This window comes from Microbacterium pumilum, assembly GCF_039530225.1.
Lineage (GTDB): Bacteria > Actinomycetota > Actinomycetes > Actinomycetales > Microbacteriaceae > Microbacterium > Microbacterium pumilum.
On record NZ_BAAAOH010000001.1, the window covers coordinates 170,307 to 227,051 of the forward strand.

A 56,745-nucleotide genomic window follows, 5' to 3' on the forward strand; every position below is an offset into this window, starting at 1 on the left:
TCGCGAAGCCGAACAGCACACCGAAGACGTTGCCCAGCGGGTTCGTCCACGTCAGCGGGAGCGGGCCACCGAGCGGCTCAGTGGAGACGACGGCGAACAGTTCCTCGGTCGAGGCGGCGTTCTTCAGCGTCATTTTGACCCCGATGGCCTCCCAGTAGGGCTGCAGCGCCTCGAGATCGCGCTGACTGCCCTGGTTGATCGTGAAGTCGAAGGCGAATCCGTCAGGGTACCCGGCCTCGGCGAGGAGCTCCTTGGCGCCCTCGGGGTCGTATGCGTACTGCTCGTCCAGCTCGGGAAGGAAACCCGGGCTGTCGGCGGGCATCGCGTTCGCGGTCGGGAGATTGCCCGGGTGCACCGCGCCGACGTACGTCTCACGATCGATCGCCATCGACAGCGCCTGGTACACACGCGGGTCCGCCCACTGCGGCCCGAGCGCGCCCTTCTTGTCGAACGCGATGATGTTCTGGACGGTGCCGCCGTTGGCGACCAGTCCCGTGCCGGCGGACTCGACCTGGGCCTGCTGGTCGGAGCCGATATTCGCCAGATCGACCTCACCCGAGATCGCCGCGTTCACGCGTGCCTGCGGGTCGAGGATGGGGCGGAACTCGTAGGAGTCGAACGGGTAGTTCTCCGCGTCGGGGTTGTCTTCCTTCTTGACGAGAAGGTAGGAATTGCCCTTCACTGTTGCGTCCGCGTCGATGCTGAGCGGGCCGGACCCGTCGGGTGTCGAGTCGAGAGTCGCGCGATCAGCCGCTCCGGTCGGGCCGACGATTGCTCCACCCGGCATCACCAGGTTCGCCTCGAACCCGGCCTGGGGCCTCGTGAAAGTCAGCGTCACGGTGTCGTCGTCGACGACGGTCACGTCGGAGATCTCGTTCTGTCCGCCTTCCGCGAACCCGCTGTAAGCGGACAGATCGGCGCCACCACGGGCGTCGAGGTTCTGCTTGACCAGGTCGGCCGTCAGGGTGCTGCCATCGTCGAACGTCGCCTCTGTGTCGAGATCGAGCGTCAGCTGTGTGCTGTCTTCGTTGTACTCGAACGAGGTCACCAGGTCGGGGACGACCTGGCCCTCCTCGTCCAGGCGGAACAGTGAGTCATAGATGCCTTCGAAGAACATCCGCTGGCCGGTGCCGTACCGCACCGGGTCATAGCCCAGGGCCGCCTGGTCGGAGTCGAGCCCGATGATGAGCTTCGAGGTGTCGACGGGGGCGCCGCTCTCGCCTCCTCCGCCGGAACCGGAGCATGCGCTGAGAACGAGGGCTGATGCTGCGACGGCCGCAATGACGGCGGCGCCACGTGCTGTGGTGATTCGGGACATCCTGATCTCCTGTGATCGGTGTGCTGCTGCGGACTTCGGTGTCACGGATCGCTGTCGGGAATGCGATCCGTTTGGTTCAGAGTGCCGACCTCCGGCACGTTTGGCCATTCGGATTCACTCTGAGGTGCGTTAGCGGGCGCCTAACTTTGCTTCGCGTTCACTGTTTCTAGTGAAACATGCTTTCACAGAATGAACAAGCTTTTGCTTCCGTCCGTGAACGCGCGACAGGCAGGGCGCATGTGCTCTCGGATCCAGCTTCAGCCGACTCCAGGCATCGGGGAATCGCCCGTCTGCTATGCGCCCATCAATCCCAGTGATGGGCGGGATTGCGAAGATCTCGTTATACAATGAAAGCTGTTTTCATAGAATGAACGTGTAAGACATGATGGTGAAGGCTCAGAGAGGATCACTCATGCACGCATCCCGCTTCCCCGCCGACTTCCTCTGGGGCGTGGCCACGGCCGGGCACCAGAACGAAGGCGACAATGTCGACAGCGACACCTGGTTCCTGGAGAACGTCACGCCGACGATCTTCCGCGAGCCTTCGGGCAAGGCCATGAACGGATGGGAGCTGTGGGAGTCCGACCTCGATCTCGTCGCGGGTATGGGGCTCAACGCCTACCGATTCTCGGTCGAATGGGCTCGTGTGGAGTCGACCGAGGGGGAGTTCTCGGACGAGGCGCTCGCGCACTACGAGGCGATCGTCGACGGATGCCTCGCGCGCGGTCTGGCGCCGATCGTGACCTTCAACCACTTCACGTCGCCGCACTGGTTCGCGAAGCGCGGCGGGTGGCTCAACCCCGAGGCTCCCGAGCTCTTCGCCCGGTACTGCGGCGTCGTCATGGACCGCTTCGGCGACCGGATCGCGCTCGCCCTCACCTTCAACGAGCCCGACCTGCCCGAGATGCTGACGTGGATCGAGATGCCCGACTTCGTCGTGCAGCTGGGACGCGCGACCCTCGACGCTGCGAGCGAGGCGGCCGGCGTCGAGCGCTACCGCGCCGGCAACGTCATGGTCCCCGAGGATTTCGCCCCCATGCGCGCCGGGATGACGGAGGGTCACCGGGCCGCGAAGGCAGCCATCAAGACTCGGCGCCCCGACCTGCCGGTGGGCCTGTCGATCGCGATCATCGATGACGTGGCCGCTCCCGGCGGCGAGGAGCTGCGCGATCGCAAGCGCGCGAAGGTGTACGACCACTGGCTCGAGCTCGCCCGCGACGACGACTTCGTCGGCGTGCAGAACTACGAGCGCGAGGTCTACGGTCCCGACGGCCCCCTGCCGGTTCCCGAGGGCGTGGCCGTCAACGGGATGGGTACCGCTGTCGCACCCGAGTCGCTGCGCGGCGCGGTCGAGTACGCGCACTCGGTCAGTGGAGTGCCCGTCCTCGTGAGCGAACATGGAATCGGCACCGAAGACGACTCGCTGCGCGCCGGGTTCCTCGAGCCATCACTGGATGGCCTCGCACAGGCGATCGAGCACGGCGTCCCGGTTCTCGGCTACTGCCACTGGACCCTGATGGACAACTTCGAGTGGATCGGCGGATACGGCCCCAAGCTGGGCCTGCACAGCGTCGATCGGCAGACTTTCGAGCGCACCGCAAAGCCGAGCGCCGCCGTGTACGCCGAACTCGTCCGCTCCTTCAGCGGGTAAGCCTGTCTTCCGCGTCTGAACCCGCGCACGACAGACTGGTCGGGTGGAGATCGACGACGCGCTCGTGCGGCGGCTCGTGTCTGCGCAGTTCCCGCGATGGAGTCATCTGGCGATTCGCCGCGTGACGCCGGGCGGGTGGGATAACCGCACCTTCAGGCTCGGCGACGAGCTGCTCGTCCGACTCCCGAGCGCTGACGGATATGCGGCCGCGGTCGCGAAGGAGCAGCGCTGGCTTCCGGCGATCGGCCCGCACGTTCCGCTCCAGGTGCCCGAGCCCGTCGGGCACGGAGTGCCGACACCCGAGTTCGACCGCCCGTGGTCGGTGTACCGCTGGATCACGGGTGTGCCGGCGGCCGAAGCGATGCCCGACGATCTGGACGAGTTCGCGGGCGACGTCGCCCGATTCCTCACCGCGCTCGCCGATGTCGACGCCACCGACGGCCCCGCGCCGGGCGCGCACAGCTTCTGGCGCGGGGCGCATCCGCGCGTCTACGAGGAGGACGTGGTGCGCTCATTGGAGCGACTCGACGGCGTGATCGACACGGTCGCGGCGCGCGAGGTATGGGATGCCGCGCTCGGGACCGAGATCACCGCGCCCGCCGTCTGGTTCCATGGCGACATCGCTCACGGCAACCTGCTGCTCCGCGAAGGGCGGCTGGCCGCGGTGATCGACTTCGGGACGTCGGGAGTCGGCGACCCGGCATGCGACCTGGCGATCGCATGGACGATGTTCGATGACTCGGCCCGCGATGTGTTCCGCTGCGCTCTGCGGTGGGATGACGACGTGTGGGTGCGCGGCCGGGCGTGGGCGCTGTGGAAGGCGATGCTGGTGCTGTCGGATGCATCCGGTTCGCACGATCCCGAAGCCGAAGCGCGCTCATCCCGCATCGTGATCGAGAAGATCCTGGCCGACGCGCCCTGAACGGCCGTCCGCGCAGCGAACCGGCCGCGAAGTCCGCGGCCTCAGCGACCACGGTCGCGATCGTGCTGGTGCATCGACGCACGAGCGCCGCCGGTGCCGGCCGACGGCGCTCGCGGCGATGCGTCGGTGCGAGACCTCCTGTGAACCGCCATGCCGGCCCGGCGGACACAGTTTGTCCGCATCGCAGAGGCTGCTCCCCAGCAACCCCTGCACGGTAGTCTATCATGTCTCTATAGAGCATCTATCATGAGAGTATGGCTCAGAGCTTGGCCTCCCGTGCTACGTTCAGGTCTTATGCCGCGTCCGTATGGAGACCCCGTGGAGATCGTCACAGCGCCGATTCCGGCGCAGTCGCCCTTCATCCCGTTGGAGGCGAAGATCGTGGTGGGTGCCGTAGCGCCGGCATCGCCTGATCCGATCCCGATCGTGCTGCTCCCGGGTTACGAATACCGCATGCGGGAGTGGCGGCATCCCACGACCCACGAGATCCACTGGCGCCTCGAACGGAGGAAGTCGCCCTCTCCCGGCGAGACGGACGACTAGCCTCGCCCGCGCTCCGCGCGAATCGGGCCCCCTCATACTCGTGCGCCTTCTCGCGCATGAGCCGGCAGGCGAGTACGAGCTCCGCCCCCGTAATCGGCGAGCGTCTCGATCACGATCAACCCCGATCGCGATCGCCGTCGCTTCTGTGCGATAATGAAACTACCTTTCACTGTATGAAATTGATCGAACGCGAAGGAGCGTCATGACCGATACGGATGCCGCGCGATACGCCATCGACGAAGAGGACCCGGGCTTCCAGCCGCCGGCGTACTACGCCCCGGGCGTCGCCGAGCTGCAGCATCCGATCGGCGCCGACATCCATCGGGCACTCACCTACGCGATGCCGGACGGGTATCGTCCACTGCAGCTCGACCTCTATGTGCCGACCGACCGCTCAGGACCGGTCCCCTGCGTCGTGTGGATCCACGGCGGAGCCTGGCTCTTCGGCACGAGACTCGCGCCACCGGACTACTGGCCTGCGGGCCGGCTGTTCCAGGGCGCGATAGATGCCGGGCTCGCCGTCGCCTCGATCGACTACCGTCACTCGCGTGAGGCGCCGTTTCCGGCGCAGCTGCACGACGCGAAGGCCGCCATCCGCTACCTCCGGTACTTCGCGCCGCAGCTCGGCATCGACTCGGCGCGTTTCGGCGTGTGGGGCGAGTCGGCCGGCGGGCACCTCGCGGCACTCGTCGCGCTGATCGCCGACCCTGCTTTCGAGGGCTCCGAGGGAGTGGTCGGCCCGTCGAGCGCCGTAGGCGCAGTCGTGGACTTCTACGGCGTTGCGGATGTCGACACCCTGCCCTCGTTCTTCAGCTCGATGCCGCAGGAGTGGATCGAGGAGCTCCAGGCGAAGGGCGATCAGGGTGCGGTCGAGCCGATCGACGTGCTGCTCGCGGGCTCGGCGTTCTCGCGTGAAGACGGCCGGAGGCTCGTCTCGCCCGTCACGCACGCGGCGGCCGGAGCACCGCCGTTCCTCCTCGTGCACGGCGAGAGCGACGCCCTCGTGCCGATCGGGCAAAGCGAGCAGCTCCTCGCGGCACTGCAGTCGGCGGGCGTCGAGGCCGAGCTCGTGCGTGTCGCGGGTGCGGATCACGTGTTCCTCGGCACCGATCCGGTGCCGCAGCTCGACCTCGCCATCACCTACCTGAGAGACAAGCTGGGCTCGTGACCGTCGACGCCGTCGCGCGTGCGACCTGGATCCGGCCGCACGAAGATGTTGTGGCCGCGCCCGGACAGCGACCCGCGTACGAGCTCCGTGCCGAGTTCACCATGGTGGACGTGCCGGATGCAGCCACGCTGCGCGTCACGGCGCACGGGCTCGTCGAGGTGTTCCTCAACGGGGATCGGGTCGGCGAGGACGAGCTCGTGCCCGGCTTCACGGCGTACCGCAAGCGCCTGCAGGTCTTCTCCTACGACGTCGCCGGACTGCTCCGACCCGGCGTCAACCGCGTCGAGGCGCTGCTGAGCGACGGCTGGTTCCGCGGCCGCCACGGTTTCGAGCGCCGAGCCGACGGATACGGCGACGAGACGGCGCTGCTGCTCGCGATCGAGGCGGGTCCGGTGCGCTTCGTGACGGATGGCGCGTGGCACTCGCGTCCGAGCGGCATCACGCGTGCGGATCTCATGGACGGGCAGGCAGTGGACTTCCGGCTCGGGGACGTTGACCGCCCGTGGCAGCCGGTCGACATCGCGTCGGGGGGGCTGTACGACGACCGCGACCGGCTGGTCGAGGCATCCGCTGTCCGCGTGCGGCGCATCGAGACGCTCGCACCCGCGGGTGTGACGCAGCCACGCGAGGGCACGGTCGTGATCGATGCGGGTCGCAACATCAACGGCTGGCTGCGAATCGACGACCTCGGCGCACGCGACACGCGGCTGACCCTCACCCACGGCGAGGTGCTCGATGCTGACGGACTCGTCTCGACGGAGAACCTGCGGGCCTTCGTCTTCTCAACCGGCGAACGGCTGCCCGCCGGGCAGATCGACGAAGTGATCTCGGCGGGCGTTGCGGGCGATGTATTCGAGCCGCGGCATACGACTCATGGCTTCCGGTATGCCCAGATCGACGGCGTCCCGTCCGGATGGGACGCCTCGTCGGTGCGCGCCATCGTCGTGCACAGCGAACTGCGACCCATCGGCGACTTCGCCTGCAGCGATACCCGCCTCGACGCCCTGCACGAGCTGGCCCGCCAGAGTTTTCTCGGCAACGCGTGCGAGATCCCGACCGATTGCCCGCAGCGCGAGCGCAGCGGGTTCACCGGCGACTGGCAGGTCTTCGTCGACAGCGCTGCGCTGCTCTACGATGTCGAAGCGTTCTCGACGAAGTGGCTCGACGACCTCGCCGCCGACCAGTGGCATGACGGCCGCGTGCCGACCGTCATCCCCAATCCCGCCGGCGACCGGCCGTCTGGGATCGTCTTCGAAGACCTGTCGGCCGGGTCGGCCGGGTGGGGGGATGCCGCGGTGCTCGTGCCGTGGGCGCTCTGGCGGCACTACGGCGATCTCGAAGCTCTCCGTCGACGGCTGCCGTCGATGTGGGAGTGGGTCGATTACGCGTCCCGCGCAGCTGCCGGGTCACGGCATCCCGACCGCGCTGCGTCGCGCCCTGAAGCAGCGCCGCACGAGGAGTTCCTCTGGGACTCCGGGTTTCACTTCGGCGAATGGCTGGAGCCGGGCGTACCGCCGCGGCCGGACCCGTCCGCAGATCACAGCATCGTCGCGACGGCGTTCCTTCATCGGTCGGCGCGGCTCCTGGCGGCGTCGGCTGCGGTGGTCGGCGACGCCGAGCTCGAGGCGTGGGCGCAGCGCATCGCCGACGGCGCGCGGAACGCTTGGCGCGCCGAGTTCATCGTCGGGCCCGGGCGCGTGTCGATCGAATCGCAGGCGAACTACGCACGCGGGCTCGCCTTCGAGCTCTTCGACCACGACGAATCCCCGCTGGCCGCCGCGCGGCTGGCCGGAGTCATCGCCGACGCCGACGGCCACCTCGGCACGGGGTTCCTGAGCACCGGCCAGCTGCTGCCCGCCCTCGCCGACCACGGGCGGGTCGACACCGCATACGCCACGCTGCTCTCGACGGGCGTGCCCTCCTGGCTCGGCATGCTGGAGCACGGGGCGACCACGGCGTGGGAGTGGTGGGACGCGATCGCCGACGACGGCTCGGTGCGCGGCTCGCTCAACCACTACAGCAAAGCCGCGGTCGTGTCCTTCCTCTACACGCACGTTGCGGGCATCCGCCTCGACGAGGTTCCGGATGCCGCATCCGCCGCCTACGGGCGCGTACGGATCGCGCCGCTGCCGGGCGGCGGACTCACGTGGGCCCGCGCGTCGGTGGACACGCCCCGGGGAGTGATCCGATCCGAGTGGCGTCTCGACGAGGGCATGTTCGCGCTGGAGGCCGAGGTGCCCGAGGGCACGGCCGCGACCATCGAACTGCCCGATGGGGCGAACGATGAGGTCGGCCCTGGCATCCACTCCTTCACCTGTCCGTGGTCCGAGTGACCTCCCCGATCCCGCCGATGCGCCGAACCGTCCCGCGAAAGGACCTCTCATGACCCTCCCCGCCTTCCCCGCCGACTTCCTGTGGGGGGTCGCCACCGCCGGTCACCAGAACGAGGGAGACAACGTCGACAGCGACACGTGGTTCCTCGAGAACGTCACGCCTACCGTGTTCCAGGACCGCTCCGGCAGGGCGACCAACGGCTGGGAGCTGTGGGAGTCCGACCTCGACCTCGTCGCAGGCATGGGCCTCAACGCCTACCGCTTCTCGGTGGAGTGGGCCCGCATCGAGCCGGTCGAGGGAGAGTTCTCGGAGGAAGCCCTCTCCCACTACGAAGCTCTCGTCGACGGATGCCGCGCCCGCGGCCTCGCCCCGATCGTGACCTTCAACCACTTCACGTCGCCGCACTGGTTCGCGCGGCGTGGGGCGTGGCTCGACCCCGAGGCGCCGGCGCTCTTCGCTCGGTACTGCGGGGTGGTGATGGACCGCTTGGGCGATCGCATCGAGCTCGCCGTCACCTTCAACGAGCCCGACCTGCCCGAAATGCTGACCTGGGCGCATCTGCCGGAGTTCGTGGTGGAGCTCGAACGCGCGACGCTGGCCGCGGCATCCCACGCCGCCGGAGTCGAGCGCTACCGCGCCGGCAACGTGATGCTCCGCGAGGACTTCGCGGGAATGCGCGTCGGGATGACGGCAGCGCACCGCGAGGCGAAGGCCGCGATCAAGGCTCGTCGCGCCGACCTGCCGGTCGGGCTCTCGCTCGCCATGGTGGACGATGTCGCCGGTCCCGGAGGCGAGGCGACGCGAGACCGCAAGCGCGCCGAGGTCTATGACCACTGGCTCGAGCTCGCCCGCGACGACGACTTCGTCGGCGTGCAGAATTACGAGCAGATCGTCTACGGTCCCGACGGCCAGCTGCCCCCCGAGCCCGGTGCGACGATAAACGGGATGGGCACCCCTGTGGAGCCCGACTCCCTGCGCGGCGCTGTCGAGTACGCCTACTCGGTCGCGGGCGTCCCCATCCTCGTGAGCGAGCACGGCGTGGGAACCGAAGACGACACGGTTCGTGCCGGGTTCATCGAGCCGTCGCTCGTGGGCCTGAAAGCGGCGATGGATGCCGGTGTCCCGGTCCTCGGCTACTGCCACTGGACCCTCATGGACAACTTCGAGTGGATCTTCGGCTACGGTCCGAAGCTCGGGCTGCACAGCGTCGATCGCGAGACCTTCGAGCGCACGCCCAAGCCGAGCGCCGGGGTGTACGCCGGACTCGTTCGCGGGGCGCGCGGACTCTGACGCTCGTCGCTGGAACGGCTGCATGCGGGAACGCGCCCACCTTCTCGCCGATTCCGTCACGTCCGCTTCACCAGAAGCTCCGTTAGTCGCACCCGAGACTTCGTGACCGGACGCCACCGACCCGACGAGTCGTTCCATGGCGGCGCCTGCACTTCGGGAACGCCGCGGTTCATTCGGATCTTCCACTGGTGCCACTCCAGGAATCGATGATGGAACCAGCAGAGCATGACGCCGTTGTCGGGGTGGGTGGGTCCGCCACGTGCAGCCTCGACGACATGGTGGATCTCACACCACGCAGCCGGAACGCCGCACCCGGGGATGATGCAGCCACCGTCTCGCAGAGCGATCGCGCGACGCTGGCGACGGTTGAAGACCCGCTCCTCCGTGCCGATCTGGACGATGCGCCCGTCTTCGCTCAGCACGATTCGCTGGATCGCGCCGGCGCAGGCGACTCGATGTGCGGCACCCATCGGCATCGGCTCGCTGCAGCTGTCGGAGTGCACGACCCCACGCCCGTTGAGCAGATCGGACTCGCGAACCGCGACGACTAGAGTCGGCGCGGCACCTCCGATGGTGGGCAGAGTGCCGCTCGCGGCCGCCGCGAACAACGCGGTGGCCAATGCGTCGTGGCGACGCTGTGCCGGCCGTCGCTCGTCGGGCGGAACGAAGTCGGCCCCCTCCGCGGCGCCGTCGGCATCGGGGTTGAAGCGCACGCCGCCGGTGTCGTCACCTCCGCGGGGGAGGGACAATGCGTCGCAGATGCGCTGAAACTGCGCCGCCACCTCCGGCAGCAGGCCACCGCGTATGGGAACGATCCCGCGACGGGGCTGGCCGAGCGAGATCCCCCGCGCGTGCAGCGATTCGCGTTCGCGGGGCTCGCTGCCGTCCTGATCGAGCGCGGCCGCCCACGCTGTGGCGTGCAAGCGCAGGATGTCGGCACACGCCGGGGGCGCGGCATCCGGACCCTCACCTCGAGCCGTCGCCGCGAGCGCCTGATCGGCGGCCAGCACGGCATCTCGTTCGACTCGGCGCTCGAGAGCCGTGAGCGCGCCGGCGACCGCGAGGACTCCATCCACCCCGACGTCACCGGCGAGAAGCGCCTCACGCATGGCCGGGAGTCGCGCGGGCAGCTTCTCGCCGGTGACGATCGAGGATTCGCGATCGACAGCCCGGGCCGCACGGTGCAGCCGCGACGCCGACTGCGCGCTGACGCGGGTGGTGCGCTGCACCAACTCGCTCACGTCGTGGCATCCGAAGCGGGACGTCAGCCGTGCTTCGCGGTCTCCGGTCTCGGACCGACTCGCAACCTCGCCGACACCCTCGATGAGCAGAGTCTCGATGCTGCGAAGGAGTCCACCGCCTAGCGTGAGGATCTCCACCAGCACGGCGTCGCCGACCGGCTCGAGACCGCCGCGGACGAACCGGCCCACAACCTCCTCGACCTGCTCTGCGAGCGCCGCCAGGTCAGCGACATCGAGGTTGTTCACGCCTCCATTCTGGCGAGCGCCCCTGACATTCCACGGGCTCAAAGACCCAGATCAGAAGAGAAATATCATCGCTGTTCAATCTGCCGCACATGCCCGAAATCAATGCACCTGTGGAGGAGCCGACGTTCCGAGACAAGACGCCGAGCGCGACGCAACTTCACCCCTCGGCGAAGTCATACTCCTGGAACTCGGCGACCTCGGGCACCCACCGATCGGCGACGAAGGCGACATGCACGGGATGCTCGTTGTAGCCCTGATACGTCGCGTCGTCGGCGAACACCATCGAGAACTGGTGGGTGAGTTCGCTCTTCGGGCTCACCTGTCGCCGCACGGTGAAGTCCTCGACTCCGGGGATCGAGGTGAGCGCCGCACGCGCGTGCGAAACGAAGTCGTCGACCTCGGGCGAACCCTCTGGATGGATGAGCCGGAAGACCACGGTGTGCTGAATGGACATGAAGCCAGCGTAGCCAGGCGTGGCCGCCCGGCCCCAAGCCCCCGGCCCCGAGCCACGACCCCGCCGCCACGGCCCCAAGCCACCACCCCGAACAGCCACAGCCCCAGCCGCTCCATCGGGGAGTGGTGCATGCTGGAGGCGTGACAGCGCAGGGGATGGTCTCGATCGGTATCGGGGCGGCCATCGGATCAGAGATCGCCGCGCGACTCGCGCCCGAGATCGAAGCCGCAGGCTTCCACGCGCTGTGGGTCAACGACATCCCGGGTGCCGACGCGCTCGCAGTGCTCGAAGCAGCGGCCAAAACCACCACTCATCTGACGCTGGCCACCGGCGTGCTGCCTGTCGACCGACGCCCCGCGAACCGCATCGCCGAACAGGTGAACGGAAGCGCTCTGCCCCAGGAGCGCCTCGTCCTCGGCATCGGCTCTGGGGCGGCGAGCATCGGAGCGCTGCGACTCGTTGCCGACGCCGCAGCCGAACTGCGCAAGACCGTCCCGGCGAAAGTCGTCGTCGGCGCGCTCGGACCGAAGATGCGCAGGCTCGCGGTCGAGTCCGCCGACGGCGCACTCTTCAGCTGGCTGACTCCGGAGGTCGCCGCCCAGCAGTCCGCCGAAGCCCGGATGACGGCATTCGGAGGGCATCTCGCGCTGTACGTGCGCACGGCGCTCGAGCCCGACGCCCGCCAGCGCATGGATGTCGAGATGGGCCGCTATGCCGCGATCCCGTCCTATGCCGCGAACTTCGCGAGGCACCGCATGGCGGTCGACGACACGGTGCTGGATGCCGACATCCATCCCCTCGCGGAGCGCCTGGACGAGTACCGCAACGCGGTGGACGAGGTCGTCCTGCGGGCGATCACCCCGGCGGACGGCGTCGACGACTACCTGCGGTTCGTCGAGGCCGCCAGGGCGCTCCTCTGAACCGCGTCAGCCCTTGACGTCGAACCAGAAGTCTGCTCGGTCTGCCTCACCACGTTCGAACGCCACCTGCCAGCACCCCGCCTCGTCGAATGTGAACCCGATTCCCCACTCCTGACCCGGACGCTCGAAGTTGCTGCCGCCGTGCAGCTCCGGTCCCCAGTCCAGCAGCCGCTCCGACCCGTCTGGCGCGATGACATGCACGGCGAGCGGACCGGATCCCGTCATCCGCACCACCATCTTCATGCTCTCGTCGCTCGCGACGATCGCATCGGCATCTGGACCGAACGTGAGACCGTACGCGGTCACGCCCTCCGACGCCGTCCCCTGAACCTCCGACCCGAAGCTGGGCGACGGCGGCTGACACTCCGGCACGCCGGGACCGCCGAGAATCGGTGCGTCCTCCGGCGCCTCGCCCGACGACGAACCCGAAGGCGTCGGCGCGGACTCAGCCGAGCCCACGCACCCCGCAAGCGCCAATATCCCCGCGACGACGAGAGCAAGACCGGTCAGTCGCATCGAGTGCCGCACGTCACCAGTCTTGCGCAGCACGGGTCATCGGTCCCAGCGATCCCGAGTCGGCCTCAGGGTCGCGCCAGCAGGTCCTCGAGCAGCGTGAGCGCAGCATCCTGCGGCACCGTCGCATCCAGCAGCCACTGGGTCTGCAGACCATCCGAGGCCGCGATCACGAGCGCCGCGACAGCCTCCGGATCGAGATCCGCCCGGATCCGGCCGACGCTCTGGTTCTGCCGAACGCGATCAGCGAGACCTTCGCGGATTCGCGCGAACCGCGTCGTGGCGAATTCGCTCGCTGCAGGGTGGCCGTCTTCGAGGGCCGAGGCCACGAGTGTGGAGTACAGCTGCACGAGCCCCGCGACCTCACGGTTGTCAGCCGCAGAGCGGCGCATCATCTCGACCGGGTTCGCGTCCGGGTCAGCGGGCCGCCGCGCGTTGTTCTGGCGCTCGGACTCGCGATACACCTCGACGAGCAGCTCCTCGAGCGAGCCGAAGTAGTGCGCGAGCGCGGCATGCGTGACCCCGACCTCCTGCGCGATCGCACGCATGCTGGTGCGGTCGGCTCCGCGCCGGGCGAAGACCTCGATCGCCCGGTCGAGGATCTCCTGCCTCCGAGCCACGCCCTTCGCATACGACCCGCGAGACTGCGGCGGGTTCGAGCTCTGGTCGGTCACGACACCATCATATTCCGCAAAACCTCCACATGGAGGTTTATGGTACTTTGGCTCGAGCGGCCCGCCCGCCACCCACGTCATCGACGACATCGAAGGAGCCCGGATGCCGGTTCTCACCTCTGTCCAGCTGTTCACCGTCAACCACGCGCTCGAGGCCGACCTCGACGGCACACTCGCCGCGATCGCCGCGCGCGGCTTCACCGCTGTCGAACCCTACGACTTCGTGCGTCGCGCCGAGCCCCTCGCCGCCTCGCTCACCGCGCATGGACTGACAGCGCCGACCGGTCACGCGTTCCTGGCGTCGGAGTCGTTCGTCAATCCGGACGGCAGCGGCTCGACCGTGGCCGTGCCCTCGCCCGAAATGGTCTTCGCCGCCGCCCAGACGCTCGGCATGGGCACGGTCATCGACCCGTACACGGCTCCCGACCGATGGACGACCGTCGAGCAGATCGAGCAGACCGCCAAGCTCCTGAACGCAGCCGCCGAGATCGGGGCCGCGCACGGCATCCGCGTGGGCTACCACAACCACGCGCACGAGCTCGAGGCCCGCTTCGACGACATCACAGGGCTGGAGCTGCTGGCGAGTCTGTTGGACTATCGCGTCGTGCTCGAGGTCGACCTGTACTGGGCCGCGCGAGCCGGCGTCGACTCCCCCACGCTGCTCCGCTCTCTCGCCGACCGCGTGGTCGCCGTGCACGTGAAGGACGGCACCCTCGACCCCGAGGCCATCACCGCCTACCCGCCCGCCGATCAGGTGCCCGCGGGCCAGGGCTCTGTGCCGCTCGCCGAGGCGATGGATGCGGCATCCGCTCTCGAATTCGCGGTGGTCGAGTTCGACTTCTTCGACGGCGACATCTTCGAGGCCATCGAAGCCAGCCGCCTCTTCCTCGACGAGCGGGCGGCCCACTGATGGCGGGCGCTCCGGTCGGCGTCGGCATCATCGGTGCCGGCAACATCAGCGACCAGTACCTGACCAACCTCACGAAGTTCCCCGACGTGCGGGTGCTCGCGATCGGCGACCTGCTCGAGGACCGTGCACGCGAGCAGGCCGCCAAGTACGGCGTGCCGACCGCGGGGGGCGTCGATGCAGTGCTGGGCAACCCCGACATCGAGATCGTCGTCAACCTCACGATCCCGGCGGTGCACGTCGAGGTCTCGGAGTCGATCATCGCGGCGGGCAAGCACGTCTGGAGCGAGAAGCCCATCGGTGTCGACCGCGAGTCCTCGCTCGGCCTGCTCGAGAAGGCGGATGCCGCGGGCCTGCGCGTCGGCGTTGCTCCCGACACGGTGCTCGGCCCCGGCATCCAGACCGCGAAGCGGGCGATCTCACGCGGCGACATCGGTCGACCGCTGTTCGCGCAGACCTCGTTCCAGTGGCAGGGCCCCGAGATCTTCCACCCGAACCCCGCGTTCCTGTACGCGCGCGGGGGCGGACCACTGCTCGACATGGGGCCCTACTACGTGTCGGCGCTGATCCACTTCTTCGGGCCGGTCGCCGCTGTCGCTGCGCTCGGCCTGAAAGGCAGCGAGACGCGGCGCGTGCAGGTCGGACCCCAGGCGGGCGACGAGTTCCCGATCGAGATCCCCTCGACGGTGTCGGTGCTGCTGCAGTTCGAGCAGGGCGCGCAGGCGCAGAGTCTGTACAGCACGGACTCGCCCCTCTTCCGTCACGGCGTGGTCGAGATCACCGGCACCGAGGGCACCCTCGTGATCCCGGATCCGAACACGTTCGGCGGCGACATCCGCATCACCCGCCCACTCGCCGAGGTCGTCATCCCGCCCGCCCCGGTCATCCAGGAGATCGTGGAGGTGCCGCAGGAGGGCGTGCTCGTCGGCCGCGGTCTCGGACTGCTCGACATGGCGCGCTCGATCCGAGCCGACCGGCCGCACGTCGCCACTGGACGCTTCGGCTACCACGTGCTCGATACGCTGCTCTCGATCGAGGAGTCCGTCGAGTCGCGGCAGTTCGCGCAGGTGACGAGCACGATCGACGAGATCGGCTCGCTGACCGCCGACTTCGACCCGTTCGCCGCGACCCTCTGATCGTCCGGGCGCGATCGTCGCACGGTCGCGCCCGTCTCCGGCATCCGCGATCGTTCGCGACGTGCTCTTCACGCCGGCGCGCCCGTTTCCGGCATCCGCGCCATCGATTGACAACGCGGATGTCGGAAACGGCAGCGATCGCGGGGCTGCAGCGGCGGCTCGCGCCGCGAAGCTCAGCGCAGCGGCGTCCAGCCCGACGGCAGCGGGCCGCCGAGCGCGGCACGCTCGCGGTCAGCGTGCGCCGACCAGCCCTGTGCGGCATCCGTGGAATCGAACCCGCCGCGCGCGACGCGGAACCCCACATCGTCGTGATGCATGCGCGGCGCCCCACCTCGCCGCGTCGAGGCACGGACGCTCCAGGCGTCGTCGGCGAAGCCGCCGCCTCGGAACACGCGGTAGGCGTCGTAGCGCGCCGGATCCAGCAGATCCCAGCACCACTCCCACACGTTTCCGAGCGTGTCGAACAGGCCGTTGACATTGGGATGCTTGCCGCCGACGTTCTGGGGCGCCGTGACGCCGTCAGCACTCGTCCACGCGACTTCGGGGAGCGGGCCGTAGTGCGGACCTGTGGAGCCGGCGCGGCACGCATACTCCCACTCTGCCTCGGTGGGCAGTCGGTACCCATCCGCGTCGACATGCCAGGTCACGTCCTCTCCGTCGAACGTGTAGGCAGGGTCGAGTCCTTCCCACTCCGAGGCGGCGTTGCAGAAGCGGATCGCCCGCTGCCAGCTCACATCGGTCGCGGGACGCCGCGGGTGCTCCGCCGTCTCGCCGATGAGCTCCGACAGCTGCTCCTGTGTCACGGCGAACACACCGATCTCGAACGCCTCGAGCTCGACGCTCCGGCGCACCCTGCGTCTGGCATCGTGCAGCGTGACCGTCCCGGTGGGGATCCGGGCCATCTCGATGTCCGACACCGAGGCAGTATCGCATGGGGTCGGATCGTCCGCCTTGACGCACCCCGCCGGCCCAGCCGCCTGGCCGACCGTAGTGAACGCCATGACTCCGAACATCATGATCCGGCGAACGCCGCGGCGAGCACTCGAGTGCGAGCCGCGAGATCGCTGATCCGCGAATGGTCGAACCCGAAGACCGCTGACCGGGTGCGATCGTGGAGCGGGTCGACGAACTGCGCGGGGAGCGCCGCCGCGCCGAGCAGTCCACCCAGCACCGACCCGACCGTGGCGCCGTTCGAGTCGGTGTCCCATCCGCCTTGCACCGTGTTGCCGATTCCGGCCGCGAAGTCGCCGTCCGACCACAGCAGCCCCGCGGTGATCAGCGCCGCGTTGTTCACGGTGTGCACCCAGTCGTACTGCGCGCAGTCACGCTGGATCGCGGCGAGCGCCTCATCCCACGTGGCACCTGAGCGATGCAGCTGACGCACGCGACCGATGGCCTCGGCCAGCCTCGATCCGGGCGGCACGACCACCATGGAACGATCGAGGACCGCCTCGACACTGCTCTCCACCAGTGCGCACGCCGCGAGCGCCGCACTCCACAACTCGCCGTACACGCCGTTCGCACGATGCGACAGGCGCGCATCGCGATAGGCAAGCCGCGCCGCCGCGATCGGACGCCCCGGGTGCGTCCACCCGAACGCGTCTCCCCGGATGAGGGCGCCGATCCATTCGCGATACGGATTGCGTCGCTCGGCGGCGAGGTCGGCGGGCACGCCGTGCAGCAGATTCACGTAGGTCGCGCGTTCGGCCGTGTAGACCCGTGCATAGGGGAGGTACGCGAGCCACCCCTGCGCCACGTCGGCGGTCGTGATCTGTTCACCGTGCTGCTCGAGCAGCAGGATGCCCAGGATGGCGTAGTCGATGTCGTCATCGCGAGCCGAGCCGTCCACGTTGCCGCGGGTGGTGTCAGGCCAGTTGTCCCTCAGCTCGAATCCCGCCGGCATCGGCGAGAGGGCCGGGATGTAGTCCCGCAGCGGATAGCTGCCGGCGAGCTCGAGATACTGACGGATGCGGTCGCTCGTCCACACCACGCCTTCCTCGACCGGCTTGCCGAGGTTGCAGCCCGCGATCCTGCCCAGCCAGGCGCCGAGGAAGCGATCCGCATCCGGAAGAGAAGGAACAGCCTCCGGCGTCGACGACGGCAGGACGTCGTCGAGGTCTTCAGGCTCGTCGTACGACCAGGAGGCGAGTCTCGGCGCGGCGAGGGCGTCGGCGAGGATGAGATCGGCCGCAGCCGCGTCGTCAGGGCGCAGCGCGTCCGCAAGGTCGGCGAGGTTCGAGACGTCGTATCCGGACTCGCGCCGTTGCCGGAGCTCGGCGATCGCGAGATCCACCGGAACCAGGGGGTCGTGCAGCATCCGTCAGCTCGCGAGCTGCAGTCGATCATCGACCGCCTTGGCCGAGAACGTCTGATCGATCACCATGTGCCTGGCTCCCTGGATGGCCGCATCTGCGCCGAGCGAACTCGCCGCCACGAACAGCTCGCGCGTCGCGAGCGGAATCGTGCGCTCGTAGATGCGGTCGCGCACGCTCTCGACCAGCACGTCTCCGGGGTCGGCCATTATGCCGCCGATCACCACGACCGAGGGATTCAGCAGGGCGACAGAGGTCGCGAGCACATCGCCGATCAGTCGGCCGGCGCGCTGGGTCAGTTCGACGGCACGCACATCGCCGTCATTGACGAGGCGGTTCACGTCACTCGCAGACCGCACGTCGTGACCCTCCTCGCGGAGCATCCGCGCGATCGCGCCGCCGCTCGCCTCGGTCGCCAGGCAGCCGACGGCACCGCACGTGCAGAGGTGCCCGACCCCTGCCTCGGTGATGCGGATGTGCCCGATGTCACCCGCGCCACCGGCGATGCCACGCTCGGGCTGACCGCGCAGGATGATGCCGGCGCCGATGCCGGTGCCGACCTTCACGAAGATCAGACTCGGGGCGTCGGGGTAGCGCTCGCGAGCCTCGCCCATCGCCATCAGGTTCGCATCGTTGTCGACGAAGACCGGCACACCGAGATGCTCGCGGAGCGTCTCGGCGATCGGGAAGTCGTGCCAGGCGCGCATCAGGGGCGGATGGTTGGGTCGCTGCGTCGAGAAGCGCACCGGGGCCGGGATGCCGACGCCGATGCCGACGACCGACGCCACCGAGCGACCCGATCGCCCGAGCAGCTCGGTCAGGCGCTTCGACAGCGCCCGCAGTGTGACCTCGGGCGGTGCAGCGATGTCGATCTCGGCGTGGGCTTGCATGATGACCTGGCTGCCCGCATCGAGCAGCGCCAGATTCGCGTGCGTCGCGCCGATGTCGACCGACAGCACCAGCTGCCGCGCCTCGTCGAAGCTCAGGATGCGCGCCGGCCTGCCGGTCGCCGCGGCCGCCTGCCCGGACTCGCGCACGTAGCCTGCCGCGATGAGCTGCGACATCCGGAGCGAGAGCGTCGAACGCGAGAGGCCGGTGATCTCCTGCACTTCACGCCGGGTGCGTGCGCGTCCGGATCTCACGAGCTCGAGGATCTCGCCCGCACTCGCATTCGTGGATGCGGCAGCCATGTCGCATCAGCCCTTCTCTGCGCCGGCGGTCAGCCCGCCGGTCAGCAGTCGCTCGGTGAGGAAGAACAGGATGATGATCGGGAGCGTCAGCACCACAGATCCCGCCATCAGCACTGTAGTCGGCACCTCGATGCTTCCCGACAGCTGCGCGAGACCCAGGGACACGGTCCACAGCGGCCGGCGGTCGACCAGGAACAGCAGCGCGAAGAGGAACTCGTTCCAGGCGATCATGAAGACGAACAGGCCGGTCGCCATGATCGATGGGGTGGCGAGGCGGATGGTGATCCGCCGCAGCACGCCGATGCGCGACAGCCCGTCCATGAGCCCCGCTTCCTCGATCGACTCCGGCACCGTCTCGAAGTAGTTGCGCATCATGTAGATCGCGACCGGCACGGTCTGCGCGGTATAGACCAGAACGAGCCCCAGCAGCGACCCTCGGAGCCCCAAGCGCGTGAAGATCACGAACAGCGGGATGGCGATCACGATCGCCGGGAACAGGTAGGTGGCGAGGAACAGCGCGCTGACCTGACGGCGGCCGAAGAACGGCAGCCGGGCGATGGCGTACGACCCGGGGATCGCGATCAGGAGCGCCAGGATGACCGACGAGATCGCGACGATCGCGCTGTTGCCGAGGAACGTCAGGAATCCCTGACCGCCCTCCGACACCGGCGCAAGGACGGTTCGGTACGTGTCGAAGGTGAGCTCGTTCCACGCCGGGAGGAACTGGTCCGGGTTGCGCAGCAAGCTCTCGATCGGACGCACCGACAGCATCGCCATGTAGGCGAACGGCAGGAGGACTGCGATGAGGAACAGCGAGATCGTGACCCAGCGCAGGGTGCCGAGGAGCGCCCGCTGCCTGCCCGAACCCGGCGCACGACGGCGTCGTTTCGGGCTGTGGAGGATGTTCTCCTCCGCCGCGACGATGGAGGCTGTGGTGGTCATATCTTCTCCCCCCTCCGACGCATCATCAAGGTATAGAAGGCGAGCATCAGGATGAGCAGCACTGCCAACACGACCGACATCGCCGAGGCCGCGCCCACGTTGCGCTGAATCGTGAGCAGATCGAAGATCCGGACGCTGGCGACCTGCGTTCCGGCTGCGCCGCCGGTGAGCAGGAAGATGTCGTCGAACTCGTTGAACGTCCATATCGTGCGGAGCACCGCGAGCACTCCGATCACCGGGATCAGCTGCGGCCAGATGATGTAGCGGAAGGTCTGCCACGGGCCCGCACCATCCACGAGCGCCGCTTCTTCGGGCTCGGTCGAGAGCGCCTCGAGCCTGGCCATGATGAAGAGGAAGGCGAACGGGAAGTAGCGCCATCCTTCGAACGCGATGACGGTCAGCAGCGCGGTCGGCACCGGGATCTGGAGTCCGAGCAGGTCCCACGTCCCCGTCGCCTGCGAAAGGAACGGGATGGGCTCGGGCCAGCCGAGCACGTTCTGCCCGAACTGGTTGACGATGCCGAACTCGGGGTTCAGCATCACTCTCCAGACGAAGGTCACTGCGACGACGGGTGCAACGTACGGCAGCAGGAATGCGGCGCGGACGAGCGTGCGGCCCCGGAAGGGACGACGCACGACGATCGCCGCGATCAGCCCGAAGACGATGACCAGGATGACGGAGCCGATCGTGTACTGGATCGTCGTCCAGAGGCTCTCCCACAGCGCTCCGTTGGAGAAGACGACCTTGAAGTTGTCGAGGGTGAAATTGCCGAACGGATTGACCGTTCCGATCTGGATGAGCTTGACGTGCTGGAAGGCCAGCAGCACTGACCAGATGAGCGGGATCACCACCACCGCGACCACGATGATGAGCGTCGGGCTCATCAGCCAGAGGCCGGTGCGGGCATCCTTCTGGGTCAGCGTGAGCCGGCGCTTCGTGCGCGCCGGCTTGCTGGATGGCGGGGGCGATGCGGCGGCCGCGGCCGGCGCGAGGTTCGTATCCGTTGTCATCATGTTCTCCCCGTGTGGCGCCTGGGTCGAGCCCAGGCGCCACACGCCTCGGTTAGAGGCCCAGGTCTCCCTTGATGGCGTTGGCCTGCTCGGCTGCCTGCTTCGCGCCGTCCTCAGCGCTCAGACCCGAGTTGATGGTCTCCGACAGCACGCCGGGGAGCACGAACTGTCCCCCGACAGCGCCTGCGAGCGCTCCTTGACCCTGCGGAAGACCCCACCGGTTGAACGAGTTCGGTGCCTCGACCAGGCCGGCCAGCACGTCCTCGCCGTAGATGTCGGACAGCAGCGCTTTGGTGTCGACGCCGACCTGCAGGCCCTTCCAGGCGTCGGTGAACTTGGCAGGCTCGTCGGCGGTGCCGAGTCGCGTGGGGATCTTGCCCTCGGGGGCGATCGCGAGCCAGTCGGAGTAGCCGCCGTCCATCATGTACTCGATGAGCTCCTGTGTGCCCTCGGAGGCACCGGTCATCACCGACCACGAGACGATCTCGCCGAACGAGGCCGGCTCGGTGCCGTCCGGTCCTTCGATCGCGCTCACGATCCCGGTGTTCTCGGCGAGGAATGCCGGGTCGGTGCACTCGGGGCACGTGGGCAGGGCGTCGTTGCGAAGCCCCGCGAGCTCGTCGAGCAGGAACGACGACCAGACGATCATGGCCGCGCCGCCGCTGAAGTACGTGGCCCGCGTCGTGTCGGCATCCTGGTTGCCCGAGACCGAACCGTCCTTGATGAGGTTCGTGTAGAAGTCGATCGCCTCGACGCACTCCGGGCTGTCGAGTGTGACCTCGCCCCCATCATCGACCAGCTGGCAGTCGTTGGCCAGGGCGAAGTGCTCGAAGGTCTGCGAGGTGAACGAGTCGGCGGGCGCTGTGGCCGCCACGATCCCGGCGACATCCGAGGACTGCAGCGTCGTGGCCGCCTTGGCGATCGAGTCGTATGTGGTCGGCGCCTCGAGGCCCGCCTGGTCGAACAGATCAGTGCGGTAGTAGAGCAGCTGCGCCCAGCCATCGCTCGGCACGCCGATCTGCTGGCCGTCCGCGTTCTGCGTCAGTTCGAGCGCCCGCGGTGAGAAGGTGTCGGCACCGAGGTCGTCAACGATGGCCTGTGCGGCATCAGGGTCGACCACCCCGTCGGTGTCGAGCTGGTTGAGCGCGTTGAGTGAGACGGCGCCGATCGCGTCGGGGAGCTGATCGGATGCTGCCGCCGAGGCGAGCACAGTGGCGAGCTGGTCTTCGGCGATCGCGACGAGTTCGATCTCGGCGCCGGACTCCTCGGAGTAGGCATCGAGGATCGCCTGCTGCGCCTCGACGCGCTCCGCGGTGTCCTCGACGGTCCAGATCAGGATCTTTTCGTCGGTCTCGCCTCCACCGCCTGAGCAGCCGGACAGGATCAGGGCGGTGGCAGTGAAGGCGACAACGACGCCTGCGCGGACTTTGCGCATGGGTCTCTCTTTTCGGTAGCGGGATCGAGGTTCCGCCGATGCGGGCGGAGCACTGCCTGGTCATCGTCGACTCGGACCCAGGACCGGGAGCGCTGTCGTCATTGAAGCACCCATTTATGTCTTTCCACAAGACCTAATTCCGAGACTACTGGCTTCCATCGCCTAAGTATCTCGTGATCTTTATGTCTGATTCATGGAATAACACTTGTCGATCATCTTCATTTGGGCCTATCGTTGCCACCGACACGATCAGAGAGGGTGGGCCGATGGGCTTGCGAGTCACATTCCCCGAAGCACGGACGGTCTCCGTCATCGACGATCCGGAGTCCGCGCTCAGCGCCGGCGAGGTGCGGGTTCGCACGCTGTACTCGGGAATCTCGGCAGGTACGGAGCTGACCGCCTACCGGGGCACGAGCCCGCATGTCACGAAGCACTGGGACTCCGAAACGAGACTCTTCGCTGATGGCGCTTCCGAACCGGCCTTCCCCGTCACGAACCTGGGCTATGAGGAGGTCGGTGAAGTCGTCGAGGTGGCCGACGCCGAGTCGCCGGTCGCCGTCGGCGACCGGGTCTGGGGCACCTGGGGGCACCGCACGTCCGCGGTGCTGCGCGGGGTGGATGCCGCCGACCGCAGGCTTCCCGCGGACGCGGACCCGCGCGTCGGGATCTTCTCGCACATCGGGGCGGTCGCGCTCAACGCCGTGATCGACGCCGACATCCACATCGGCGAGTGGGTTGCGGTGTTCGGACTCGGCGTTCCGGGGCAGCTCGTCGCCCAGCTCGCGCGCCTCAACGGCGGCCGCGTCATCGTCGTGGACGGCATCGCCGCGCGTCGCGATCTCGCGCTTCGTCTCGGCGCCGAGATCGCGCTCGATCCCGCGGATGCCGTCGCCGAGACCATCCGCGAGCTCACCCGTGGCCGCGGCGCCGACGTCGCGATCGAGATCAGCGGCAACGCACGAGCACTGCACGAAGCCATCCGCTCGGTCGCCTACAACTCGCGCGTGGTCGCGGCGGGATTCCTGCAGGGGGATGCGGTCGGCCTCCGCCTCGGCGAAGAGTTCCATCACAACCGCGTACAGCTGGTGTGCTCGCAGATCTCCGGCTCGGGGCCGTCCGTGAGCCACCGCTGGGATCGCTACCGACTCAACAGCACGATCATCGACCTGGCGGCGTCGGGCAGAGTCGACGTGCTCTCGCTCATCAGCAGCACCGTCGAGCTCGATGGCGTCGCCGACGCGTACCGGATGCTCGACGACAATCCCCGAGACGCACTACAGGTCGTCATCGCCATGGGTGGGGCTCGATGAACACGGTCTGCGTGCAGGAACAGGTGCTCTGGGGCGACAGCCTCGAGCGCAAGTGGGAGCTCGCGCAGTCATGGGGCTTCGACGGCATCGAGCTGCGGGCGCAGGGCGACGGCGCATTCGCCGCCCGCCTGCCCGAGCTGCGCCGCGCCGCGGCGAACGGGGTGAACATGCCGACGGTGTGCGTCGAGATGAGCCACTTCATCGGCGCGTTCGACGACGACCTGCGGCGGGATGCCGTCGCCCAGTTGTCGGACCAGCTGCGGGTCATGGCGATCCTCGGCGGTCGCGGTGCGATGACCCCGGCATCGTGGGGCATGTTCTCGCGCCGGCTTCCCCCCTTCGAACCTCCCCGCACGCCGGAGGCCGATACCGCGGTGATGGTCGACTCGCTCGGCAGGCTCGGTGAGATCGCCGCAGCAGAGGGCGTCGCCCTGTTCCTCGAGCCCCTCAACCGCTATGAGGACCACATGGTCAACTCGCTGGCGGATGCCATCCGGCTCATCCAGCTGGTCGGGCTCGACAGCGTGCGCGTCGCCGCCGACACGTACCACATGAACATCGAGGAGGCGGATCCGGCGGCTTCGCTGATCGCCGCCGGCCCGTACATCGGCCACATCCAGTCGAGCGACTCGAACCGCCTCGAGCCCGGTGCCGGGCACATCGACTGGGCGCTCTTCGGCGCGACCGTGCAGGCCATCGGCTACGAGGGCGCGATCGCTGTGGAGAGCCGGCTCTCCGGTCCCGCCGAAGAGGTGCTGCCCTCCGTTCCGCCGCTGCTCCGGCGGTACCTGTGAGCGACCGGGCCCTGAAGGCCGCGACCCGGGTCCTCGCCGGGAACTGGCGCGGCACCTACACGGTTCCGGCCGCAGGACTGTATCCGCACCAGTGGAGCTGGGACTCGGCCTTCATCGCGATCGGCCTCAGGCACATCTCGCCCACCCGCGCTCAGCAGGAGCTCGACGCGATCTTCAGCGCCCAATGGGCCGACGGCCGCCTGCCGCAGATCGTGTTCAACCCGAGATTGGACGTGCAGTACTCGCCCGGAGCCTCGTTCTGGCAGAGCCAGCGCATCCCCGGAAGCCCTGCGGTCCCCACCGCCGGGCTCATCCAACCGCCCAATCACGCTCTCGCCACCCTCCTCGTGCACCAGTCGGACCCTGAGACCTCGGAGCGCCGCCGGTTCCTGTCGCGGTCCTACGAGGCGCTGCTCGGCTGGCACCGGTACCTCGAAGAGCGCAGGATGGGGGATTCCGGCCTCGTGCACATCGTGCATCCCTGGGAGAGCGGGATGGACAACTCGCCCTTCTGGGATGCACCCCTCGCCGCGATCGACGCGTCGTTCGGCAGCGACATCCCGCGTCCCGACCTCAAGCATGCCGACGCGAGCCACCGTCCTTCGAACGCGGAGTACGGAAAGTACCTCTACCTCGCAGCGCGGTATCGCGACCACGACTGCGACGACCGTGATGAGTCGTACCCGTTCGTGCTCGAGGACCCTGCCGTGCACGCCCTGCTGATCCGTTCGGAGTGGGCGATGGCCGAGATCGCCGAGCTCGCCGGTGCGGATGCCGACGGCCATCGGCGACGCGCGCGCGCTCTCACGGACGCCCTCGAGTCACTGTGGGACGACGAACTGGGCTGCTATGTGGCGAATGACGTCGTCGCGGCAGAGCACCAGCGATTCCGCACGGTCTCCGGACTCATCCCGCTGCTCGTTCCCGACCTGCCCCATACCGATGAACTGCTGCGGTCACTGTCGTCCGAGCACTTCGGCCTCGGCCGGATTGCGCTGGTGCCCAGCCACGATCTGACCGCGCCGACATTCGACTCCGCCCGGTACTGGCGGGGTCCGTCCTGGTTCAACACGGCATGGCTCATCGCCGAGGCACTGTCGGAGCGGGGTTTCGCGGATGAAGCGCGCGCCCTCGCGAGTCAGATGGCCGATCTGGGACTCGATCACGACTTTCCCGAATATGTGGACCCGCACAGCGGCGAACCGCGCGGCACGCAGCGCTTCAGCTGGACCGCTGCCCTTAGCCTCGATCTGTACGAACGCCTGCATGCCAAAGGAGAAGTGCTGTGACCAACGCCCTGCGCATCACGGTCTGGAACGAGAACGTCCACGAACGAGAGGACTCGGAGGTCGCCGCGCTCTATCCGAGCGGCATCCACGGCGCGATCGCCGAGGGACTGCGGGACCTCCTTCCCGAGGCGACCGTGTCGACGGCGACGCTCGAAGAGCCTGAACACGGACTCACGGAGGACCGGCTCGCTGAGACGGATGTGCTCTTCTGGTGGGGCCACGGCGCCCACGATGCGGTCGACGAAGCGATCGTCGAGCGAGTCGCCGAGCGCGTGCTCGCCGGCATGGGGCTGGTCGTGCTCCACTCGGGTCATTTCTCGCGCATCTTCATCCGGCTGATGGGCACGACGTGCTCGCTGAGCTGGCGGGATGACGGCGACCGTGAGCTGCTCTGGACGGTGGCTCCGGGTCATCCGATCGCTGAGGGCGTGCCGGACCCGCTGGTGGTGCCCGCACACGAGACGTACGGCGAGTTCTTCGACGTGCCGGCCCCTGAGGAGCTCATCTTCGTCAGCAACTTCAGCGGCGGCGAGGTGTTCCGCTCCGGTCTGACCTACCGGCGCGGCCGCGGCCGGATCTTCTACTTCAGCCCCGGCGACCAGAAGTACCCCATCTACCAGCAGCCCGACATCCGTCGCGTGCTCGCGAACGCCGCGGAATGGGCTCGGCCGGAGGGTGAGCGGGCGATCCCCACCGTCACGAACCGCCCGCGCGGCTGGTTCGAGGGCTGAGGCGCAGGGGGTCACACGGCTCGGAGCGGACGCGCAAACCGCGTCGTGACGCCCGGGCTGAACAGCACCGAGTCGGGGGCGCGCGTCGCGATGCCCGGCAGGCCGGCTGCAGCGACGAGTCCATCGTCGAGCGACACGAGCTCGGCGCGTTGCAGCGGCCACGCCTCGTGCGTGTTGCGGAGGAACCTCGTCGCGCCGCCCAACCGGGTGTGCAGACCCCAGCGTGCGGTGAGGAAGTCGGCGAGCGGATCGTCCTCCACGGCGCCGGGCAGTGGTCGGACCGAGATGCTGGTCTGCGGATGCCGGCGGCCGAAGCGCCGGGACGAGTAGTCGATCGTCGTGTCGACTCGCATGCGCATGGTCGCCCAGACATACGGCAAGCCGAGTCCGATGCGAGCGCCGAGCACCGCGAGGAGGCGTGAGGACTCGAGCGAGAGGAACACGACACCGCGTCGGCCGGCCTCATCCACCGAGTACAGGCGCACATTGATCTCGGGGAACGAGCCGACATAGGGAAGTGCGGGGCCCGACCGCACCGTGAACGCCGACAGGTGGAACGGGATGAGCCCGACCCAGGATGAGCCGTCGTATTCATCGGGTCTCGTACCGCGCGGCATGAAGGGCGCCACCGTCCCGGCAGGCACACGCCAGTGAAGGAAGCTGACCCAGCGCCACCGCTGCGAGACGAGCCATGGCGTCGGCAGCAGCGGTGCGATCGCGCTGACGGCCTCGGGTTGCATGTGCCAACGGTATGCCCGCTGCGGACAGCCCGCCGCACATCGAGGAGGGCGACATCCGGCTGCACGAGCGCGCATTCGGCGATCGCATCGGCGCCGTTGCCGCCTCGCATCAGTGCTGACCCTGGGATGGCGGCAGGGGGATCGCACGACGACGCCCGTGCGCCTGCGACGTATCAGCGCGCGTCCGGCCTACCTCATCTCACGGGAGGGGACCCAGGTGCCTGGGCGATTCGGCACCCCTGAGAGCAAGGAACTGTCATGCCTCACGAATTCCCGCTCGGCGACGTCCCTCAGGATGTGGTCAAGCACCTCGCAGAAGAACTCGGCATCGCCGAGCCGCGCCTGATCTCGGCATCCGAAACCCGCCTGCCGACAGGTGAGCTCGCTCGCCTGGTCACCGCGGTCGATCCTGCCAAGCCCAACACCGTCGTCTCCACGACGGTCAGCGAAGCGGGCGTCATCCGTCCGCTCGCGGCGCTCGAGCGCCTGCTCGGCGGGGGGAGGCTGTTCGTCCCCGAGTTCCCACCCGGGCACGAACTGCCGCCGGTGCGCAGGGAGCCGGTGACGATCGACCCGAAGACCAACGACTGGCGGCTGAACCGCTGTGAGCGCGTCACCGAGAAGATCACGGTCACGGTGCCGAAGTCCTCCGCACCGCCGAAGGCCGATGTCTACCTCCTGGCCGACACGACCGGCAGCATGGGATCGGTGCTCGCCTCCGTGGCCGCCGGTGCGAGCGCCATCCTCAACAATCCCGCGCTCGCCGGCTTCGACGTCGCATGGGGCGTGGGCAACTACCGCGACTTCCCGGTGGATGGCGGCATCCACAACTCGTTCGCGTTCGCCCACCAGGTCTCGCCGACCACGAACCTCGCGGTGGCGGATGCCGCGATCTCCACCTGGGTGGCAGGCGAAGGCGCCGACGGCCCGGAGGGTCAGCTGTTCGCGCTGCACCAGATCGCGACCGACGCGAGCATCGGGTGGCGAGCGGATGCCCGCCGCATCCTGGTGTGGTTCGGCGACGCCCCGGGGCACGATCCGATTCCCACCGCGCTGAGCGGGCTGGCCGCCGACATCACCGAGGCGACCGCGACCGCCGACCTCGTGGCGGCCGAGATCGCCGTCGTCGCCGTCAGCACGACGACGGGATTCGCCACTGCGCTCGACGACGACCCCAACGCGACGGCGTTCGATTACGCGCCGTCGGTGCCCGCAGGCGCTGCCGGTCAGGCGACGCGGATCACCGCGGCGACGCCCGGCGGCTCGCACACCACCGGGGTCAACCCGGCGGACATCGTGACCACCCTTGCGACGCTCATCGCTGCGGCGGTGTCGTCGATCGGCTCGGTCTCGCTCGTTCCGACAGGAGACACGGCCCAGTTCGTCGAGTCCATCACTCCCGCCAGCTACGGTCCCCTCCCCGGCGACGTCGAGCACGTCCTCGTGTTCGAGGTCACGTGGGTGGGCGTCAGGGACTGCCGAGAGCACGATCAGGTGTTCACCGGCACGATCGACGTCGTCGCAGACGGAGTCGTCGTGGCCCAGAAGCGCGTGCGGGTCACCGTCCCCGCCTGCCGGTACCACTACTCGGTGGAGTTCGTCTCGGGTCAGAACGACGACCGCGACCCGGGGCCCTTCCTGCCCGGGCGATACGCCACCGCAGTGACGATCTACAACCCCGGCACGTGCCCGGTCGAGATCGAGAAGCGCTTCGCACCGCTCGTGGTGGAGGGCAGGGCCATCGGTCGAGAGCCGGATGTCGTTCCCGCCAAGCCCTTCGCGGCGATCACGCTGCAGGCCGGTGAGGCGACCTTCGACGACCAGGTCGCCCTGAAGGAGTTCGGCGCCGTCGTGGGAGGGCTCTTCTTCGGAGTCCTCGACATCGTGTCGGATCGCCCGCTCTCGGTCACCGCGACCCACACCGCCGGCGGCCACGAGGCGGGCCTGTCGATCACCTCGCGCACGATCGAGGCGATGCGCGCTCCGTGATGATGCTGCGCTCATGACGTCCCGGCCGGGGGTGGCCGAAGCCCCCGGCCGGGATCGCCGTGCGCGCGCAGATGCTGCGAAGAGCCGCACCCGCAATCGGAGGTTTGTCAAGCCCCACACGGATCCGCGGTGGCATGACGCAAGATCATCGCACCTCACCAGGGAGGTGCGATGAACAACAACAGATCGGCGTTCCCCACGCCAATGGACGAACCCTCCGCAAGGCCGGCCGAGCGGCCGAGCGACCCCGAAGATCAGGCCGACGAGTTCGAGGACGAACTCGCGGCAGAGATGATCCGGACGGGGGCGATCGAGCAATGGTGACCGCAGAGAGCGACACCATCCTTCGCTGGGAACTGCAGCGGATCGGACCCTGCGACTGGGTGATCCACGACCTCCGCCACCCTCCGCCGGATGCGCGCGACCTGCTCGCGAGTGTGAGCGACGACGGCGACGAAGTGGTCGTGACGTGGCACCGCGATGTGCCGCTCGCCACGCGCTATGTCACCGCCGAAGCGGCGCGGGACGACGTGGTGCGATGGATGTCGCGTCAGCCAGGGGGGACGCGGCCCATCCCGATCGCGCATTTCCCGCCCACCGCACGATGAGACGTCGGGGCCCAATCTCGTATCCATTTCATCGGCGTTGAGAGGATGTGACGTTCGAGGACCCAAGACGAGCGGGATGCGGCATCCGCGGAATACACTCGCGAGGTGACTCACAGCCCGCCGTACCGTGCCGACATCGTCGGCAGCTTCCTCCGCCCCGAAGTCCTGCACAAGGCTCGCGCGGCCCACGCAGAGGGCCGCCTCGATGCCGGGTCACTCGCCGAGATCGAAGACCAGGCCATCGGCGAGCTGCTCGTCAAGGAAGCGGATGCCGGGCTCGAGCTCGCGACCGACGGAGAGTTCCGCCGCTCGTGGTGGCACTTCGACTTCTTCGGCGGACTGAGCGGCGTCGAGATCGTCGAGCTCGATCACGGCATCCAGTTCCAGGGAGTGCAGACCAAGCCGCGAGGCGTCGAGATCTCAGGCCCGATCCGGTTCGACGACTCGCATCCGTTCCTCGGGCATTTCCGCACGCTGAAGGACCAGCTCGCCACGTCCACCGGCGCGACGCCCAAGTTCACGATCCCCTCCCCAACGGTGCTGGACTTCCGACTCGAGCCGGGTCACATCGACGCGGGAACCTACGACGGCCGCGAGGCCATCGTCGACGACCTCGTCGCGGCCTACCGCGACGCCGTGCGCGCGTTCTACGACGCGGGAGCCCGCTACCTCCAGTTCGACGACACCGCGTGGGCATACCTGTGTTCGGACGTCGAGCTCGAGAAGGCGCGTGAGCGCGGCATCGACACCGACGGGATCGCGGAACGCTACGCGGCGCTCCTCAACCGCGTGCTCGAGGGGAAGCCCGACGACCTGGTCGTGACCACTCACGTGTGCCGCGGCAACTTCCGGTCGACGTGGATCTCATCTGGTGGCTACGAGCCCGTCGCCGAACAGCTTCTCGGCGTCGCGGGCTACGACGGCTACTTCCTCGAGTACGACAGCGATCGTGCCGGCGGATTCGAGCCCCTGCGGTTCCTGCCCGAGGGCGACAAGACCGTCGTGCTCGGACTCATCACGACGAAGAGCGGCGAACTCGAGAACATCGAGGCCACCAAGAAGCGCATCGACGAGGCGACCGCCTTCGCTCCGCTCGAGCAGCTCGCCCTCAGCCCGCAGTGCGGCTTCGCGTCGACCGAGGAGGGCAACAACCTCACCGAGGACGAGCAGTGGGCGAAGATCCGCGAGGTCGTCGCGATCGCCGACGACGTCTGGCGCTGACCTCGCCCGGTCACTGAGCCCGTCGACGCGCGGACGGTAGACCTGATCGTTCGATCTGCGGGATGCTGGACGGCATACGACTCGAGCCGTTGTACCGCATTCGCTTCACCTACCCCGATCCGACGACCCGTCTCGTGCTGGACGTCGCCGAGCTGATCTGGGAGCCGATCGCGCGCTGACCGATGCGTTGTGGCGGCCGGCCCGATGCTAGGGCTGCTGCCGTTGCCGCGGCTGGTCCACGACGGGCGTGCCGTGGGTGTGGAAGGTCTCGATGGTCTTCATGCCCCACGCCTGACCCTTCTTGCGCTCCTCCTCGCTCCACTCCACCACCGGCTGATCGGGGTCGAGCAGCAGCCGCGCTCCGGCGTTGGCGAACTCGATGCGGTTGCCGCCCGGCTCCCACACGTAGAGGAAGAACGTCTGGTTGATCGCGTGCTTGTGGGGCCCCGACTCGATGTGGATGCCGTTCTCGAGGAAGATGTCGGCGGCCTTCAGGATGTCCTCACGGGTGTCGGGGGCGAACGCGATGTGGTGGAGGCGATTGCCGTGCTTGGTCCAGTCGTCGGAGTAGACGATGTCGTAGGACTTCAGGCTGAAGTGGAACCACCAGGCGGCGAACTTGCCGTTGTCCAGCCGGATGCGTTCTGACTCGCGCATGCCGAGCGCGTCGATGAGGAAGCGGCCGTTGGCCTCGACATCCTTCGCGAGGAAGTTGATGTGGTCGAGTCGCCGCGCATTGACTCCGCGGCCCGGAAACGCGGACGCCTGATTCTTCAGCGCCGGCCGGTCTTCGTCGCCTGCGACGTAGCGCTCGGTGTCGTAATAGATCGCGAGCGAGTGCCCGTCGGGATCGCGGAAGGCGTAGGTCGCACCCGTGCCGACCTCGCCGTCCACCCAGCCGTCGCCGAGGCCGGTCGCCTCGATCGCGGCGACGCGCCGCTCGAGAGCGGCTTGCGACGACGCCCGCACGGACGTGCGGCCCACGCCCGCGGCATCCGAGGCCGTGAGCTTGATCGTGTAGAGCTCGTACTCATCCCACGTGCGCAGGAACACCGAGTCGCCCTGCTCTGCGACCACGCGCATCGCCAGCAGATCGCGGAAGAACCAGAGGCTCTTCTCGATGTCGGGGGTCAGGAGCTCGACGCTCCCCAGGTGGGCGACGTCGAACGAGGTCTCGTCGGTCATCGTGCGATCCTCTCTGAGTTGCGGTCGATCAGCCGGCAGGTCGGGGGTAGACCACGCCGTCGAAGAGCTTGCGCGCCGTGCGGACCGATACCGACGTCCCGCGCCAGAACCCCGCATCATCCTGGTGCACGCCCACACGCGCAGGGAACGAGCCCGTGGGGTGCTCGATCTCGATGGGCCCGTCCGCCGGCAGGTCCGCGAGGTCCGAGCCGACGGCGCCGGGGATGCTGACTCCGGCCGCGACGGATGCCGCCATGAGCACCCCGATCGAGGTGTGCACCCGGCGAGGGATGAACGCGCGGGTCGAGATCGCGCCGCCGGAGCGGGGCGCCGAGATCAGGAACATCTTCGGCACCGTCTGACCCGACACGTCGCCCAGCCCCATCAGAGGCCCTGCTGCGAGGCGGATCTGTTCCAGCGTGCGCACCAGGTCTGCTCGGCCTTCCAGGTCTGCGGGCGCTTCGTGTCCGCTCAGCCCGAACTCGTCGGCGCGCAGCAGCACGACCGGCATCCCGTTGTCGACGAGGGTGACACGGTGCCCGGCGATCTCGTCGGCGGCGCTTCCCGTCGGCAGCAGCGGCCGCTCGGAGGCGAGTTCGAGCTGGATCAGCGCCGCGCTCCCGGGAACGCCGTCGATCGTGGTGTCACCGGCGTAATCCGGGCGGCCGCCGGGCGTCCGAAAGACCGCGGTGGCGGCATCCCCTGTGTTGAGGAGACGGATGCGGACGGTCGTCTCGTCCCCTCCGGAAGGAACGAGGCCGCGTTCGACGGCGAACGGCCCGATGCCTGCGAGCAGGTTGCCGCAGGTCTGTGCGTCGCTCACGAGAGGCTCGTCGACGGCTACCTGAAGGAAGAGGTAGTCCACATCGAAGTCCGGGTCCGTCGAAGCGGATGCGATCGCGACCTTGCTGGTCAGCGGATGCGCGCCCCCGATGCCGTCGATCTGTCGCGAGTCGGGGCTCCCCATGATCCGCAGCAGGAGGTCGGCGCGCACCTCGGGGTCAGCGGGCACATCGTCCGCGAGGAAGTAGGCGCCCTTCGATGTGCCTCCCCGCATCAGCATGCAGCGGATGCCGTCACGGACCGCTGCGGTCGCGTCGACGTCAGGGCCCGCCATCGCCGTATTCCGCCTGCGTCACATACGTCACACCGAGCTCGGCGAGCACCCCGCGGAGGTCGTTGAGATCCAGTGAGATCTCGCCCGCCTCGTAGCGGGCGCGGTTCGCCGCTTCCTTCGCGGCGCGGGCCCGGGATGCCTCGAGCGCCGCCGCGGCACGCCTGCGCGGAACGATGGTGACACCGTCGTCGTCGGCGACGACGACATCCCCCGGATGCACGACGACACCGTCGAGCACGACGGGAACGTTGACCGCGCCCGCCGTGTCCTTCACGGTCCCCTGCGCGCTGACATGAGCGCTCCACACCGGAAAGCGCATCACCCGAAGCTCGGCGGTGTCGCGCACGCCGCCCGTCGTGACATAGGCGCGCACGCCCCGCACCTGCATCTGGGTCGCCATCAGCTCGCCGATGAACCCGTGCGGCGAGTCCGTGGTCGGCACTACCACGATGATGTCGCCATCGCGGGCCTGCTCGATCGCCGCATGCACCATGAGATTGTCGCCGGGCGCGGTCTGCACCGTGATGGCCGTGCCGGCCACCGCCGCGCCCTGCTGGATCGGGCGGATGCGCGCCCCGACGCAGCCGATGCGTCCCAGTGCTTCGTGCACGGTGGCGGAGCCGAACTCGGCGAGCGCGTCCACGACGTCCCGCTCCGCCCGCGCGATGTCGGTGACGACGACGTGGTCGCTCACGCGAGCACGTCCGTCACCTGCGGGAAGTACCGCATGTACGCCTCGCCCATGGTCTCGTGCGCGAGCCCCAGGTTCGGACCCGCGTTGCGCTTGACCTGCACGCCGCGACGCACCGCGAGGTCGGTGTAGTACGACCACATGTGCTTCTGGGCCGGAAGGCACTCCATCGCCGCCCGCTTCTTGGGGAACGCCTCGGTGATGTCGAGCAGCACGTTGGGCTTGAAGTCGGACTGCTCGGGCTGGTGCGGCTCGAAGAAGAACACCGGCGGCGCCCCGATGATCTCGTCTTCGGACGGGAACGACCCGTCGGAGTTCGCGACGCCGATCGCCTGGGCCAGGATCCGCGCCTGGAGCGCCATCCGGCCTGCCGCAGGGTGATCGCCGTTGTAGGGGTCGGCGAGCGGATGGGTCAGCACGACCGTCGGCTGCACGCGGCGATAGACGTCCACGAGGGCCGCGACGGCTTCGGGACCCTCGGCGAGCGGATAGTCCCCCAGGTCGAGGAACTCGATCTCGGCGCCGAGAGCGGATGCTGCAGCACTCGCCTCTTCGCGGCGGATGGCCTTGATCTCGTCGAGGCTCTTGCCCTGCAGCCATTGGCTGGCAGACTCGCCTCGCTCGCCGTACGAGAGGCACACGACGACCGCGCGCTCGCCCCGCATGGTTGCAGCGGCGATGGCTCCGCCGGCCCGCCAGACGAAGTCCCCCGCGTGGGCACTGACGACGAGGACGCAGGATGCGTTGTCGGCCACTTGCACTCCTGTTCACGTCGGACTGCCACCGAGGCGACGGCCGGCCGCGCGCCGGCAGCGGCCGCGGCATGTGCCCATGGAACCACACAGCTCGAGCATTGGTCAAGATTCTGTAAACAATCTTGGCGACCGGCGATCCCTCTGGACATAGGTAAATCGCACTCGTATCATTCCCGACAGACCCAACCATGACGAGGAAGTCGAGGTGGCCGATGGCCGGCAATCTTCAGGAACTGATCGACGAGAAGGGCGACGTCGTCGAGATGCTGCGGAACTCGCAGCTCGGCACGTACATCTACCCCGTCGTCCCAGCCGAGTTCAGCAACTGGCGACGCGAGCAGAAGGCGTGGCGCGACACCGCCGTGCTCTACGACCAGACGCACCACATGGTGAACTTCTTCGTCTCGGGTCCCGATGCGCTGCGCCTGCTGCGCGAGACGGGCATCAACAGCTTCGCGAACTTCCCCGTCGACACGGCGAAGCAGTTCGTCCCGACCGCCTCGAACGGCGGCGTCATCGGCGACGGCATCCTGTTCCATCTCGCGGAGGAGGAGTTCGTCTACGTCGGTCGCGCTCCCGCCGCCAACTGGCTGCAGTTCCACGCCGAGACCGGCGGCTACGACGTCGAGTTCCGCTATGACGACCGCTCGCCCTCACGCCCCTACGGCGAAGCCGTGCACCGTGAGTACTACCGGTTCCAGATCCAAGGGCCGAACGCGTGGTCGATCATCGAGAAGCTGAACGGCGGCACCCTCGAGCCGGTGAGGTTCTTCCACATGCGCGAGCTGGCGGTGGGCGGCGAGAGGGTCCGCACTCTCCGGCACGGCATGGCAGGGGCGCCGGGGCTCGAGCTGTGGGGGCCGTACGAGCAGCACGGTCGCATCCGCGACGCGATCCTCGAGGCCGGTGCGGAGTTCGGCATCGAGCCCTGCGGCTCGCGTGCGTACTCATCGAACACCCTCGAGTCGGGCTGGATCCCTTCGCCGCTGCCGGCGATCTACTCGAGCGAGGCCGAGCGGGCCTACCGGGAGTGGCTCCCGACCACGAGCTACGAGGCGATCAACGCCCTTGCGGGCTCGTTCGTCTCGGACCGCATCGACGACTACTACCTCACCCCGTGGGAGCTCGGCTACGGCTCGTTCGTGAAGTTCGACCACGACTTCATCGGCCGCGAAGCGCTCGAGCAGGTCGACCCCGAGCAGCAGCGCCGGAAGGTGACGCTGGCATGGGATGACGAAGACCTCGCCAAGATCCTCACGAGCGTCATCGACCGCGAGGGCCCCGGCTATCAGTTCTTCGACATCCCCAATGCGAACTACGGCTCGTCGAACTACGACGCGGTCATCGACGCCGATGGTACGCACGTCGGGCTTTCGCTGTTCACGGGTGTGACGGCCAACGAGAAGCGCGGCCTCTCGCTCGCAACGGTGGATCGCGACATCCCGATCGGAACCGAAGTGCGAGTCGTCTGGGGTGAGCCCGACGGCGGCTCCGACAAGAAGACCGTCGAGCCGCACGAGCAGATCGCCGTCCGGGCGATCGTCAGCCCGGTACCTTACGCCGAAGCCGCCCGCCTCGAGTACCACGGCGGCTGGCGCTCAACGGGCTCGCTCTGAGACCAGCGGATGCCGCGGCATCCGTCTTCGCCATCGAAATGGAGTGCACCCATGCCTGAAACCGTCGCCGACGCGATCGAGCGCGCCGGCAGCCCCGTCGCCCTGCTGCGCAATGCTCAGGCTCGCCCGACGATCTTTCCCGTCACACCGGAGTTCACGAACTGGCGCTCCGAGCAGCTGTCGTGGCGCACGTCGGTCGCGCTGCTCGATCAATCGCACCACATGACCGATCTGTTCATCTCGGGTCCGGATGCGCTGCGCCTGCTGACCGACACCGGAGTGAACAGCTTCGCGAACTTCGAGGTCGACAGGGCCAAGCAGTTCATCGCCGTCAACCACGAGGGCTACTTGATCGGCGACGCCATCCTCTTCCACCTCGACGAGGACTCCTTCGACCTGGTGGGCTGGTTCATGGTGCTGGACTGGGTGCAGTTCGTCGGCGAGAAGGGCGACTACGACGTCGCATTCGAGCGCGATGCGAACTCGCTGATGCGCGACCCCGGCGTTCCGCCGAAGCTGTATCGCTACGAGCTGCAGGGCCCGAACGCCCTCGCGCTCATGGCGGAGCTCACGGGGGCACCCGTGCCGCCGACGAGGTTCTTCCACATGGCGCGGTTCACCATCGACGGGCTCGACGTGCGCTCACTGCGTCACGGGATGGCAGGGCAGCCCGGCTTCGAGCTCTTCGGCCCGTGGGCAGAGGGCTCGCGAGTCCGCGAGGCGATCATCGCCGCGGGCCGGGAGTTCGGCCTCGTGCTGGTGGGTGCGAAGGCGTACTCGTCGGCGAACCTGGAGTCCGCCTGGGTACCGTCACCGCTCCCCGCGATCTTCACCGGTGAGGCGATGGCCGAATACCTCAGGTGGCTCCCCGCGGCGCGGGCCGGGTCGCTCGCCGGCAGCTTCGCGTCGGACGACATCGAGGACCACTACCTGACGCCGTACGACCTGGGCTACGGGCGCAGCGTCTCGTTCGATCACGAGTTCATCGGCCGAGCGGCACTCGAGCGGCACGCCGCCGGTCCCTTGCGGACCAAGGTGACGCTGGTGTGGAACCCCGAGGACGTCGCGTCCGCCCAGCGCTCGCTCTACGAGCCGGGGACGCCGGCGAAGTACATCGACCTCCCGAAGGCGCGGTACGGCGTCTACCAGGTCGACCGCGTGCTCGCAGGCGGGGCGGATGTCGGCATCTCGCACGACGTCGGCTACATCACCGGTGAGCAGGTGTTCGTCTCACTCGCGAGCGTCGACGCCGACCACGCGGAGCCCGGCACGGAGGTCGTGGTGGTGTGGGGCGAGAACCCGAACTCGGCCAAGCCCGCCGTCGAGCCGCACAGGCAGGTCGAGATCCGCGCGACGGTGTTCCCGGCGCCGTACTCCTCGTTCGCGCGCGAGAACTACCGCAAGAACTGACCCCTTCGCTCCTGCGCCGTGTCCCACTTTCCGCCGGAATCGGGCCTCCAATCCGGCGAAGAATGGGACACGGAGAATGACAGCCCCGCTCGGCAGGCTCGCCCAGCTTCGCCGTGTCCCAGTTTCCGCCGGAATCCGTCCTCCAAACCGGTGAAAGTGGGACATGCACCAGCCAGCGGCGTCGACTGTGGCGGATCCGTCAGCCCTTCTGGGCGTCGGCGATCCGCCGCAGCCACGACAGCGTCGCCCGCGTCATGTCGGCGGGCTGACCCGACGCCTCGATCTCGGCCATCGCCGCCCGCACCTCGACCTCGCGGCGGGCCGCGTGCCGGTGCGTGCCCTCGACGAGCCGGTCGACCCGCTCGCGTCCGTTCACCCCGAGCTCTTGCGCCAGCTGTTCTCGCAGCCACTCCTCGGCTCCGATGGCGCGCGCCGCGCCGACGCTCTCGATGACGAGCGCCGCGAGCCCCTTCATGAAGACCGAACGCAGCAGCCGCAACCGCGCGGCCGCTCCGGCGCCCGCGTCGAGCACCTCGACCGGCACCCCGAACGGCCCAAGTCGCTCTGCGAACATCCTCGCCCCCTCGCCGCTGGCGATCAGCTCGGTGCGGTGACCCGCACGGGGCACGGGCGCGAGGACCGCGACATCCGCCATCGCCACGCCGTGCGCGACGGCGAACGCTTCGATCTCCTGCTTGAGCGCGGGGGACGCGGTATTGAGGTCGGCGTACACAGCGGAGCTCGCCATCGCGGGCAGGGCGTCACGGGCGACGGATGCCGCAGCCGCTCCCCCGACGAGGCTGATGACCACTTCGGCACCCGCCAGAGCATCGTCCAGGTCGGCGAACTGCGCGACATCCGGATCGCCGAGCTCGTGGTGCGGGTCGTAGCCGCGGACGTACGCGCCGGCCTCGCGCAGTCCGCGGGCGTAGAGCCGTCCCGCCTCGCCGAGCCCGAGGATGGTGATCGTCGTCATCGTGCGCCGCCCCCGAGACCTGCCGGCGACGACACCGGGTGGTCGCGCTCGAACGACGCGAAGTAGTCGAGCGAGCGCTCCGATGTTCCGATCAGCGCCCGGATGCGCCGGTCGGGTGGTGCGCTGTCGGGCAAGTACGCCTCTTCGAGCGCGTGCGTGATGCCGGCCGCCGCCATCGTCAGCAGCTCGATCGCCGGCTGCGGCGGCGTCGCGTCATTGGCGACGACCACTCCGATCGCGGCGTACACCGCACCGTGCGGGCCGAAGACCGGCACCGCGATCCCGCGCGACTCGGTGTGGATGTGCCCGTCGGTCACCGCGAAGCCATCGGCGTGCACATGACGCAGCGCCGCGCGCAGCGCCCCCTCACCGCGGATCGTCGCCGATGTGTACGCCGGCCAGCCGGCGGCGATGGTCTGCTCGACGACTTCGGGTGCGGCGTGTGCCAGCAGCACGAGCCCGCTGGAGCTGACCGGCAGCGGGGTGCGCCCGCCTATCAGCGTCGCGTTGGTCACCGCGTCGCGCGTCGACATCCGCTCGATGAACAGCACGTCGAGCCCGCTCAGCACGCCGAGCTGCGTGTGCTGCCGAACCCGCGAGTGAACGGCGCTGAGCCATGGCCGGGCGAGCTCACGAAGCCCGAGCGCGCCCGGCGTGCGCGAGGCGAACTCCCACAGGCGCACTCCGAGCCGGTACGTCCGATCCGGCATCCGCTCCACGAGGCCCTCGCGCTCGAGTTCGGTCACGAGGCGGTGGGTGGTCGACAGCGGCATGTCCGCGGCATCCGCAATCTCGGTCAGCGTCAGGAACGGCCGCAGCGTGTCGAACGCCTGCAGCACCCGCAGGTGCTTGTGCAGCACCGACTCTCCTGCTGATCCGCGAGCCATCACGTCTCCTTCGACCAGACGCCATGCTAGCCGCGCTTCCGTTGAGCGGAAGCAGGGCGAATGCCGCGGCTTCAGTCGTTCGCGCGATACACCGTCCGGGCGTAGTCGTGGTACGGCGCCGGCGCGACCGTCGCGCGGATGCGCACCTGACGGTGTGCGGCATCGACCTGCGGCTTGCTCGAGATCGGATCCTCACCCCACAGCACCTCGACCTGCGAACCCTCGGCGACGTCGGTATCGACGGTCGCGAGCGAGGTGTACAGCTGGTCGAAGGCGACGTAGCCCGCATCTGTCGAGATGCCCACGAGGCGGTCGTCCTGCAGCACCTGGTCCATCTGGAAGAGGCCGTAGCGCGCTTTCGGGAACTCGAGGAACTTCGCCGGAACACCCGGTTCGAGCTGCGATCGCACGACGGCCGCGACATCCTCCGCGTTCCACAGCAGCGTCACTTTCCGGCGCCTCTGGTTCTCGGCGTGGTGCTCCAGCGCTGCACGGCCGTGGAAGTCATGGTCGAAGCGCACCGACTTGCCCAGTCCGAGGTCGTACGGGGTCATGTAGTAGTCGTGGATGTCGGCGGATGACAGCGATCCGCCGATCGAGCCGGCGCGCGCGGCCGGCAGCCATTCGCGATACTCGGCGAAGTCGTCGTCGAAGATGGCGGGGAACGGCGTGGGCACCCAGCCCGCCTCGAGCGGCGTCACCGAGTAGGCCTTCGCACCCACGCGCCGGATGCCGAACTCGGCGCCGGCGTCGAGGAGAGCGTCGAGCACGACCGCATTGTCTTCCCAAGGTCCGAAGAACTCGAAACCGGGCTGTCCCGCCATCCCGTGTCGAAGTGCCTTGACGGGCCTGCCCGCGATCTGCACATCGCCGATGTGGAAGAACCTCACCTCGGGCACCGGGCCGCCGAAGACCTTCTGCATGACCTCATTCGCCCGCGGTCCCTGCAGCTCGTAGCGATAGAACGTCGGCGGCCCCTGCCGCATGTTCGAGTTCGCCTCGAGCCGATGGTGCACGTCCCGTCCCGCGGCCTCGGCCCTCTCTGCAGTGAAGCGCACCCAGTCGATGAGCAGGTGATGACCGATGAGCACGAGTCCCTCGCGGTCGTCGGAGTTGTAGAACAGGATGCCGTCGCCGATGAGATAGCCGTCCTGGTTGACCGAGATCAGCTGCTTCGCGACGCCTGGGCGGAACGTGGCGAACGTGTTGGGCGAGATGCCCTGCAGTATCGGGATGAGGTCGGCGCCGCCCAGGAAGAGCTGCGTCATATGGTGCGACTGGTCCATCAGCGCGACGCTGGTGTTCCACGCACGCTGCTCGTCGCGCCAGTTCGTGAACTCCGGAGCGACCGGAAACGTGAACGCGGGCCAGTCCTGATTGCGCAGCAGCTGCACGGGGCTTCCGGCGCGGGCGATCGCCAGGGCGAGAGATTCGGATGTCATCATCGACCTTCCTTCGGGGGTATCGACCTCAGCGTACGAACGCCCGGACGGCGGCGCCGAGCCGTTTCCGTTGAACGGAAGGCTCGCCGCGGAGACAGGCGGAGCGCGCGACCATGGGCGCACGGGATCACGATTGGGAAACGTGTGCGGGAATCGCGCCAAAATCGTTGACAATCTGCGCGCGAATACGTACCGTCCCATTCACGGGACATGTGCGCCCGTGCACCGACCGCGCCCGAGTCAGACGATGCGACGAAGCGAAGGATGAGCATGGCCGCTCAGCTGATACTGCAGGACGTGAGTCTGAGGTTCGGTGGCATCAAGGTCCTGCAGGACGTCTCGTTCACGGTCGAGCCGGGCCGGATCTTCGGGCTCGTCGGCCCCAACGGCGCCGGCAAGACGTCGCTGTTCAACTGCATCAGCGGCCACTATCGGCCCAGCGGCGGCTCGATCAAGATCGACGACGTCGAAGTCAGCGGCTCGCGACCGGCGATGCTGGCGGGTCACGGGCTCGCCCGAACGTTCCAGCATCCGGCCCTGCGGCTTCACGAGACGGTGCTCGAGAATGTGCTCCTGGGCGCTCACACCCGGCTCCCCGGCGGCCCGGTCGAGTGGGCGCTTCGCCTGCCGCGCACGTGGCGTGCAGAGCGCGCGCTGCGCGAGGAGGCGCTGGCACTGCTCGAGCGACACGGACTGGGATGGGCCGCTCAGCTGCCGGCCGACGAGCTCTCGCACGGACTGCACAAGGGCATCGAGCTGTGCCGGGCGCTGCTCATGCGGCCCCGCCTGCTGCTGCTCGACGAGCCTGCCGCCGGCCTGCCGCACACCGAGGTGGAGCAGCTGATCGAGACGGTGCGGCGCCTCCGCTCCGAGGACGACATCACCGTGATCATCGTGGAGCACCACATGGGCCTCATCGCCGCGCTCACCGACCGTGTCGTCGTGCTCGACCACGGACGCAAGCTCATGGAGGGAAGCGCCACCGAGGCCCAGTCCGATCCCCGCGTCATCGAGGCCTACATCGGGAAGGATGCCGCTGATGACGCTGCTTGAGCTGACCGATGTCACGGCGTTCTACGGCCCGGTACAGGTGCTGGAGGGCATCTCACTGAGCGTCCCCGACGGCGGGGCGGTCGGCATCCTGGGCGCGAACGGGGCCGGCAAGACCACCACGCTCCGCGCGATCAGCGGCACGGTCCGCGCGGGCGGGTCGATCGTGTTCGACGGCAAGGATATCCGGGGCTCCCGCCCCGACCAGGCCGCAGCCCTGGGCATCGCTCACGTGCCCGAGGGACGCGGCACCCTGGGCGAGCTGACCGTGCGCGAGAACCTACGGGTCGGCGCCTATCTGCGCAAAGACCGCAAGGCAATCCAGACCGACATCGACTACTGCCTCGACCTGTTCCCGCAGCTGCAGGACCGCATCCGCTCGAACAGCTCGGCGCTCTCGGGCGGCGAGCAGCAGATGCTCGCGATCGCGCGCGCGTACATGGCGCGGCCGCGGCTGCTGCTGCTGGACGAGGCATCCCTCGGCCTCGCCCCGAGCACCGCGAAGGACGTGTATCAGGCGATCAAGCGGCTGCGCGTCGAATCGGGCATCGCCATGGTCGTCGTGGAGCAGAACGCGAACCTGGCGTTCACGCTCGTCGACTCCGCGACGGTGCTCGAGACCGGCCGCAACGTCATCACGGGCTCGTCGGCGGAGCTCAAGGGCATGGACGAGATCCGCCGCGCGTACCTGGGGGGCTGAGAATGGGCACCTTCATCCAGCTCGTCATCGACGGCCTCTCGACCGGGTCGATCTACGCGGCGCTCGCTCTCGCCATCGTGCTGGTGAATCAGGCGACGGGCCTCATCAACTTCGCGCAGGGCGGGATGGCGGTGCTGTCCGCGTACATCGCCTGGCAGCTGACCCAGTTCGGCATCCCGGTGCTCCTCGCCATCATGCTGTCGATCGTCGTCTCGTTCGTGCTCGGCGCGATCGTCGAGCGATTCCTCATCCGCAAATTCGAGGGCGGCGACCCCGACACCGCCGTCGTCGTGACGATCGGGCTGCTGACACTCATCACGGGGGTCTGCGCATGGATCTGGTCGTACAACAACAAGCTGTTCCCGTCGCTCTTCCCCCTCGAGACGGTCAACATCGCGGGAGCGGTCATCAGCGTCCGTTCCCTGGGCACGATCTTCGTGATCGTCGCGATCATGCTGCTGCTGCAGCTGCTCTTCGTGGGCACCAAGCTCGGCCTGGCGCTTCGGGCCGTCGCGATCAACCCGCAGTCCGCTGCATTCTCGGGCATGCCGGTGGGGCGCCTGCTCATGGTCGGGTGGGGACTCGCGGCGGGGCTCGGAGCGGTCGCCGGCGCCCTGGTCGCACCGCAGCTGACCCTCACGCCGGGAATGATGGACGCAGCCCTCGTGTACGCGCTCGCGGCGGTCATCATCGGCGGGCTCACGAGTCCCATCGGCGTCGTCGTCGCGGCGTGGATGATCGGCGTCCTCGAGAACCTCGCCGCCGTGTACGTGCCGTTCATCGGTCACGACCTCAAGATCGCCGTGCCGTTCATCATGATCTTCGTCGTGCTCATCGTGCGCCCGCAGGGCCTGTTCGGCCGCAAATCGGTGGTGAGGGTCTGATGTCGACCACCACCGCCACCGTCCCCTTCATCCGCAGGCCCTGGGTCCGCTGGGTCGGGATCATCCTCATCGTCGCGCTCGCGATCGTGCTGCCCCTCATGCTTCCGGAGTTCGCCAACTCCACCCTCGCCCGCATCGGCGTCTTCGCCGTCGCCGTCCTGGGTCTGAACGTCGTCATGGGCTACACCGGGCAGGTGTCGCTCGGGCAGATCTTCTTCCTCGGTCTCGGCGCGTACGTCACCGCTTACGGCGTCGAACAGGACTGGAACATCGTCCTCGTCTTCGTGCTCGCGTGCCTCGTCCCGGCCGTCACCGGGCTGCTCATCGCACTCGCGGCGGCGCGGCTGGGCGGTCTGGCGATCGCCATGGTGACTATCGCGCTGCCGATCGTCGGCGTGCCGCTCGCCAAGCGCCTCTCGGAGTTCACCGGCGGATCGCAGGGCATGTCCGCGCGATTCTCGGATGCACCCGATTGGACCATGCTGTACGACGATCAGTGGCAGCTGTACATCGTGCTGCTCATCGGCGGCATCTCGTTCCTGCTCACCCGCAACCTCGTCCGCGGCAAGTACGGCCGCGCCTTCGCGATCGTGAAGGGCAACGAGGCCGTCGCCTCGTCGATGGGGATCTCGCCCTACCGCTACAAGGTGCTCGCGTTCACCGTCGCCTCGCTCCTAGGGGGCGTCAGCGGTTTCCTCTACATGGTCGTCATCCAGTACACCTCACCCGAGACGCTGAACTTCGGCCACTCGATCACACTGCTGGCGTCGATGGTGATCGGCGGCGCCGGGAGCATCCTCGGCTCGCTGCTGGGCGGCGCGTACTACGTGCTCGTGCCGCAGCTCACGAACATCATCGACCCCGGGCTCACCGCCGTGTTGCAGGGCGCGATCCTCCTCATCGTGCTCTTCGTCCTCCCCGGCGGCCTGGTGTCGCTCCCGCGGCTGTGGCGCCGGCCCGGTCGCCGCCGCGGCGACGGCGGACCTCGAGCCACCGCATCCGTGGGCGCGGCGCCATCCGTGGCAGCCGCGGCTGCCCCGTCGGGCGCGGCATCGGGTTCGGGCGCGCCACCCGCCCCTGCAGACTCATCCAGCCACCCACCCACAGAGTCACAAGAAGGAAGGCAAGACACATGAGCACACAGCGCACCAGGATGCGGGCCGTGTCGGTCGTCGCCGGCATCGGCATCGTCGCCCTGCTGGCGGCCGGCTGCGCCCGCGGTTCGGATGGCGGGGGCGGGGGCGATGAGACCTCGGCGCCGAGCCCGGGAATCACCGACGACTCGATCACGCTCGGGATCACGACCCCGCTGTCGGGTCCGACGGCGGGCCCGGGCACGTGCACCGTGGCGGGCATCACGGCGTACTTCGGCGCGAAGAACGCCGACGGCGGCGTGGAGTTCGGCGACGGCAAGACCCGCGAGGTGAAGATCGAGGCGCTCGACGACGCCTACGACCCGCAGAAGGCCGCCGCGAACTACGAGCAGCTCAAGGACAGCGTCTTCGCGATGACCGCGGGTCTCGGCACGCCGACCAACCGCGCCTGGCGCGAGGCCGCGACCGCCGACGAGGTGCCGCAGGCGCTCATCGAGACCGGGGACCCGATCTTCTCGGACGCGACCGAGAGTCCCTGGAGTCTCGGCTTCGTACCGATCTACCAGAACGAGGGCGCAGCCTTCGGCGAACTGCTCGCGTCATCGAGCGAGGAGCACAAGGTGGCCATCCTGTCGCAGAACGACGACTACGGCGCCGGCTATGTCGAGGGCTTCAAGAGTGCGATCGAGGGTGCCGACAACATCGAGATCGTGAAGGAGCTCACCTACGAGGCGACCGACGCGTCCGTCGACGCGCAGCTCACCGAACTGGCCGCGACCGATGCCGACGTGTTCTTCAACGCCATGTCGATCACACCGCTCGTGATCTCGTCGCTGCAGAAGACGCAGGAGCTCGGATGGCTGCCCAGCTGGTTCCTCCCGTCGAACACCTCGAGCCCCACTGCGATCCTCGAGCCGGGCGGTGCCTCCGCGTTCCCGGGCGTCTACACCGTGTCGTTCGCCAAGGCCGCGGCGAGCCCGGCGTTCGCCGAGGACCCGGATGTCGTCGACTTCCTCGCGAACCTCAACGAGTACGCCGACTACCCCGACACCCCGGCGTTCCCGCACTGCTCGTGGAGCTACATGATCGGCGCGACCCTCGAGCAGGTCTTCGCGAAGATGACCGAGCCGACGCGCGCCGACTTCATGGAGCAGCTGCGCACGATCTCGGACTTCGCCGCCCCCTTGATGCTCGAGGGCACCGCCGTCGACACCACCCAGGACGGCCAGCCCGCCGTGTCGAGCGTCGTCGTGCAGAAGTACAACGGCAAGGGCTACGCGAACGCCGACACCTTCGGATGAGGCTCAGTCCCGGCGGTAGCGGTCGCTGAGCCCGTCGAAGCGCCCGCGGCCCGGCCGGACTCGTTCCGGCCGGGCCGCAGCGCGTTTCCGACGTGGCGCGCTGAGCCCCAAGCGGTCCCGAGCGGTCGCTGAGCCTGTCGAAGCGTCCGCGGTCATGCGCATCGGCCCTTCGACAAGCTCAGGGACCGATCCGCAAGCTCAGGGACCGATGCGCAAGCTCAGGGACCGACGCGCAAGCTCAGGGACCGATCCGCAAGCTCAGAGACCGATGCGCAAGCTCAGGGACCGACGCGCGGCTGAGGAACCGGGGCGCGGCTGAGGGACCGGGGCGCGGCGTCAGTCGAGGCCGCGCAGCACTTCGACGATGCCCTCGAGGTGCATCCGGGTCGCGGCTTCGGCGGCATCCGGATCCCGCGCCAGCACCGCGTCGATGATGGCGATGTGCTCGGGGGCCGACTGGCTGGCCCGGCCGGGGTGGAAGGCGAGCCGGAACTGGTGGCGGGCGGACTGCGCGCGCAGCCGCTCCAGCAGCTGGGTCGCCGTGGTGTGGTGGCTGAGCACGCGGATGCGGCGGTCGAGGTCCTGGTTCAACCGCGCGTACTCCACGAGGTTGCCCGACGCCACGGCCGACTGGATCTCGGACCGCAGCCGCCGCAGCTGCTCGGCATCCGGCTCGGTCAGGTTCTCGGCCGCCTTGCGCGCGCACAGCGTCTCGAGCCCGATGCGCACCTCGACGATCTCGATGGCTTCATCCACGCTGATGGCCCGCACCCGCGCACCGCGGTTCGGCACGCGCTCGACGAGGCCTTCGCTCGTGAGGTTGAGCAGCGCCGTCCGCACCGATGCCCGCGACTCGTCGTACCGCTCGCTGAGGTCGGCTTCGATGAGACGCTGATGGGGAGCGAACTCGCCGTTGAGGATCGCTTCTCGCAACTGCTGGGTCAGGCCGATGCGGTCGGCGGCCTCATCGGCCTCGACGAAGGCGGTATCCGTCATTCGCCTGTCCTTCCCTGATGTGCCTCCAGACTAGCCGCCGGCCCGAGATTGCCTACGAGATTCGCGTGGATCTTGTCGGCAATCTTGCCTCGGGGCGTCGGGCGATGCACGCTTGAGGAAAGCGTCCCGACACCCGAAACGAGAGCGCTCGGCGCGCGCCGCACGACAGACAGAGAGGTGGTCGAGTTGTCGAACACAGTGACGGATGCCCCGGTCAAGACGGGACTGTTCATCGGGGGTGAGGTGCGCGACACAGCCGAGTCTCTCGCGATCCCCGACCCCGCGAAGCCCGGCGTGATCGTCGGGCACGCCGCATCGGCGTCGAGGGAGGACGTCGCAGACGCCGTCGCTGCGGCGAAGGCCGCCTTCCCCGCCTGGTCGGCGCTCAGCCCGCAGGAACGGGCCGCCCAGATGGCCGAAGCGATCGCCGGGATCGCCGACGATCGTGACGAGGATGCCGCGATCCTCTCGCAGGAGAATGGCAAGGTGCGCATCGAGGGCTGGATCGACGCGCTCGTCTTCGAGATCCGGTGGAACCTCGCGCTGATGCTGGCCGACGAGGTCGACACCGGGCACACGCTCCCCGTGATCCCCGGCGCGATCCCGGTCTCGACCGAGGTCACCTACCAGGCGCTCGGAGTCGTCACGGTGATCGTGCCGTTCAACTGGCCGATCGCGATCCTGGGGGCATCGCTGCCTCACGCGCTCCTCGCAGGCAACACGGCGATCGTCAAGCCACCGCCATCCGCCCCTCTTGCGACCACGCGCGTCATTCAGCGGGTCGCTGAGAAGCTGCCGCCGGGTGTGCTCAACGTCATCACCGGCAAGGACGAGAACATGACGGGTCTCATCCAGAACACCGACATCGCCAAGGTCTGCTTCACGGGGTCGGTCAACGGCGGCAAGCGCATCATGGAGCTCGCCTCGAAGACGCTGACGCGCGTCACGCTCGAGCTGGGCGGCAATGACGCGGCAGTCTTCCTCGAGGACGCCATCCTGGACGACACCCACCTCGACCGGCTGTACGCCGCCATCTACGACACGACCGGCCAGATCTGCATGAATGCCAAGCGCGTGTTCGTGCACCGTTCGCGGCTCGACGACCTCCTCGCCGGCCTCACGGAACGGCTGGAGAAGGCCAAGCTCGGCTACGGGCTCGGTGAGGGCACGACCATGGGTCCACTGCACTCCCCCGCCCAGAAAGCGTTCGTCGACGAGATCATCCAAGAGGCGAAGGATGCCGGAGCCGACGTGCGCGAATTCGGCGAGCTCCCCGGCGGCGAGCTCGAAGGCGGCAACTTCGTCCGTCCGGCGATCGTCGTCGATCCCGACCCGGCGCTGCGCGTGGTGACGCAGGAGCAGTTCGGGCCCGTCATCCCCATCATCCCGTTCGACTCCGAGGATGAGGCCGTGCGACTGGCGAACGACACGTGGGGCGGACTGTGCGGATCGGTGTGGACGGCCGACCCGGCCGCTGCCACACGCGTCGGATCGCAGCTCGTGTGCGGCTACGTCTGGGTCAACGACCACGGCGCGACCCGTCTCGACCTGCGCGCACCGTTCGGCGGCATGAAGCAGTCGGGCATCGGCCGCGAGCAGGGCATCGAGGGTGTGCGAGCGTTCCAGGACACCCGCGCGATCGCCACGATCGACCCCGCCGCGCTGGCCGCGATGGCCCACTGAGTAGCGCGTCGCCGAACGACAGGCTCGCCCGCTGAGGCTCAGCCGGCCTCGAGCTCGTCCACGAGCTCGAGGCCGCGGCGCGCCCAGGCGATCTCGCCCAGGGCGTGCTCCACGAGTCCCTCGTACGTGATGCGCTTGAAGGCGATGGTTCGCGGCTTGTCGACGTCGGCGGTCACAGCGAGCCGACGGACGAGCATGGGGTTGCTCAGGTTCTCGATGTGCACCAGCTCCCCCCGCCACTGCTCGAGCTCGCCCTCCCACTCGGCGATGTGTCCCCGGAAGAACTCCCGCGCCGCGTCGTACGACACCGACTCGAGGTACGCCGCACGCAGGTGGGCGGGGTCCCGCACGCGTTGATACTCGAGGGGCGTCTGCATCCACTCGATGAAGGCACGGTCGCCCGCTTCGGTGACGTGGTAGACGCGGCGACGCGCGCGCTCGCCGCGCAGCTGGTCCTCGCCCTCGACGAGCCCGGCCTCCTCCATCTTGCGGAGCTCCGGGTAGATCTGCGAGTCGGGCGCATGCCACACATGCCCGACCGACTGCGAGAACTGCTTCTGCAGGTCGTAGCCCGACAGCGGGCCGACGCGGAGGATCGCCAGGAGCGCATAGCGCAGGCTCATCGCATCCTCCTCTTCACCGGCGACACCGTCAGGCGGGCTGGTAGTTCGTCCGCCAGCCGCCGTGGTACGTCGACCGCGCCACCGTCGAGTAGGGCACCGGGCTCACGACGACCCGCACCGCGGTCTGCTCGTGAGGCTCGACGCTGGCCTTCGTGGTGCCGCCGTTCGGCTCGCCCCAGACGACCTTCAACTCGGTGCCCTCCGGCACGTTGGGGTCGACGGTTGCGAGCGAGAGGCCCCGGCGCTCGTTGGCGCTGTAGCCGGTGAACATCGAGTAGCCGACCACCGTGCCGTCGCCGTCCACGACGGAGTCGTAGTTCGCCGATCCGTAGTTCGCGAGCGGCAGGTCGAAGAACTTGTAGTTGGGCCCGTCCACGTTCAGCAGCGACGTCCACACCCTGCCGAGGTCCTCGGCATCCCACGCGAGCGTGACCTTCTTGCGCTGGCTTGCCGGGTCGATCCTCTCGAGCGCATCGCGGCCGACGAAGTCGTGGTCGAACTTCACGAAGTTGCCGTAACCGAGCTCCCACGGGGTGAGGTAGTAGTCCTCGATGCTGTCCGACACGAAGGATCCCGCGAGCGTTCCGGTTGCCTCGTAACCGTCCGCCGGGAGCCACTCGCGGTAGGCCCGCTCGGCCTCGCCGGTGTAGATGCCGGGCAGCGGCGACGGGATCCAGCCCGACTCGAGGGTGTTCGACGGGTACGCGCGTGATCCGACCGGCACGAGCCCGAACTCGGCGCCTGCCTCGACGATCGCGGTCCAGATGCGGTCGTGGTCGGCATACGGGCCCCAGACCTCCAGGCCGGGCGCCCCGGCCATGCCGTGGCGGAGTGTGCGGACGGTGGTGCCGTCGATGGTCATCGTCGACATGTTGAAGAACTTCAGCTGCTCGAGCGGCCCGCCGTTGAGCTTCTCGATGACCTGCCACGCGTTCGGGCCCTGGATCTGGAAACGGTAGTACTGCCGCGACACCTCGTGCCCGTACGGACGAGAGGGCGAGCGACGATCGACCTGGATGTCGAGATTCCGGTAGCCGCCGGTCTCGCCATGGAACAGCAGCCAGTTCGCCGCCGGAGCGCGTCCGACGTAGACGAACTCCTCGTCCGCGAGACGGAACAGGATGCCATCACCGATCACATGCCCCGCTGCGGTCGTCGGCACGTACTGCTTCGCCTTGTCGACCGGGAAGATCGAGGTCGAGTTGATCGCGGTGTCGGAGATCAGCCGGATCGCGTCGGAGCCCCGCATGAAGAGGTTGTCCATGTGGTGCGACTGGTCGTAGAGCACGGCGGTGTCGCGCCAGGCCTTCTGCTCCTTGATCCAGTTCTGGAAGTCGGCGGGTACCACCGGGTAGATGTACGAGCCGATCTGCGAGTTGCGCAGAAGGTCGACGGCGTTTCCGGAAGCGTCGATCACTTCCTGCAGATTCTTCGCTGCCATGGGGTGAACCTCTCTGTTCAGGGGGGACGGAGAAGCGATCTCCGGTCAGGTGGCTAAAAGACGATCGTGTGGTTTCCGTGACGGATGACGCGGTCCTGCGCGTGCCACTGCACGGCGCGTGAGAGCACGGCGCGCTCGACGTACGCGCCCCGCTCCTGCAGGTCGGCGGCGGAGTGTGAGTGGTCGACGCGGGCGGTGTCCTGCTCGATGATCGGTCCCTCGTCGAGGTCCTTCGTCACGTAGTGCGACGTGGCCCCGATGAGCTTCACGCCACGCTCCTTGGCCTTGCGGTACGGCGCTGCGCCGATGAACGCCGGCAGGAACGAGTGATGGATGTTGATCACCGGCACCCCGATCTGCTCGAGGAACGAGTCGGACAGGATCTGCATGTAGCGCGCGAGCACCACGAAATCGACGTTGCCCTCGAGCAGCTTGACGATCTCGGCTTCTGCACCGGCCTTGTCGGGACCCTGCGAGGGCACGTGGAAGAACGGCACGCCGAACGAGCGCACATCCTCGGCGGTGTTCGTGTGGTTCGAGATCACCATCGGGATGGTGACCGGCAGCTCGCCTCGACGGTGGCGCCACAGCAGCTCGAGCAGGCAGTGGTCGGAGGTCGAGACCAGGATCGCCATCCGCTTCGGGATGGACTGGTCGGTGAGCCGCCACTCCAGCCCGAGCGGTGTGATGGTCTTCGCGAGGTCCGCCTCGATCTCGGGGATCGCCGCCTGCAGGTCGGGGCGGTGGAACACCACCCGCTGGAAGAAGGCGCCGCCGATGGGGTCGTCGGAGTACTGGTCGAGCGCGAGGATGTTGCCGCCGTTGCGGGTGATCAGGGCGCTGACCGCCGCGACGATGCCCGGCCGGTCCGGACCGTGGATGATCAGGCACGCGTGGTCGCGGAGGGCGTCGGTGTGGACGGTCATGATGGGCCTCAGTCCTGTGCGGCGATATACCCGCGTGCCCATTCCGCCGTGGCACGCAGGCCGCCGAATGTGTAGAAGTGGAGTCGGACGTCGCCCGCCGCGGCATCCGCGGCGAGGAGTGCCGAGAGGTCGGTCACGAACCGGTCAGGGCCGGCGGTGCCCATCAGGTTGGTCAGTGAGAATCCGTACTTCTTCACGATCATGGCATTGGCGCCGATTCCGAAGCGACGCGCGAAGCCGAGCAGACGCTTGATGCCCGCGGGGCCCGGCGTGCCGACCCGGATCTGCGTGCCGATCCCGCGGTCGCGCACCGCCTTGATCCAGGTGGTCACCGGATCGGTGTCGAACGCGAACTGGGTCAGGATGACGGCATCCAGCCCCTGCTCCTGAAGGGCCGCTGACTTGTCTGCGAGGTGCCGCCACAGCACATCGGTCTCGATGTCGGGGTGGCCTTCGGGGTAGCCGGCGATCGACACCTCGTGGACGCCGTATTCGGGAAGCAGACCGCTGCGGATGATCGAGAGCGCGTCCGGATAGGGACCTTCGGGCTCGGCCGGATCGCCGCCGACCGCGAACACGTGCTCGGTCGCGCCGACCTCGTGAAGGCGACCCAGGAACTCCTCGAGCTGGTCCTGCGACGAGAGCCGGCGCGCCGAGATGTGCGGAACCGGGATGAGGCCCATCTCCTTGACGGCCCTCGCTGCCGCAACCCGCATCTCCAGGTCCTCGTTGCCGAGGAACGTGACGTTCACCTTCGTACCGGGGGGGATCACGTCCCGCGCCGCCTCGAGTGCCGGCACATCCTTGCCGGTCATCTCGAGCGAGAACCCGTTCAGCAGACCGAGTGCGGCGGCGGAGTCGGGGGCGGATGTGGTGCGTTCCACAGCGGGGGATCCTTTCCTCAGCGTGCCGGCCGCTTCACCGCGACCCGCACTGCACGATACCTATGGACATAGGGAACGTCAATAGGGAACTAGCCCGTCTCCACATGGTCCGTCCGCCTGTCGAGCACGAAGCGGTCGCGGCCGGCGAAGATTCCCACAGACGTGCTGCAGGTCGGCTTGGCCCACGGTCATCGGACTCTAGCCGTCACCTGCCCGCCGCGACCGGCCACTCCCGATGAGCGGAAGATCGGTGCGACCCTCCACTCCTCACCCACGTCACCCTCGGTGAATGAAGCGGGCGCGGTCTCGGGCCGCTAGGGTCGGCCCGTGGGACCGCAAGCACGCACGAGGAGGCGTCGACCATGACTTCGCAGCCCGATCCCGGCGCACTCCTCCGATCCAACGGCTACGTCGCCCTGCTCGTCATCGCCGCGCTCATCGGCGCGCCGATCGCCGCTGTCGCCTACTTCTTCCTCGCACTGGTGTCTGTGCTGCAGAAGTGGATCTTCACGACGCTGCCCGAGGCGCTGTGGTCGGGCAGCGCTCCGGTCTGGTGGCCGCTTCTCCCCCTGTTCGTCGCCGGCATCCTCGTCTCACTCACGATCAAGTACCTGCCCGGCACCGGAGGACATTCTCCGGCCGAGGGATTCGCGATGGAAGGCGCACCGACCGGCGCGCAGCTGCCGGGCGTTGCGCTCGCGGCTCTTGCGACGCTCTGCCTGGGAGTCGTGCTGGGCCCGGAAGCGCCGTTGATCGCTCTCGGAGCCGGTCTCGGCGCGCTCACGGTCAGGCTGGTGAAGCGCGATGCCCCGCCCAGGACGCAGACGATGATGGCAGCCGCGGGCAGCTTTGCCGCCATCAGCACGCTCCTCGGCTCACCCCTGACCGGCGCGTTCCTGCTCATGGAAGCCTCCGGACTCGGCGGCGCGACGCTCGGACTGGTCCTGGTGCCCGGACTGCTGGCCGCGGGGATCGGCTCGCTCGTCTTCATCGGCCTCAACGCCTGGACGGGCCTCGGCACCTTCTCGCTGTCGCTCGCGGGGCTCCCCGCCGCCGAGTCGCCGACCGGCGTGCAGTTCCTCTGGGCCATCGTGATCGGCCTGCTGGCGGTTCCCGTGGGTGCCGGCATCCGCTGGCTCGGCGTGACGCTGCGCCCGATCGTCGAGAAGCGGATGCTGCTGCTCACGCCGGTCGCCGGTCTCGCGATCGCCGCCCTCGCGATCGTCTACGCACTCATCACCGGCGAGAGCCCCTCGGACATCCTGTTCTCCGGCCAGGACGCGCTCGGCCCGTTCATCACGGATGTTCCGAACTACACGATCGGTGCCCTGGTGCTGCTCATCGTGTGCAAGGGAATCGCGTACGGCATCTCACTCAGCAGCTTCCGCGGGGGGCCGACGTTCCCCGCCCTGTTCATCGGAGCCGTGGGCGGGGCCGCGTTGTCGCACCTCCCGGGCCTGCCCATGATCGCGGGCGTGGCCATGGGCATCGGCGCGATGTGCGTCGTCATGCTGAAGCTCCCGCTCACCTCGGTGCTCCTGGCCACCCTGATCCTGGCATCCGACGGGCTCATGCTCATGCCGCTCGTCATCGTCGCGGTGGTCGTGGCGCACGTCGCGTCCGCCCGATTCACGCCCGCGCGCGAGAAGCTCGAACTGGCGCCCATCCCCGAGCAGGGGAAGGGCGCCAGTTCGACGCGACTCACTTGATGGAGCCTCGGGTGACGCCCGAGATCACCCACCGCTGCGAGAAGATGTAGACGATCAGCAAGGGCGCCATCGCCATCAGATATGACGCGAACGCCACTGTGTAGTCGGTGTTGAACTGCCCCTGGAAGACGTACTGCGCCAGCGGCAGGGTCCGCGCCGAGGGATCGGTCAGCACCACGAGCGGCATGATGAAATCGTTCCAGGCCCACGCGCACGTGAGGATGCCGACCGTGGCGTTCATCGGCATGAGGAGCGGGAAGATCACCGACCAGAACACGCGCCAGGTCGATGCTCCATCCATCCGCGCCGCTTCCTCGAGCTCGATCGGGATCGAGCGGATGTAGGCGGTGTAGATGAAGATGTTCAGCGACAGGCCGTAGATCGTGTACAGGATGATCATGCCGGCCTGGTTGTCCAGCCCCAGGATCGCGGTCTGCTTCACCAGCGGCAGCATGATGATCGGGAACGGAATGAACAGCGCCGCGAGGAAGTAGAAGAACACTCCCTTGAAGAACGGCCGGTGGATGTTGCGGGCGATGGCGTACGCGACGATCGAGCTCGTGAGCAGGGTGAAGACGACCGCACCGACCGTGATGAGCGCCGTGTTCGCGAGCGCCTGCGGGAAGTTCGTCCGCTCCCAGGCCTCGGGGAAGTTCTCCCAGCGGATCGGGTTGGGCCACTCGAATCCGGTGCCTTCACTCAGCTGGGCCGGAGTCTTCAGCGCGACCACGACCGCGAGGTAGAGCGGGATCAGCACCGTGAGCGAGCACACGGCGATCAGCGCCGTGGCCCACCAATTGGTCTTGCGGGTGTCGTCGCTGCGGTCGCTCACACGCCGGCGGCGATTGCTCGTCGTGAGGGCGTCGACATCCTGCTCGAGCTGTGGAGCGACGTTCGTTGCGGTAGTCATCAGAAATCGGCCTCTCTGCGCTGAAGGACACGGAATTGCAGGAGCGAGACGATGGTGATGACGATGAAGAACACCACCGCGTTCGCTGACTGGTAGGCGAACTCGCCGCCGCTGAACCCGCCGCGGAAGATGAGCAGCGTCACGGATTCGGTGGCCGTCCCCGGGCCGCCGTTCGTGAGGGCGACCACCTGGTCGAACACCTGCAGGAACCCCTTGAGGCTCAGGACGATGTTGATCGTGAGGAACGCGCCGATGAGCGGAAACGTGATCGACGTGAACTGCCGCCACGGGGTTGCGCCATCGATGGAAGCGGCTTCGTAGAGCTCCCCGGGGATGGTCTGCAGCCCCGAGAGATAGATGATGATCGAGAACGCGCACGCCTGCCAGACACCCAAGCCCACGATGGCCGTCCACGCCCAGGTCTCGTTCGTCAGGATGTTGTCGGCGAACAGTGGGATGCCGGAGAGGATCTTGGGCAGCGAGTTCGAGAAGAAGAACTGGAACACGTAGCCGATCACCAGGATGGCGAGCACGTACGGGACGAAATACACGCCCCGCCAGAAGTTGCTCGCCTTGATCTTGGCGTTCAACCCCAGCGCGATCGCGAGCGAGATCACGTTCGTCAGGATCGTCGCGACGATCGCGTAGAGGAACGAGAATCCGTATGCCGCCAGAACACGGTCGTCCTTGAACAGGTTCACGTAGTTGGACAGACCGATGAAGTTCCAGTCGCCATAGCCGGGGTAGTTCGTGAAGCTGAAGAAGATGCCGATCAGCACCGGCAGGGTGTGGAAGAAGGCGAACGCGATCACCGCCGGCCACACCATCCAGTAGAACGCCGCCGCGGGCCGCTTCTCACCGGACCGGATGCGGCTGGCACGCTTCTTCACGGTGCCACCTGTCGAAGAGGCGCGCACGGCCTCCGTCATGGTCGTCATGTCAGTCTCCTGTCACGGGGATGGTGCGAGCGGCGACCTTTGCCCACTCGCTGTCGAGGGTGGCGAGCGCTGCATCCGTGTCGCCGTTGAAGAGGAACTGCTGGATGATCGCCGCCAGCGGGATGCTGGGCGGGATCTGATGGTCGATGAAGCCGGTGATCTTGCCCTCGTCGAAGTAGGGCTTGACCGACTGAAGCGCCGGATCGTCGCCGAGCGTCGCACCCTCGACCGACGGCACCATGTTCTGCGATGCGGCGAAGTCCTCGATCACGCCCTTCTCGAACATGTAGTCGATGAAGCGCATCGCCTCTTCCTTGTGCGGCGTGTTCTTGCCCATCGTCACCACGACGTCCACGCCCGAGACGAGCAGCCGATCGCCGGGATCGTTCGTGGCCGGATAGGGGAAGATCCCTGCCCGGATGTCGGGATTGATCTGCTTGATCGGGTTCGTCGCCCAGATGCCCTGCAGCAGCATCGCCACTTCGCCGTTCGCGAAGGCGGCGTTGCCGTCGTCGTAGGTCTTGCCGCGGTAGCCCTCCTGCATGTAGTTCGAGTACAGCTCGTACTGCTGGTCGAGCGCCTCGGGGAAGTCCTTCTGGAACGACACCTCCGAGTCGGGCCCGACGTTCTCACCCTCGG

Annotated in this window: 53 protein-coding genes (2 of these 53 running past the window's edge); 26 read left to right on the forward strand and 27 right to left on the reverse strand. The window is 68.2% G+C overall.

The window, feature by feature from the left end:
* On the reverse strand, positions 1-1,318 hold the 5' portion of the coding sequence (locus ABD188_RS00790; protein WP_344057579.1) for an ABC transporter substrate-binding protein. The gene continues 245 nt to the left of window position 1, outside the view; only the first 1,318 of its 1,563 coding nucleotides appear in the window; it begins with the start codon at positions 1,316-1,318; its stop codon lies off the left edge, out of view.
* Between the two features lie 412 nt (positions 1,319-1,730).
* Between ABD188_RS00790 and ABD188_RS00795 the strand changes: the two genes are divergently transcribed.
* The 6 genes from ABD188_RS00795 to ABD188_RS00820 all read left to right on the forward strand — a co-directional run bounded on the left by ABD188_RS00795 (position 1,731) and on the right by ABD188_RS00820 (position 9,226).
* A complete protein-coding gene (locus ABD188_RS00795; protein WP_344057581.1) occupies positions 1,731-2,969 on the forward strand; it encodes a glycoside hydrolase family 1 protein in 1,239 nt (412 codons plus the stop codon).
* Between the two features lie 43 nt (positions 2,970-3,012).
* A complete protein-coding gene (locus ABD188_RS00800) occupies positions 3,013-3,891 on the forward strand; it encodes an aminoglycoside phosphotransferase family protein (RefSeq protein ID WP_344057583.1) in 879 nt (292 codons plus the stop codon).
* A gap of 318 nt (positions 3,892-4,209) precedes the next feature.
* A complete protein-coding gene (locus ABD188_RS00805; RefSeq protein WP_344057585.1) occupies positions 4,210-4,434 on the forward strand; it encodes a hypothetical protein in 225 nt (74 codons plus the stop codon).
* Positions 4,435-4,636: 202 nt separating this feature from the next.
* Positions 4,637-5,602, forward strand: coding sequence for an alpha/beta hydrolase fold domain-containing protein (locus ABD188_RS00810; RefSeq protein WP_344057587.1), 966 nt, complete (start codon positions 4,637-4,639; stop codon positions 5,600-5,602).
* Positions 5,599-7,935: a family 78 glycoside hydrolase catalytic domain gene (locus ABD188_RS00815; protein ID WP_344057589.1), complete on the forward strand. Its 2,337-nt coding sequence runs from the start codon at positions 5,599-5,601 to the stop codon at positions 7,933-7,935. The genes ABD188_RS00810 and ABD188_RS00815 overlap by 4 nt, the downstream gene beginning before the upstream one ends.
* Before the next feature lie 49 nt (positions 7,936-7,984).
* Positions 7,985-9,226, forward strand: coding sequence for a glycoside hydrolase family 1 protein (locus tag ABD188_RS00820; RefSeq protein WP_344057591.1), 1,242 nt, complete (start codon positions 7,985-7,987; stop codon positions 9,224-9,226).
* 56 nt (positions 9,227-9,282) lie between these two features.
* Here the strand turns inward: ABD188_RS00820 and ABD188_RS00825 are convergent, their stop codons facing one another.
* Positions 9,283-10,713, reverse strand: coding sequence for an HNH endonuclease signature motif containing protein (locus tag ABD188_RS00825; RefSeq protein ID WP_344057593.1), 1,431 nt, complete (start codon positions 10,711-10,713; stop codon positions 9,283-9,285).
* A gap of 157 nt (positions 10,714-10,870) precedes the next feature.
* Positions 10,871-11,167: a Dabb family protein gene (locus ABD188_RS00830; RefSeq protein WP_344057595.1), complete on the reverse strand. Its 297-nt coding sequence runs from the start codon at positions 11,165-11,167 to the stop codon at positions 10,871-10,873.
* 140 nt (positions 11,168-11,307) lie between these two features.
* Here ABD188_RS00830 and ABD188_RS00835 point away from each other — a divergent pair, with 140 nt between their 5' ends.
* A complete protein-coding gene (locus ABD188_RS00835) occupies positions 11,308-12,087 on the forward strand; it encodes an LLM class flavin-dependent oxidoreductase (protein ID WP_344057597.1) in 780 nt (259 codons plus the stop codon).
* 6 nt (positions 12,088-12,093) lie between these two features.
* Here the strand turns inward: ABD188_RS00835 and ABD188_RS00840 are convergent, their stop codons facing one another.
* Both ABD188_RS00840 and ABD188_RS00845 read right to left on the reverse strand, forming a co-directional pair.
* Complete coding sequence (locus ABD188_RS00840; RefSeq protein WP_344057599.1) at positions 12,094-12,636, reverse strand: hypothetical protein; 543 nt, start codon at positions 12,634-12,636, stop codon at positions 12,094-12,096.
* Between the two features lie 32 nt (positions 12,637-12,668).
* A complete protein-coding gene (locus ABD188_RS00845) occupies positions 12,669-13,274 on the reverse strand; it encodes a TetR/AcrR family transcriptional regulator (RefSeq protein WP_344057601.1) in 606 nt (201 codons plus the stop codon).
* Between the two features lie 103 nt (positions 13,275-13,377).
* Here ABD188_RS00845 and ABD188_RS00850 point away from each other — a divergent pair, with 103 nt between their 5' ends.
* Both ABD188_RS00850 and ABD188_RS00855 read left to right on the forward strand, forming a co-directional pair.
* Positions 13,378-14,184 carry a sugar phosphate isomerase/epimerase family protein gene (locus ABD188_RS00850; protein ID WP_344057603.1) on the forward strand — a complete coding sequence of 269 codons (807 nt, stop codon included), beginning with the start codon at positions 13,378-13,380 and terminating at the stop codon, positions 14,182-14,184.
* Entirely contained in the window at positions 14,184-15,317 is a 1,134-nt protein-coding gene (locus ABD188_RS00855; protein WP_344057605.1) for a Gfo/Idh/MocA family protein, read from the forward strand. The genes ABD188_RS00850 and ABD188_RS00855 overlap by 1 nt, the downstream gene beginning before the upstream one ends.
* Before the next feature lie 173 nt (positions 15,318-15,490).
* Here the strand turns inward: ABD188_RS00855 and ABD188_RS00860 are convergent, their stop codons facing one another.
* From ABD188_RS00860 to ABD188_RS00885, 6 genes are all read right to left on the reverse strand, one after another.
* The gene (locus ABD188_RS00860) at positions 15,491-16,234 is read right to left on the reverse strand and encodes a formylglycine-generating enzyme family protein (RefSeq protein ID WP_344057607.1); all 744 of its coding nucleotides are present in this window, start codon (positions 16,232-16,234) and stop codon (positions 15,491-15,493) included.
* Between the two features lie 95 nt (positions 16,235-16,329).
* Positions 16,330-17,634 carry an ADP-ribosylglycohydrolase family protein gene (locus ABD188_RS00865; RefSeq protein ID WP_344057609.1) on the reverse strand — a complete coding sequence of 435 codons (1,305 nt, stop codon included), beginning with the start codon at positions 17,632-17,634 and terminating at the stop codon, positions 16,330-16,332.
* A gap of 3 nt (positions 17,635-17,637) precedes the next feature.
* Positions 17,638-18,819 carry an ROK family transcriptional regulator gene (locus ABD188_RS00870; RefSeq protein ID WP_344057611.1) on the reverse strand — a complete coding sequence of 394 codons (1,182 nt, stop codon included), beginning with the start codon at positions 18,817-18,819 and terminating at the stop codon, positions 17,638-17,640.
* A 6-nt stretch (positions 18,820-18,825) separates the two neighbouring features.
* A complete protein-coding gene (locus tag ABD188_RS00875) occupies positions 18,826-19,761 on the reverse strand; it encodes a carbohydrate ABC transporter permease (RefSeq protein ID WP_344057613.1) in 936 nt (311 codons plus the stop codon).
* The gene (locus ABD188_RS00880) at positions 19,758-20,774 is read right to left on the reverse strand and encodes a carbohydrate ABC transporter permease (protein WP_344057615.1); all 1,017 of its coding nucleotides are present in this window, start codon (positions 20,772-20,774) and stop codon (positions 19,758-19,760) included. The genes ABD188_RS00875 and ABD188_RS00880 overlap by 4 nt, the downstream gene beginning before the upstream one ends.
* A 49-nt stretch (positions 20,775-20,823) precedes the next feature.
* Positions 20,824-22,206, reverse strand: a complete 1,383-nt coding sequence (locus tag ABD188_RS00885) for an ABC transporter substrate-binding protein (protein WP_344057617.1) — start codon at positions 22,204-22,206, stop codon at positions 20,824-20,826.
* A 266-nt stretch (positions 22,207-22,472) separates the two neighbouring features.
* Between ABD188_RS00885 and ABD188_RS00890 the strand changes: the two genes are divergently transcribed.
* From ABD188_RS00890 to ABD188_RS00905, 4 genes are read left to right on the forward strand one after another with little or no spacing between them, the layout of a single operon-like run.
* Complete coding sequence (locus tag ABD188_RS00890; protein ID WP_344057619.1) at positions 22,473-23,516, forward strand: zinc-dependent alcohol dehydrogenase; 1,044 nt, start codon at positions 22,473-22,475, stop codon at positions 23,514-23,516.
* The gene (locus ABD188_RS00895) at positions 23,513-24,310 is read left to right on the forward strand and encodes a sugar phosphate isomerase/epimerase family protein (protein WP_344057622.1); all 798 of its coding nucleotides are present in this window, start codon (positions 23,513-23,515) and stop codon (positions 24,308-24,310) included. Before ABD188_RS00890 ends, ABD188_RS00895 begins: the two co-directional genes overlap by 4 nt.
* The gene (locus tag ABD188_RS00900; protein ID WP_344057624.1) at positions 24,307-25,599 is read left to right on the forward strand and encodes an MGH1-like glycoside hydrolase domain-containing protein; all 1,293 of its coding nucleotides are present in this window, start codon (positions 24,307-24,309) and stop codon (positions 25,597-25,599) included. Before ABD188_RS00895 ends, ABD188_RS00900 begins: the two co-directional genes overlap by 4 nt.
* Positions 25,596-26,330, forward strand: coding sequence for a ThuA domain-containing protein (locus tag ABD188_RS00905; protein WP_344057626.1), 735 nt, complete (start codon positions 25,596-25,598; stop codon positions 26,328-26,330). The genes ABD188_RS00900 and ABD188_RS00905 overlap by 4 nt, the downstream gene beginning before the upstream one ends.
* Before the next feature lie 11 nt (positions 26,331-26,341).
* Here ABD188_RS00905 and ABD188_RS00910 read toward each other — a convergent pair whose 3' ends face one another.
* Positions 26,342-27,070, reverse strand: coding sequence for a YqjF family protein (locus ABD188_RS00910; protein ID WP_344057629.1), 729 nt, complete (start codon positions 27,068-27,070; stop codon positions 26,342-26,344).
* 258 nt (positions 27,071-27,328) lie between these two features.
* On the opposite strand from ABD188_RS00910, the gene ABD188_RS00915 reads away from it, so the two are divergent.
* The 4 genes from ABD188_RS00915 to ABD188_RS00930 all read left to right on the forward strand — a co-directional run bounded on the left by ABD188_RS00915 (position 27,329) and on the right by ABD188_RS00930 (position 30,888).
* The gene (locus ABD188_RS00915; protein ID WP_344057631.1) at positions 27,329-29,059 is read left to right on the forward strand and encodes a hypothetical protein; all 1,731 of its coding nucleotides are present in this window, start codon (positions 27,329-27,331) and stop codon (positions 29,057-29,059) included.
* Between the two features lie 171 nt (positions 29,060-29,230).
* Entirely contained in the window at positions 29,231-29,383 is a 153-nt protein-coding gene (locus ABD188_RS00920; RefSeq protein ID WP_344057633.1) for a hypothetical protein, read from the forward strand.
* Positions 29,377-29,667 carry a hypothetical protein gene (locus ABD188_RS00925; protein ID WP_344057635.1) on the forward strand — a complete coding sequence of 97 codons (291 nt, stop codon included), beginning with the start codon at positions 29,377-29,379 and terminating at the stop codon, positions 29,665-29,667. Before ABD188_RS00920 ends, ABD188_RS00925 begins: the two co-directional genes overlap by 7 nt.
* A 105-nt stretch (positions 29,668-29,772) precedes the next feature.
* A complete protein-coding gene (locus ABD188_RS00930; protein ID WP_344057637.1) occupies positions 29,773-30,888 on the forward strand; it encodes a 5-methyltetrahydropteroyltriglutamate--homocysteine S-methyltransferase in 1,116 nt (371 codons plus the stop codon).
* A gap of 207 nt (positions 30,889-31,095) precedes the next feature.
* Here ABD188_RS00930 and ABD188_RS00935 read toward each other — a convergent pair whose 3' ends face one another.
* Genes ABD188_RS00935 through ABD188_RS00950 form a run of 4 tightly spaced genes read right to left on the reverse strand, consistent with a single transcriptional unit; the run spans position 31,096 to position 34,636 of the window.
* Positions 31,096-32,073 (reverse strand): VOC family protein, encoded by a 978-nt coding sequence (locus ABD188_RS00935; RefSeq protein WP_344057639.1) that lies wholly within the window; start codon positions 32,071-32,073, stop codon positions 31,096-31,098.
* A 28-nt stretch (positions 32,074-32,101) separates the two neighbouring features.
* Positions 32,102-33,190 (reverse strand): PrpF domain-containing protein, encoded by a 1,089-nt coding sequence (locus tag ABD188_RS00940; RefSeq protein WP_344057641.1) that lies wholly within the window; start codon positions 33,188-33,190, stop codon positions 32,102-32,104.
* The gene (locus ABD188_RS00945) at positions 33,177-33,884 is read right to left on the reverse strand and encodes a 4-carboxy-4-hydroxy-2-oxoadipate aldolase/oxaloacetate decarboxylase (protein WP_344057643.1); all 708 of its coding nucleotides are present in this window, start codon (positions 33,882-33,884) and stop codon (positions 33,177-33,179) included. The genes ABD188_RS00940 and ABD188_RS00945 overlap by 14 nt, the downstream gene beginning before the upstream one ends.
* Positions 33,881-34,636 carry a PIG-L deacetylase family protein gene (locus tag ABD188_RS00950; RefSeq protein WP_344057645.1) on the reverse strand — a complete coding sequence of 252 codons (756 nt, stop codon included), beginning with the start codon at positions 34,634-34,636 and terminating at the stop codon, positions 33,881-33,883. Before ABD188_RS00950 ends, ABD188_RS00945 begins: the two co-directional genes overlap by 4 nt.
* A 212-nt stretch (positions 34,637-34,848) precedes the next feature.
* Between ABD188_RS00950 and ligM (ABD188_RS00955) the strand changes: the two genes are divergently transcribed.
* Positions 34,849-36,252, forward strand: a complete 1,404-nt coding sequence (ligM, locus tag ABD188_RS00955; RefSeq protein ID WP_344057647.1) for a vanillate/3-O-methylgallate O-demethylase — start codon at positions 34,849-34,851, stop codon at positions 36,250-36,252.
* Positions 36,253-36,303: 51 nt separating this feature from the next.
* Positions 36,304-37,662: an aminomethyl transferase family protein gene (locus ABD188_RS00960; protein WP_344057649.1), complete on the forward strand. Its 1,359-nt coding sequence runs from the start codon at positions 36,304-36,306 to the stop codon at positions 37,660-37,662.
* A 199-nt stretch (positions 37,663-37,861) separates the two neighbouring features.
* On the opposite strand, the gene ABD188_RS00965 is transcribed toward ABD188_RS00960, so the two are convergent.
* From ABD188_RS00965 to ABD188_RS00975, 3 genes are all read right to left on the reverse strand, one after another.
* On the reverse strand, positions 37,862-38,638 hold the full coding sequence (locus tag ABD188_RS00965) for an NAD(P)-dependent oxidoreductase (protein ID WP_344057651.1): 777 nt from the start codon (positions 38,636-38,638) through the stop codon (positions 37,862-37,864).
* The gene (locus ABD188_RS00970) at positions 38,635-39,525 is read right to left on the reverse strand and encodes an IclR family transcriptional regulator (RefSeq protein WP_344057653.1); all 891 of its coding nucleotides are present in this window, start codon (positions 39,523-39,525) and stop codon (positions 38,635-38,637) included. The genes ABD188_RS00965 and ABD188_RS00970 overlap by 4 nt, the downstream gene beginning before the upstream one ends.
* A gap of 71 nt (positions 39,526-39,596) precedes the next feature.
* The gene (locus ABD188_RS00975; protein WP_344057655.1) at positions 39,597-40,970 is read right to left on the reverse strand and encodes an aminomethyl transferase family protein; all 1,374 of its coding nucleotides are present in this window, start codon (positions 40,968-40,970) and stop codon (positions 39,597-39,599) included.
* A 267-nt stretch (positions 40,971-41,237) separates the two neighbouring features.
* Here ABD188_RS00975 and ABD188_RS00980 point away from each other — a divergent pair, with 267 nt between their 5' ends.
* Genes ABD188_RS00980 through ABD188_RS01000 form a run of 5 tightly spaced genes read left to right on the forward strand, consistent with a single transcriptional unit; the run spans position 41,238 to position 45,996 of the window.
* The gene (locus ABD188_RS00980) at positions 41,238-42,020 is read left to right on the forward strand and encodes an ABC transporter ATP-binding protein (RefSeq protein WP_344057657.1); all 783 of its coding nucleotides are present in this window, start codon (positions 41,238-41,240) and stop codon (positions 42,018-42,020) included.
* Entirely contained in the window at positions 42,007-42,717 is a 711-nt protein-coding gene (locus tag ABD188_RS00985; RefSeq protein WP_344057659.1) for an ABC transporter ATP-binding protein, read from the forward strand. Before ABD188_RS00980 ends, ABD188_RS00985 begins: the two co-directional genes overlap by 14 nt.
* A 2-nt stretch (positions 42,718-42,719) precedes the next feature.
* Positions 42,720-43,601, forward strand: a complete 882-nt coding sequence (locus ABD188_RS00990; protein WP_344057661.1) for a branched-chain amino acid ABC transporter permease — start codon at positions 42,720-42,722, stop codon at positions 43,599-43,601.
* Positions 43,601-44,737 carry a branched-chain amino acid ABC transporter permease gene (locus ABD188_RS00995; RefSeq protein WP_344057663.1) on the forward strand — a complete coding sequence of 379 codons (1,137 nt, stop codon included), beginning with the start codon at positions 43,601-43,603 and terminating at the stop codon, positions 44,735-44,737. Before ABD188_RS00990 ends, ABD188_RS00995 begins: the two co-directional genes overlap by 1 nt.
* The gene (locus tag ABD188_RS01000) at positions 44,734-45,996 is read left to right on the forward strand and encodes an ABC transporter substrate-binding protein (RefSeq protein ID WP_344057664.1); all 1,263 of its coding nucleotides are present in this window, start codon (positions 44,734-44,736) and stop codon (positions 45,994-45,996) included. Before ABD188_RS00995 ends, ABD188_RS01000 begins: the two co-directional genes overlap by 4 nt.
* A gap of 336 nt (positions 45,997-46,332) precedes the next feature.
* On the opposite strand, the gene ABD188_RS01005 is transcribed toward ABD188_RS01000, so the two are convergent.
* Complete coding sequence (locus ABD188_RS01005) at positions 46,333-46,992, reverse strand: GntR family transcriptional regulator (RefSeq protein ID WP_344057665.1); 660 nt, start codon at positions 46,990-46,992, stop codon at positions 46,333-46,335.
* 186 nt (positions 46,993-47,178) lie between these two features.
* Between ABD188_RS01005 and ABD188_RS01010 the strand changes: the two genes are divergently transcribed.
* A complete protein-coding gene (locus ABD188_RS01010; protein ID WP_344057667.1) occupies positions 47,179-48,675 on the forward strand; it encodes an aldehyde dehydrogenase family protein in 1,497 nt (498 codons plus the stop codon).
* A 38-nt stretch (positions 48,676-48,713) separates the two neighbouring features.
* On the opposite strand, the gene ABD188_RS01015 is transcribed toward ABD188_RS01010, so the two are convergent.
* The 4 genes from ABD188_RS01015 to ABD188_RS01030 are packed head-to-tail and all read right to left on the reverse strand — an operon-like array spanning position 48,714 to position 52,480.
* Entirely contained in the window at positions 48,714-49,298 is a 585-nt protein-coding gene (locus ABD188_RS01015; protein ID WP_344057669.1) for a PadR family transcriptional regulator, read from the reverse strand.
* A gap of 28 nt (positions 49,299-49,326) precedes the next feature.
* Positions 49,327-50,739, reverse strand: coding sequence for a vanillate/3-O-methylgallate O-demethylase (gene ligM, locus ABD188_RS01020; protein WP_344057671.1), 1,413 nt, complete (start codon positions 50,737-50,739; stop codon positions 49,327-49,329).
* Positions 50,740-50,792: 53 nt separating this feature from the next.
* A complete protein-coding gene (gene purU, locus ABD188_RS01025) occupies positions 50,793-51,665 on the reverse strand; it encodes a formyltetrahydrofolate deformylase (RefSeq protein ID WP_344057673.1) in 873 nt (290 codons plus the stop codon).
* An 8-nt stretch (positions 51,666-51,673) separates the two neighbouring features.
* Entirely contained in the window at positions 51,674-52,480 is an 807-nt protein-coding gene (locus ABD188_RS01030; RefSeq protein WP_344066784.1) for a methylenetetrahydrofolate reductase, read from the reverse strand.
* A gap of 431 nt (positions 52,481-52,911) precedes the next feature.
* Here ABD188_RS01030 and ABD188_RS01035 point away from each other — a divergent pair, with 431 nt between their 5' ends.
* Positions 52,912-54,258: a chloride channel protein gene (locus ABD188_RS01035; RefSeq protein ID WP_344057675.1), complete on the forward strand. Its 1,347-nt coding sequence runs from the start codon at positions 52,912-52,914 to the stop codon at positions 54,256-54,258.
* Here the strand turns inward: ABD188_RS01035 and ABD188_RS01040 are convergent.
* The 3 genes in view from ABD188_RS01040 to ABD188_RS01050 are tightly spaced (at most 1 nt apart) and all read right to left on the reverse strand, a layout consistent with a single transcriptional unit that may run on beyond the window.
* Positions 54,251-55,168, reverse strand: a complete 918-nt coding sequence (locus ABD188_RS01040) for a carbohydrate ABC transporter permease (RefSeq protein ID WP_344057677.1) — start codon at positions 55,166-55,168, stop codon at positions 54,251-54,253. The two genes, ABD188_RS01035 and ABD188_RS01040, sit on opposite strands and share 8 nt — an antisense overlap.
* Positions 55,168-56,106: a carbohydrate ABC transporter permease gene (locus ABD188_RS01045; RefSeq protein ID WP_344057679.1), complete on the reverse strand. Its 939-nt coding sequence runs from the start codon at positions 56,104-56,106 to the stop codon at positions 55,168-55,170. Before ABD188_RS01045 ends, ABD188_RS01040 begins: the two co-directional genes overlap by 1 nt.
* 1 nt (position 56,107) lies before the next feature.
* Positions 56,108-56,745: the 3' end of an ABC transporter substrate-binding protein gene (locus tag ABD188_RS01050; protein WP_344057681.1), read on the reverse strand. 655 nt of this gene lie beyond the right edge of the window; 638 of the gene's 1,293 nt are visible here — the last part of the coding sequence; the start codon falls outside the window, past its right edge; it ends in the stop codon at positions 56,108-56,110.

Coding starts and splice junctions, on each gene's coding strand:
- ABD188_RS00795 (WP_344057581.1), top strand. CDS start 1,731: ATGCACGCATCCCGCTTCCCCGCCGACTTCCTCTGGGGCGTGGCCACG.
- ABD188_RS00810 (WP_344057587.1), top strand. CDS start 4,637: ATGACCGATACGGATGCCGCGCGATACGCCATCGACGAAGAGGACCCG.
- ABD188_RS00820 (WP_344057591.1), top strand. CDS start 7,985: ATGACCCTCCCCGCCTTCCCCGCCGACTTCCTGTGGGGGGTCGCCACC.
- ABD188_RS00830 (WP_344057595.1), bottom strand. CDS start 11,167: ATGTCCATTCAGCACACCGTGGTCTTCCGGCTCATCCATCCAGAGGGT.
- ABD188_RS00850 (WP_344057603.1), top strand. CDS start 13,378: ATGCCGGTTCTCACCTCTGTCCAGCTGTTCACCGTCAACCACGCGCTC.
- ABD188_RS00855 (WP_344057605.1), top strand. CDS start 14,184: ATGGCGGGCGCTCCGGTCGGCGTCGGCATCATCGGTGCCGGCAACATC.
- ABD188_RS00865 (WP_344057609.1), bottom strand. CDS start 17,634: ATGCTGCACGACCCCCTGGTTCCGGTGGATCTCGCGATCGCCGAGCTC.
- ABD188_RS00870 (WP_344057611.1), bottom strand. CDS start 18,819: ATGGCTGCCGCATCCACGAATGCGAGTGCGGGCGAGATCCTCGAGCTC.
- ABD188_RS00875 (WP_344057613.1), bottom strand. CDS start 19,761: ATGACCACCACAGCCTCCATCGTCGCGGCGGAGGAGAACATCCTCCAC.
- ABD188_RS00880 (WP_344057615.1), bottom strand. CDS start 20,774: ATGATGACAACGGATACGAACCTCGCGCCGGCCGCGGCCGCCGCATCG.
- ABD188_RS00885 (WP_344057617.1), bottom strand. CDS start 22,206: ATGCGCAAAGTCCGCGCAGGCGTCGTTGTCGCCTTCACTGCCACCGCC.
- ABD188_RS00890 (WP_344057619.1), top strand. CDS start 22,473: ATGGGCTTGCGAGTCACATTCCCCGAAGCACGGACGGTCTCCGTCATC.
- ABD188_RS00895 (WP_344057622.1), top strand. CDS start 23,513: ATGAACACGGTCTGCGTGCAGGAACAGGTGCTCTGGGGCGACAGCCTC.
- ABD188_RS00910 (WP_344057629.1), bottom strand. CDS start 27,070: ATGCAACCCGAGGCCGTCAGCGCGATCGCACCGCTGCTGCCGACGCCA.
- ABD188_RS00915 (WP_344057631.1), top strand. CDS start 27,329: ATGCCTCACGAATTCCCGCTCGGCGACGTCCCTCAGGATGTGGTCAAG.
- ABD188_RS00920 (WP_344057633.1), top strand. CDS start 29,231: ATGAACAACAACAGATCGGCGTTCCCCACGCCAATGGACGAACCCTCC.
- ABD188_RS00925 (WP_344057635.1), top strand. CDS start 29,377: ATGGTGACCGCAGAGAGCGACACCATCCTTCGCTGGGAACTGCAGCGG.
- ABD188_RS00935 (WP_344057639.1), bottom strand. CDS start 32,073: ATGACCGACGAGACCTCGTTCGACGTCGCCCACCTGGGGAGCGTCGAG.
- ABD188_RS00940 (WP_344057641.1), bottom strand. CDS start 33,190: ATGGCGGGCCCTGACGTCGACGCGACCGCAGCGGTCCGTGACGGCATC.
- ligM (WP_344057647.1), top strand. CDS start 34,849: ATGGCCGGCAATCTTCAGGAACTGATCGACGAGAAGGGCGACGTCGTC.
- ABD188_RS00960 (WP_344057649.1), top strand. CDS start 36,304: ATGCCTGAAACCGTCGCCGACGCGATCGAGCGCGCCGGCAGCCCCGTC.
- ABD188_RS00965 (WP_344057651.1), bottom strand. CDS start 38,638: ATGACGACGATCACCATCCTCGGGCTCGGCGAGGCGGGACGGCTCTAC.
- ABD188_RS00970 (WP_344057653.1), bottom strand. CDS start 39,525: ATGGCTCGCGGATCAGCAGGAGAGTCGGTGCTGCACAAGCACCTGCGG.
- ABD188_RS00975 (WP_344057655.1), bottom strand. CDS start 40,970: ATGATGACATCCGAATCTCTCGCCCTGGCGATCGCCCGCGCCGGAAGC.
- ABD188_RS00980 (WP_344057657.1), top strand. CDS start 41,238: ATGGCCGCTCAGCTGATACTGCAGGACGTGAGTCTGAGGTTCGGTGGC.
- ABD188_RS00985 (WP_344057659.1), top strand. CDS start 42,007: ATGACGCTGCTTGAGCTGACCGATGTCACGGCGTTCTACGGCCCGGTA.
- ABD188_RS00990 (WP_344057661.1), top strand. CDS start 42,720: ATGGGCACCTTCATCCAGCTCGTCATCGACGGCCTCTCGACCGGGTCG.
- ABD188_RS00995 (WP_344057663.1), top strand. CDS start 43,601: ATGTCGACCACCACCGCCACCGTCCCCTTCATCCGCAGGCCCTGGGTC.
- ABD188_RS01000 (WP_344057664.1), top strand. CDS start 44,734: ATGAGCACACAGCGCACCAGGATGCGGGCCGTGTCGGTCGTCGCCGGC.
- ABD188_RS01005 (WP_344057665.1), bottom strand. CDS start 46,992: ATGACGGATACCGCCTTCGTCGAGGCCGATGAGGCCGCCGACCGCATC.
- ABD188_RS01015 (WP_344057669.1), bottom strand. CDS start 49,298: ATGAGCCTGCGCTATGCGCTCCTGGCGATCCTCCGCGTCGGCCCGCTG.
- ligM (WP_344057671.1), bottom strand. CDS start 50,739: ATGGCAGCGAAGAATCTGCAGGAAGTGATCGACGCTTCCGGAAACGCC.
- purU (WP_344057673.1), bottom strand. CDS start 51,665: ATGACCGTCCACACCGACGCCCTCCGCGACCACGCGTGCCTGATCATC.
- ABD188_RS01030 (WP_344066784.1), bottom strand. CDS start 52,480: ATGACCGGCAAGGATGTGCCGGCACTCGAGGCGGCGCGGGACGTGATC.
- ABD188_RS01035 (WP_344057675.1), top strand. CDS start 52,912: ATGACTTCGCAGCCCGATCCCGGCGCACTCCTCCGATCCAACGGCTAC.
- ABD188_RS01040 (WP_344057677.1), bottom strand. CDS start 55,168: ATGACTACCGCAACGAACGTCGCTCCACAGCTCGAGCAGGATGTCGAC.
- ABD188_RS01045 (WP_344057679.1), bottom strand. CDS start 56,106: ATGACGACCATGACGGAGGCCGTGCGCGCCTCTTCGACAGGTGGCACC.